This is a genomic window from Natrialba swarupiae (assembly GCF_008245225.1).
In the GTDB taxonomy this organism is placed as follows: Archaea; Halobacteriota; Halobacteria; order Halobacteriales; family Natrialbaceae; genus Natrarchaeobius; species Natrarchaeobius swarupiae.
This window is the reverse complement of the sequence record NZ_VTAW01000021.1, coordinates 1-56,615: the sequence shown is the minus strand read 5'-3', so window position 1 is coordinate 56,615 and position 56,615 is coordinate 1. Positions and strand designations below refer to the sequence as shown.

Genomic DNA, 56,615 nt, shown 5'->3' with positions numbered 1-56,615 from the left:
TGGCTCGCGATCGCGATCGCCGTCCTGATCTCGGCGATTCTGACGGTGTTTTTCGCCGTCCTCCTGATCCACTTCAAGGCGGATCAGATCGTCGCCGGCCTCGCGGTCTGGTTCCTCGGCCTCGGATTCGCCCCGTTTACCGCGGCGATCATCTGGGGGAGCCGCTCGAGTCCGGGCCTCGAGAGCATCAACTCGCTGGCGTTCGGCCAGTCGCCGCTGGTCGTGCTGACGGTGATCGTCGTCCTGGCGTCGTGGGTGTTCCTCTACCGAACGAAGTACGGCTACTGGATCCAGGCCGCCGGTGAGAATCCCGAGGCGCTGGATACCGCGGGCGTCGACGTCAACCGGGTCCGGTACGCAACCGTGATCTTTTCCGGCGCGATGGCCGGCCTCGGCGGCGCGGTGTTGCTCGCCCACGCCGGCAACTTCGTCGGGACCGGCGAGACGATGGTCGACGGACGGGGCTGGATCGGCATCGTCGCCTACCTGTTCGGCAACTACAACCCGATCGGCGCGGCGGCCGCAGCGTTGCTGTTCGGCGGGCTCGACATGTTGAACGTCCAGTTCCAGACGGTCGGCATCGAAGTCTCCGCGCGACTGGTCAACCTCCTGCCGTACGCCGCCGTCATCGTCGTGCTCACGGCGTGGGGGAAGACCCGGATGCCTTCGTCGGTCGGCGAGCCGTACGAGAGCGAGGACTAGCCCCTTTTTTCCGAATCGACTCTTTCTGTCCGCTCGAGCTGGGCGTCCGTTCGGTTGACGGTCCGGCGGCTGAACCAGAATCCGATTCACCGAGAGCCCCGAATCGAGAGAGACAACGATCGGCCCACCGTCACTCGAGGGACTCGGAGCTGAGTCCCCGTAGCGAATCCTCACCGATCTCCTCGAGAACGTGATCGTGAAGCGCCTGCAACGCGGCGCTTTCGTCCTCGGCGAGCACCACGTCGCTGGCCGACAGCGTCGCGAGGCCGAACGCACGCGGGGTCGGCGAGTCGAGTAGCCGGCGCTCGAGGTCGAGGTCGCCAGTCTCTAGGGCGGCGACGATTTCCTCTATCTCGGCGACGTTGAGCTTGTCCTCGAGAATCTCGCGGTAGGTCTCCTCGATCACGGCAAACTCCTCGAGATCCTCCGCGAAGCCGAGTAACATCTCACTCGAAACCTGCTGTTCGCTGGCGGATTTCTCGTAGCCCTTGTACCGTTTCAAGATCATTAGCGACCGGGTCGCGTTGATCCGAAAGTACCGCTGGAGGAGGTCGGTTCCCGACAGCGCCGCCCGAAGCTGATCGCGGACCTCGTCGGCCTCGAGGTCCGCGAGGATGCCCTCGAGATCGACTTTTCGATTCAGTGGCATCGAGAGGACGAAGCCGTTGTCGGCGACGGCGACCTGGACGTTTGCGGTCGCCTCCTGTGCACACCGGTAGGCGAGCAGCCGGGAGAGACCGTCGTTGACCCTGCGTCCGTACGTCGAGTGGACGTAGTAGCGGCGTTCGTACTCCTCGCGGTCCCGTTGGACCTCGATCGCCAGCCGATCCGGCGTGCTCACGCTCTCGGGGCCAGCGTACTGGAGCTGGTACTCGAAGAGGCGGGAAATCGCCCGTACGCTGTCGTCGTCCAGCGGGAACTCCCGAAGCCAGGCGCGAACCCGTGGCGAGCCACCGTCCTCGTAGTGGGTGAGGAGGTCTCCCTGGAACGCGAGAATTTCACGCGCCAGATCGGACGACAGCGGCAACCGCTCGGAGTACCACGAGGGAACCGTCGGCCGGGCGCTCGTGTGGTCGACGTAGACCTTCGAGCCACGACGGTAGCGGTACTCGAAGTGGTCGCCACCGAGGACGAAGACGTCTCCCTTCTCGATCGTATCGAGGTACTCCTCGTCGAGCTGACCGACCCACTCGTCGCCCGCCCGGGTGTAGACGTCGCAGCTGAACGAGTCCGGAATCGTTCCGATATTCGTCATGTATATCACCCGCGCGAGCCGGCCGCGCTTGCCGATCAGGGGCTCGCCCACCGGGAACTCCTCGTAGTGGTACTCGCCGTCGGGCGGGTCGTTCTCGTCCCGCCAGATCTTCGCGTAGACGTTTTTCTCCTCCAATCCGGCGTACTCGGCGGTGAGATAGCGCGCGAGCGACTCCCACTCCGCCTCGCCGTAGTCGCGGTAGGGGTGCGCACGCCGGAGGATACTCGTGACCTCGGATTCCGGACGAATCTCGGCGATCGCCATCCCGTAGACGTGCTGGGCCGCCACGTCCTGGGCGTTCTCGGGAATCGAGACCCTATCGACGAACCCCTCCTCGGCCTTCTTCATCATGACGGCACACTCGAGGAGTTCGTCCCGATCCAGGGCGATCACGCGACCGGTCACCGTCTGACCGACCCGGTGGCCGGCGCGGCCGACTCGCTGGAGCATCGCGGCGACCGATTTCGGGGAGCCGACCTGGACGACGAGATCGACGTGGGGCATGTCGATCCCCAACTCGAGGCTCGTGGAGGTCGTGACGACGTCGAGGTCGCCGTCCTTGAGCCGGCGTTCGATATCCTGGCGGACGTCCTTCGAGAGGCTGCCGTGGTGACAGCCCGAGTTCGTCTCGTCGTAGGCGTCGAACCGGTCGCGCAGGTTGTGTAACACGCGTTCTGCGCCCGATCGCGTGTTCGTGAAGACGATGGTGTTGGTGTGGTCCTGAACGTGGTCGTGGAGCATCCGATAGAAGTGCTCCTGGACGACGTCACGGGGCGTGTTGACGAGGTCGTCGGTCGGACACTCGAGTCGGAGATCGAACTCGCGGGCGAAGCGGGCGTCGACGATCTCGTACTCTCTTGGCTCACCGCTCGGCTCCGTTCGCCCCACCAGGAACTCCGCGATCTCCGAGAGGGGTTCGATCGTCGCTGAACAGCCGATCCGCGTGATCTCGCCGTCGGCCATCGCCTCGAGTCGCTCTAAACTCACCGACAGGTGGGTGCCCCGCTTCCCGGCAGCAAGGGAGTGAATCTCGTCGACGATGACGTACTCCACCGTGCGAAGCTTCTCGCGGAATTTGGGAGAGTTGAGCAAGATTGCGAGCGTCTCGGGCGTCGTATTCAGGATGTGAGGCGTCTCCTCGAGCATCTTCTGGCGCTCGCTCGAGGGGGTATCGCCGTGGCGGATGGCGTGGCGGATCTCGCCCATCTGTGCGTCGTCGTCCCGGTTCGCGACGATCGACTCGATCCCTTCGAGTGGGATCTCGAGGTTCCGATGAATGTCGTTCGCGAGGGATTTCAGCGGCGAGACGTAGAGGCAGTACACCGAGTTCTCGAGGCCGTCCTCGTTCGCTCGATCCCTTCGATACAGATTATTTATAATTGAATTGAAGCTTGCGAGCGTCTTCCCGCTGCCAGTCGGCGCACAGATGAGCGTGTTCTGTCCCTCGTGGATCTTCGGGATCGCACCCCGCTGTGGCGGCGTGAAAAAACCGCTGTTCTCGGGAACGAACTCGCCGAACTCCTCGAGCCACCACTCCCGGACCGCGGGTTCGAGCAGGGAGAAGACGTCGCCGTCTTCGATCTCGACGGCGGCCGGATCGAACGGGAGGTCGTCCGAATCCGGCAACTCGAGGTCCTCGATCCCCGTCATCGTCCCCGTCTGAGCACCCGGCGGGTAAGAGGGTTTGGACAGCGTGGTGAAAGTGGACGAGACGAGCCAGGACGGCGATCACTCATCCGTTCGCTCGCCCGAGTTGGGAGGAAACGGTGTGGCTTCGGCGGGGACGACCGCTCGATCGGGCAACGCTGGGGACGGTTTCCGTCCGAGTGTGAGAAGTCGCTCGGTGAGGGTGACCTCTTCGGTGTACGGGCTCGGTTTGACGATCTCTTCGTACTCGACTGCGATGCCGTCGGGTTCGGCGGCGATGCGAACGACACAGAGCTGGTACGACGGGTAAAACACCGGCGGCAAGAGCCCGGTGACGACGTCCCGGCGGTGGAGCCGTTTCAGCCACGTTCCGGTGTTGACGAGCAGCCGCCCGTCGACTTCGTTTATCGTCGGGCGATGGGTGTGACCGTAACAGAATATCGCCGTCTCCGGATGCTCGACGAACACCTCTCGAGCGGCAGTTTCGTACGGTTCGTCGGGATCGACGGTGAGATCCGTCTCGACGGCTCCGAACCGATCGACCGTCTTTCTGACGTCCCGAAGGAGGAAGTAAACGGGAATCGACGCGAGGAGGATCACGCCGGCGATCACCGAATTAACGACGAGGATGAAGTGGACGGCCTCACCGACGAGACCCAGCCGGTCGAGAGCAGCGTCCGCCGTCTCGACCGGCATCGTCCAGACGCCGGCTACGTCCAACCCGGCGAGGACGGCGATCACGACGCTGATGTTGAACGCCAACAGAAACGGGATCGCCGCGTACCGCAAGAGCGGGTTCATCTCGCGGTAGAAGTACTTCGAGAAGAGCCACCGAGGAACCCGCTCCGTTGGCGTGACCGCCTGAACGTCTTTCAGCCAGTTATATCGACCTCGGTCGGAGAGCCTGCCCGCTCGGCTCGTCACGTGTGTATTGTAAAAGTAACCGAGCGGCGTTTCGTACGGGTTGGCAAAGTCCTCGAATCGATTGTTCGGATCCTGCTGGTGGCCGTGTTCGAACCAGATCGTCCGATCGCCCACCGGGCGAGTGATCGACCGGGATCGGACGAGATCGACGTTGTACTCTGCCAGCCGCTCGGCGTACTCCTCGTAGGCCGTGAGTTCGTTGTCGTGATTGCCCGGCAACAGCGTGATGGGGATCGACTCACCGGTCGCGCGCAACTGCCTGAACAGGTCGGGATAGCGCTCCGTCAGGAACTCGAACTTCGCAGGGCCATCGATTTCGGTAACCTCCCACAGGCCGAACAGATCGCCGTTGATCACCAACTCGGCGTTCTCGTCGGTCGCCTCGAGACGCTCGAGAAATGCGAGCAACTCGTCGAGAAAGTCGATCTCACCGAGCTGTTCGTCACCGCCGATGTGAAGATCGCTGATCACGTAATACGCGGGATCGGCGTCGTCGACCATGGCGTCTGCTGTTCAACACCGGAACGTATAGTGGTACACCACGGAGTGGACGACCCGTACTGCCGGACAAAACCCCGAACTCCGCACGGGAGGATACCCCGAACGGAGGCCACTTTCCGACGGGTCGGTTCCGGAATCCCACGAACCCGAATCGATTTGTCGGTCGCTTTCCCAGAGGCTGGTATGGCGAACGAACAGTCCTCGAGTGCGATCACCACCTACTCGGGAGTTCGGTTCGACCCACTCGAGCCGGCTCCCGACCGGATTCGGTTCGAGGACGTCGCTCACGGCCTCTCACAGACCTGTCGGTTCTCGGGACAGAGCGCGTTCTTCTACACGGTCGGGACGCACTCGCTGTACGTAAGCGACGAGCTCGCGGGCGAGTACGGCCCGCGGGTTCAGCTATACGGCCTGCTCCACGACGCGGCCGAGGCGTACATTACCGACCTACCCCGCCCGGTCAAGCGGCGGGTCGACGAGTTCGGCGCGATCGAAGATCGCGTCCTCGAGGCGACCTGGGAACGCCTCGGCGTCCGGCCGCCGACCGACGCCGAGTGGACCGCGGTGATGGACGCCGACGATCGCCTCTTTCGGTACGAGGCGACGTCGCTGTTGAACGGCTTTCAGCCGGCGGAGCCGGCGACTCTCGCGTACGATCTCGAGCCCTGCGTCCCGAGCGAGGTACGTCGTCGGTTCCTCGAGCGAGTCGAGTGCCTGCGCGGCGAACTCGAGTGAGACGCCAGGGGGTCGCGCTTTGTCCCGGCGTCTCTCGATTTCGCGAACCGGTACCGAAGCGTGTGACAATCCACGAAGGGGACCGACGAACGCCGGGCAGAACCCCAACTAAGTGGCCACTACCGTTATGATGCAGTGATCTTCACCGTGGTGCATGACCGTTAGGAAGACCTGGTTTCCCGACCGAGTTCGTCGGAGTTACACGGCGAAACTCGGGGCGATCTTCGCGCTCGTCGTCGGTGTGACGATCGCATTCGGAGCGGTGGCCTATCTCGAGGTCGTCGCTGCGACCGAAGTGGGCGCATCCGCCGTCGCCGAACGCTCGACGTCCGCAATCACCGGGCTAATCGTGTTGACGGTGATCAACCTGGGGTTGGTCGCAGCGACCGTCGGCGGAAACACCGCAGCCTCGCTCTCGTCACTGTCAGCGACGGCGACGCGGATGGGCGACGGCGATCTCGACGTCGATCTGACGAGCCGCCGGGACGACGAAATCGGCGACCTCTACGACTCCTTCGACGAGATGCGCCGATCGCTTCGCTCGTCGCTCGAGGAGACCGAACGCGCCCGCGAGGAAGCCGAGGAGGCACGGGAAAGCGCCGAAACGGCTCGGGCCGAGGCCGAGACAGCCAGGCGAGAGGTCGAACGGGAACGCGAACGGCTCGCCGAGGTGAACGACTCACTCGAGGCCGACGCCGAGCGGTTCGGGGAGGTGATGGCCCGGTGTGCGGACGGCGACCTGACGGCACGGATGGGCGGGGAGGGCAACACCGAAGCGATGGCCTCGGTCGCGACGTCGTTCGACGAGATGATGGACGGGATCGAATCGCTCGTCGGACGGATCAGCCAGTTCGCGGACGACGTCTCGGATGCCAGCCGGGACGTCCGATCGAACGCCGAGCGGGTGATGGAAACGAGCGAGGACGTCAGCGAGACGATCACCGAGATATCCGAGGGGGCAGACACCCAGACAGAGCGGATCCAGACGATCGCGATGGAGATGGACGACATCTCGGCGACCACCGAAGAGATGGCCGCCAGTGCCGCCGAGGTGGCGAAGACGTCCCAGGAGGCATCGGCGGCAAGCGAGAGGGGTCTCGAGACCGCCGAGATCGCGATCGCGGAGATTTCGGACGTCGAGCGACAGACCGACGCAACCGTCGGGGCGATGGAGACGTTACACGAGGAGATCCAGCAGATCGGCGAGGTGACCGACATCATCGCAGAGATTGCCGATCAGACCAACCTGCTCGCACTCAACGCGTCGATCGAAGCCGCTCACGCGGGCAACGGCGGCGAATCCCGGGGCGGAGACGGGTTCGCGGTCGTCGCCAGCGAAGTAAAGTCGCTCGCCGAAGAGACGAAAGAGGCCACCACCGAGATCGAAGCGTCGATCGACCGCATCCAGGATCGGACCGAGACGACGGTCGAGGACGTACGCGAGACGAGCGATCGACTCTCACGAGGCGTCGAAACCGTCGAGGAAACGGTCGACTCACTCGAGCGGATCGTCGAGGCCGTCGAAGAGGCGAACACCGGCATCCAGGAGATCAGTACGTCGACCGACCGCCAGGCCGACTCCGCCGCACAGGTCGTGAAGATGGTCGACGACGTCGCCGAAATCTCCGAGACGACCGCGACGGAGGCGAACGAGGTTTCGACGGCCGCGGAAACCCAGTCGACGGCGGCACGAACGGCCTTCGAGCGGGTCGACACTCTCTCGGCGGACGCGTACACGTTGCTCGAGCTCCTCGACGGAATTCGCGTCTCCAACGGGGCGGGCGGGACGAGCGGACGGACTCGAACGGCGAAAAACGGGAGTGAGGTCGCGTGATCGACACGACCACGCTGTTCTGGTTCGGTGCGCTCGGGATGGGGGCCGGAACGGCTGCGTTCGTTCGGGGCAGCCTATCCGGGGATACGAGCGACAGCCGATACTACGCGATCCTCGCCGCAGTCAGCCTGATCGCGGCGATCGCGTACGCACTGATGGCTCTCGGAATCGGCTGGCTGCCGGTTGGCGACCGGATCGTTTTCGTCCCCAGGTACGTCGACTGGATACTCACGACGCCGCTGTTGCTCGCGTTTCTCGGGCTACTTTCTGGAATCGGTCGGCGGGAACTCGGCCTCGTCGTCGTCGTCAACACGGTCGTGATGGGTGGTGGGCTCGCGGCGGCGCTTCTCTCCGGGGCAGCCCGGTTCTGGCTGTTCGGGCTCGCTGCAGCCGCGTACGTCGCGTTGGTGTATCTGTTGTTGGGTCCGATGAGCGAGCAGGCGAGCGAACGAGGTCCCGCCGTCGGTTCGCTCTTTGGGAGTCTTCGGAACCTCACGGTGGTCCTCTGGTCGGTGTACCCGATCGTCTGGTTGCTCGGTCCCCCGGGGTTCGACCTGCTGACGCTCACTGTCGACGTCATGCTCGTCACCTACCTCGATCTCCTCACCAAGGTCGGGTTCGGACTGATCGCACTCAACGCGGGAGCGACCATCGAGACCGAGTTGGGTGCGTCGGTTCCGGCGGAATCGTCCCGACCGTCCTGACGGAACTCGACCACTGCGTTGCTCTCGAGCCCGGACGTGCACCCCCGTGGTAAGGCGACCGTGACTGTCCGGCGCGTTCGCTGCTCCACCGGTTCGCTACCCACAGCCCTCCGTCGTTTGCACCGACGAGCCGGCCAGCACAATCCTTTTTCCCGGACCGGGCCCACGCTTTCGCATGCGCGTCACCTTTCTCGGAACCGGCAGCGCGATGGCGACCGGCGAGCGCTTCCAGACGGGAATTCTCGTACAGGAAGACGGTCGGACCCTCCTCGTCGACTGTGGCTCCGGCGTACTTCACCGGCTCCAGCAATCGGGCGTCGGCTACGAGTCCGTCTCGAGTGTCTTGCTCACCCACCACCACCTGGATCACATGGCTGACTTGCTCCCGTTGATGAAAGCCCGCTGGCTCGCCGGCGAGGAACACCTCGAGGTCGTCGGCCCCCAGGGAACGAAGGGGCTGATCGACGGCTTGCTCGAGGTTCACGAGTACATGCAGGAGAAACTCGAGTTGCGGGTGCGCGAGGTCCATCCCGGCGGGTTCTCCGTCGCCGGCTTCGACGTCTCGGCCTACGAGACGCGTCACTCGCTTCCCTGTCTCGCCTACCGATTCGACGACCGCTTTACGTTCAGCGGCGACAGCGAGGCGTTCGCCGGGCTGGCGAACTTCGCCGACGAGTCGGCGATTCTCGCCCACGACTGTTCCTTTCCCGACGACGTCGACGTCTCGAACCACCCGACGCCCGAACGGCTGGGGACGGCACTCGCAGGGACGGATATCGGCCGGGTCTATCTGACGCACCTCTACCCACACACCGACGGTCGCCACGAGGAGATGCTCGAGTCGATCGGTGCCCATTACGACGGCGACGTCAGATTTGCCGAGGATCTCACGACGATAACAGTCGAATAGCCACGATACCGGCCGAGTAGTGTCGAAAACCGGAGACGCCTACCAGCGTTTCGCGAAGACGTTCTCAGCCAGCCACCGGGCCGTTGGGCTCCGCCCGTTCTCGATACCGATCTTGCGGTCTCTGACTATATCGAGAACGATACAGACCGGGATACTGAACTGTCCAGCGAGGACGGCGGTTCGCGGAGTCGCCCCTACTGCGACGTATCCACCGAACATCGCCACACCGCCAACTCCGATACCGATCCAGCACCCGAATAGCACCCTCGAGAGGACGGGCACCCGGTCGATCTCTTCGTTCGTGAGGAGAACATAGTCGAACCCTTTCAGTACCGATGCGAATAGCATCGTTGCGCTGACTAACAGGATGAGGGAACCGTCACTCATTGTTCGTCCTGCCGATTTGTATCTCGACTGATCGGTTGCGTGTATTTTTCATGGCGATATATATTTGCACGATCTCGATCGTCGTTCTTGGTACGAGATCGCGCTACTGTGGCGCCACAGCGGTGCAGTTCGTCGAAAGGCCCACCGAGTCTAACCCCCGTTTCGATGGCGCAGTACGCCGGTCAGTCCGTTCCGGTTCTGTCGGCCGTTTCGTAGCGCTTTTGACGGTCCTCGGGTAACGGAGCGGTATGACTGCCCCCTGGGACGACTGGAATCACATTTTGAAGATCGATCCGGACAAGGACCTTCCCGAGGGGACTACCTACGGCGACCTCTGTGCGACCGGCACCGACGCGATCGAGGTCGGCGGAACGATGGGGATCACCGAGGAGAACATGGAGGCCGTCGTCGAGGCCTGCGCCGAACACGACGTTCCACTCTACCAGGAGCCCTCGAGTCCCGACGTCGTCATCGACAACGAGGCGCTCGAGGGCTACCTGATCCCGACGGTGTTCAACGCCGGCTCGCCGTTCTGGATCACGGGCGCTCACAAGGAGTGGATCAAGATCGACAACGGACTCGACTGGGAGCGAACGACGACGGAAGCCTACATCGTGATGAACCCCGAGGCGGACGTCGCGACCTACACCGAAGCCGACTGTGATCTTGGGCCCGACGACGTGGCCGCCTACGCAACCGTCGCCGAGCGGATGTTCGGCCAGGAGATCGTCTACGTCGAGTATTCGGGAACGCTTGGTGACGAGGGAGTCGTCCAAGCGGCGAGCGAGGCAACCGACCAGGCGACGTTGTTCTACGGCGGCGGCATCCACGACTACGACTCGGCGTATTCGATGGCCCAGTACGCCGACGTGATCGTCGTCGGCAACTTGGCCCACGAGGAGGGGGTCGGGGCGGTCCGCGAGACGGTTGAAGCCGCTCGCGACGCATAACTCCTGGTGATAGCCGATAAACGCTCTGAAAACGCCGATTTGGCCTAAACGGTTTTGCGTCTCCGGAGACCAGACCGAGTCATGAGTCTGCTCGCGGAGTTCGAAGCGGCCTCCCCCTCGCTGGTCCTCGGACCGACGCTCGAGGCGTTGCCGTCGCTCACGGTCGAACTCGAGCGACAGTACGCGTTGAACCCGGATCGTCCGATCCTCTTTTGCTGGACGCGATATCACGATCGAGACCGTCTCGAACGGAAACTGGACGACGACGAGACGGTCGACGAGTTCGATCGATTCGTCTACAGCGGCGACCAAACGCTCTACCGAATTCGACGGAGCGACTCTGACGTGATTTCGGCCTACCGTCAGTGGGTGGCGGCCGGCGGTGAGTTACTCGACTGTCTCGGATCCGAGGGCCGGTGGGAAGTCGAGATGCGGTTTCCGGACCGCGAATCGTTCGCGGAGTACCACACGTTTCTGGAGAGCGAGGGCGTCGAGTTCGAACTCCATCGACTCGCCAACGGTGAGGCGGCTCGTCGTGCTGATGAGCCGAACGCGCTCACCGAGTCACAGCGAGAGGCGATCGTTCTCGCGTACGAGCGCGGGTTCTTCGACGTGCCGCGAGAGACGGACCTCGCGACGATCGCCGAGATGCTCGACATCTCCACGCAGGCCGTCAGCGAGCGACTGCGGCGAGGACAGGCGCGACTGATCGACGAACACGTGCTGTAGCGATCCGCGAGCCGAGCCTGTACCGATTCCGGCTGAGAGTACCGGCTCCTCTCGAGGCGACTCGAAGGCTGGAACGAGTTAATCGACGGATTCGACCAGCTCACGGAGTCGGGGGAGTACCTGCGTCACGTCCTCGCGGAACACGATGTCTGCGACGCCATCGCAAGGAGTCGACTCGAGATTGACGATTACCACCGTCGCGCCGGCGTCGGCCGCGAGCCGCGGGAGCGAGGCGGCGGGTTCGACGACGAGCGACGAGCCGATCGCGAGGAAGACGTCGGACTCGCGTGCACGGGACTTGGCGCGCTGGATGACGGCAGCCGGGAGCTGCTCGCCGAAGAGGACGACATCGGGTTTGAACGCGCCACCGCACTCACACCGCGGCGGTAACTCGCCGTCTTCGGCCCGCTCGAAGATCGGATCGGCGTCGCGGCGGTTCCCACAGTCGACACACCGAACGCGTCGGGCGTTACCGTGCAGTTCGAGGATCGCCGGATCGCTCTCGGCGTCGGTCGACTCGAGTGTCTCGCCGTGGAGTCCGTCGGTGTTTTGCGTACAGATCGCCTCGAGTGGGCCACGTCGTCCGAGCGCGGCGAGCGCCTCGTGGGCGGCGTTTGGCTCGTAGTTCCCGCCGAACAGTTCTCGCTGGAGTTCGACGCGGTCCGCCCAGAACCCTTCGGAGTCGCGCTGAAATCGGCCGTAGGTGAACTGTCCCTGGTCGAATCGGTCCCAGACGCCGTCGTCGCCGCGAAACGTCGGAACCCCCGACGGAGCGGAGATGCCGGCGCCGGTCAGCGCGACTGCCGAGTCCGCCGGTCGGAGGTCGGTTGCGAGTCGCTCGAGACTCGTCTCGTCCATACCGGAGCGTGGGCGGCAGTCGGTAAAAACACGGAGGTGGACGTAGCGATCGGGACGTCGGGACAACGGCCCTCGTCAGCCGCGTCGGTACGACGCCGCCAGCTTCCCTTCGATCCGCTGGAGGTGCTCCCCGACCGTTCCCGCCGAGATGTCGAACTGCTCGGCGAGTTCGCGGTGGGTCGTCTCCCGTGGAATTTCGTAGTATCCCTCCTCGAACGCGTGGTCGAATAGCTCCCGCTGGCGGTCGGTCAGCGACGGCGAGAACCGTGTCGCGTCGGGTTCGTATCCGCTCAGCCGCTGGAGGTCGAGGTCGACGCCGTCGGGGAGATCGGCCGCAGCACGCTGGATCGCGCGACTCGTCCCGAGGACGCGGATCTCGAGGGCGCGGTCGTGGCCCTCGGCTCCGACGAACGTCATCGGCCAGTCGACGACGATCTCGTGTTCGCGAAGGATCGCCAGCAGATCGGTCATCCGGCCGGCAGTCCGGTACTGGACGGAGGCGATGCCGCGACCGTTCGCCCCCGCCACGTCGAACTCGAGGACGTCGGGAACCGCCGCGAGCAGTGTCCGAGCCGCCTCGAGATCGCCGCGAAGCTCGAGCAGTTCGGTACACAGCCGGTCGTGGATCGGGTCCAGGTGGCGAATCGACTCGAGAGAGACCGCTTCGCTGCGCGCGAACGCGTCGTCGACCTCGTGGAACTCCCCCGCCGTCCACGTCAGTACGACCGTCGCGACTCTCACGGTCGACCACCAGCGGTTCGAACGAGAGCGGCGAGTGATCGATCCGGTCGAGACACGGGGAACGCTCGGTTGGGCCGAGATACGACGGGCAACCACGCGGGCGAGCGACCGATCGGAGACCGCTCGAGCGCCGAGACGAGAGCCATGCAGAGACGTCCACTGTCAAACATAAATATGCCTCGTATGATCGGGTACAGATGGAGGGTGCTGGCTGTGCTCTACTCGAGCATGAGCGACGGCGAACCCCTCGTGGACGGCCAGCCACCGGGTCCCGACGGACTGCCGGTTCTCGGCAACCAGCTCGCGTTCCTCCGCGAGCCCTACGAGTTCATGACGCGGACGGCCCAGGAGTACGGCGACCTGGCATACTGGGAAGATCCCGGCGGTCCGATCTACCAGCTCAACCACCCCGAGTACATCGAACAGGTTCTCGTCCAGCGAAACGAACGCTACGTGAAGGGAGATCGGTTCCAGAACGTCCTCCGACCGATCACCGGCAACGGAATTCTGAACAGCGAGGGTGCGGTCTGGCGGCGCAACCGCCACCTGATCCAGCCCGCGTTCCACCCGGACCGGATCCGCGAGTACGCCGAGATGATGACCGAGTTCACCGACGAGGCCCTCGAGACGTGGAAGGCGGGCCAGACCCGGGACGTCCACGAGGACATGATGGAGGTAACTCTAAAGATCGTCGCCCGCGCGCTCTTCGGGGCGGACGTCGACGAGCACGTCCACGCGGTCGGCTCGGCACTCGAGGAGTTCATGGCGGCCACGGAGAGTCTCGCCCACTTCGTCCTCCCGCCGTCGGTTCCGACGCCCGCCCGACTGCGGATTCGGCGCGCCCGCGAACGGCTCGACGAGGTGGTTTACGCGCTGATCGAGGAGCGGCGGGCGAACCCGACCGAAAACGACGTCATCTCGAAACTGCTCGAGGGCGGGTCGAACGCCGCAGAAGGGAATGCCGCGCCGATGTCGCCCGAACAGATCCGCGACGAGGTCGTGACGCTGCTTCTGGCCGGCCACGAGACGACCGCGCTCTCGCTGACGCTGACGTTCTACGCGCTCGCGAAGAACCCGCACGTCGAGGAGCGACTGGTCACGGAACTGGAGGAGGTACTCGACGGACGACTGCCGACGATGGACGACCTGTCGGAACTCACCTACACCGAGCGCGTGGTCAAAGAGTCGATGCGACTCTACCCGCCGGTGCCAGGGATCATCCGCGAGCCGGTCAAACCCGACGTGATCGCCGGCTACGAGGTTCGTCCTGGGTCGACAGTCAGGATGCACCAGTGGGTCGTCCACCGCGATCCACGGTGGTACGACGACCCGCTGGCGTTCCGTCCGGAGCGCTGGACCGACGAGATGGAAGCCGACCTGCCGAAACTGGCGTACTTCCCGTTCGCCGCCGGCCCACGTCGGTGTATCGGCGACCGCTTCGCGATGCTCGAGGCGCGGCTCATTCTCGCGACCGTCTACCAGCGGTATCATCTCGAACTCGTTCCCGGAACCGACCTCGATCTGCGGGCGACGATCACTGCGCGGCCGAAACACCCGATTCCGATGACGGTTTACGAGCGCTGACGGAATCTCGTCCTCTTGGGCCGAACTCCGGAGGAACTCATATGGTTTACTGTAGATCAGTTCCGGTGAGACCGCGACCCAGACGGCGGTTTCACCGGTACATCGCGACAGTAATCCGTATCACTCCTCCCAGTAGTCGACGTCGTCGTCGGTCCGGTAGTACCCCGAGACCGTTCGCTCGTCCCGACCGCCCGGCGGGGAGCCGGCGTAGACGCCGATCTTGTCCATCTCGGGGTAGACCGTGATGTCGGGCTCGTTCATCGTCGACACCATCAGGTATCGCAAGGGTGCGTCGCCGTCGTTGACGATCTGGTGAGCACCCTCCTCGGCGGTCGGAAACGCCACGAAGTCGCCCGCCTCGAGTGACGTCTCCCCGTCTTCACATCGGAGTACGCCCTCGCCGTCCAGGACGAAGACCGCCTCGTCGTTTCCCGTGTGGTAGTGGTAGGGCCAGGACCGTTCGCCCGGCGGGAGTTCGTAGAGGCTACAGCCGAGATCGTCGGCGTCGGCGGCCTCCGAGAGCTGTTTTCGCCTGAATCTCGATTCGCCGCGGTCGTACTCGGTCCACTCGAGGTCGTCCTCGTTGATCGGATCCATGTGCCGGGGTGGTACTCACGGGGTGGAGAAAAATTCGGGTGACGACGCGGCCGGGTATCCGTTTCCCGAACGAGCCGGCATTACACGAGAGTTTGACATAATACACATATACACAGAACCACATATACAGATACACAGATGGGGAGTAAGACGATCAGCCTTCGCGACGAAACGTATCGGCGGCTTCACCGGGAGAAGCGCGACGGTGAGAGCTTCAGCGATGTCGTGGATCGATTGCTCGTCGACGACGAGGAGAACCCGCTTCGCGAGCTGATCGGGCTCGTCGACGACGATGAACTCGAGTGCGTCCGTCGCGAGTCAGCCGAGTTTCGAGACGACATCGGCTCGCGGTTCGGGGATACGGATTCGACTCGAGAAGAGGACAACGAGGATAGGAGGGCGTAGATGGTCCTCCTGGACAGTTGTTTCTTTATCGATCTCTTCGCCGAAGACGCCGGTGCAGTCGCGAAGCTGGAGGAGTTCGACTGGCGAGACGCGTCCGTGGCGACGCTCACGGTGACGGAAGTTGGGCGTGGGATCGAGGGATCGAACCGCGACCGATTCGAATCGATCGTCGACCGAATAGACGTCCTACCGTACGGATTGCCAGAGGCGAGGCGTGCAAACACCGAACACCGTCGACTCCAACGAGAGGGCCGAGCGATTGGAGCGGTTGACGCGATGATCGCAGCGACAGCAATCGAAGCCAACAAGACCGTCGTAACACGCAACGTTTCCGAGTTCCGACGAACGAACGCTTCGGTGACGCCGTACTGAACGCGACGAGTCCGAACGGTTGCGCTTAAGTTTCGGCTACGAGAACCGGGTTGTATGCAGGATAGAACCTACACGGCAGACGCCGAGCCAGGTGACGACGTCACCGTCGCCGGCTGGGTCCACGAGATCCGCGATCTCGGCGGCATCGCCTTCCTGATTCTCCGGGATACGACCGGCAAGATCCAGATCAAATTCGAGAAAGACGAGATGGACGAGGACCTCGTCGAGACCGGTCTGGGCGTCTCTCGAGAGAGCGTCGTCTCGGTGTCGGGTGCAGTCGAGGAGGAGCCGCGCGCGCCGACGGGCGTCGAGGTCACGCCGGCGTCGGTCGAGGTCGTCTCCGCGGCCGACCCCGAACTGCCCCTCGATCCCTCGGGGAAAGTCGACGCCGAGATCTCGACCCGGCTCGACAACCGGACGCTCGACCTCCGGAAGGAGGAGGTACAGGCGGTCTTCGAGATTCGCGCCGAACTCCTGCGTGCGGTTCGCGAACAGTTCCGCGAGTTCCGCTGTACGGAGATCACGACGCCGAAGATCGTCGCCACCGGCACCGAGGGCGGCACCGAACTGTTCCCGATCACGTACTTCGGCGAGGAGGCCTTCATGAACCAGTCGCCACAGCTGTTCAAACAGCTGATCGCGGGCTCGAACGTCGAGCGGGTCTTCGAGATCGGCCCGATCTTCCGCGCGGAAGAGCACAACACGCCGCGACACCTGAACGAGGCGACCTCGATCGACTTCGAGGGCGCGTTCTGTGACGAACACGACGCGATGGACGTCGCCGAAGGGATCGTCACAGCCGGCTACGAGGCGATCGCCGAGAACTGCGAGGCAGAACTCGAGGCGCTCGGCCTCGAAGAGGAATTCGAGGTACCCGAGGGCGAGTTCCCCCGGCTCTCATACGAGGAGGCCATCGAGCGCATCAACGCGACGGGCGAACTCGACGAGCAACTCGTCTGGGGCGACGACCTCCCGACGGAGGGAGAGAAGGCGCTGGGCGACGACGTCGGCGGTCACTACTTCATCACCGACTGGCCCAGCGAGATCAAACCCTTCTACATCCAGGACCACGACGACGACGAACAGCTTTCGACCGGCTTCGACCTGATGCATCCACGGATGGAACTGGTCTCGGGTGGCAAGCGCGAACACCGACACGAGAACCTGATCGAGGGCTTCGAGCAGCAGGGACTCGACCCCGACCAGTTCGAGTACTACACGAAGATGTTCAAGTACGGCATGCCGCCCCACGCCGGATTCGGGCTCGGCGGCGAGCGCCTCGTGATGACGATTCTCGGTCTCGAGAACATCCGAGAGGCTGTGTTGTTCCCGCGAGACCGGCAACGGCTGTCGCCATAGGCGACGCCGTGGCCCGTCGAGCGGGAGCAGGGAGGAGCTTTGCTCCGACCGTGTTCCCGCGAGACCGGCAACGTCTGAGCCCGTAGACGAAGACGTTGAGAGCCAGCGAGACGAGCGGTGCGTGGTTCTCGTTACACTCGAACCACGACGCCGAACGGCGAAGCCGTGAACGAAGGGAGTCTCGCAGGACCGTCAGCGCCTGTTGCCGCGGACGAGGGTGGGACCACTGGGAAGACCCTCGAACCAACGAGCGAAAGCGAAGACGCCACGATTTTTCGCGTGACTCGACGAGCGGTTGATCTCGCCGTCGAATCGCCAGCTCGTCGTCCGACTCGAGTGAGGGCCCCCGAAACCGCACCACACGGATCAGAAGCGTTTTGTTGGACTAAAATCATATCGGTCCCAATGATAAATTTGCCTGCCGCCGCCCAGATCGGGCCGTCGAGCCCGCTCGTGCCGAGTGCGGGTACGTTTCTGGTGTTCGTGCTCGCGTTCGGGGCCCTCGCGATCGCTCTTCGGACGGTCTCCTGGATGGCGGCCGTCCAACTCGATCGGCTGGTGCTCGCAGTCACGTACGTCGTCGGCGTGCTGGGATACGCGCTCACCAGCGACCCCGCGCTCATCTTCGCGCCGCCAACGGCGACGCTCGGGTGGATGCTCGTCGGTCGATACGTCGGCGACTCTCCTCGAACGCCGCGTCAGTCCGGGGGCGACGGCCCCGTCCGCCAGCCTCGAGGCGGGGACGGCAACGACACCGGACTCGAGGCCGACCAGCTCGATACGGAGCCGCCGGGACACGACTTCTCGGACGTCGGCGGGATGGACGAACTCACGGACACCCTCCACGATCGGGTGATCGATCCGCTGACCCGAAAACAGGTGTACGATCGGTACGGCATCGGGGCGGTCAACGGCGTTCTCTTCTACGGGCCGCCCGGTTGCGGGAAGACGTTCGTCGCGAGTGCGCTCGCGGCTGAAACGGGCTACAACTACGTCGAGGTCTCCCCGACGGACGTCACGAGCAAGTACGTCGGCGAGGCCGCCGACAACGTCGCGACGGTGTTCGAGGCCGCCCGCGAGAGCGAGCCGTGTCTGGTCTTCATCGACGAGATCGACGCGATCGCGAGCGACCGATCGGGTCGGATGGCCGTAAGCGAACAGCAGATGGTCAATCAGCTGTTGACGGAACTCGAGAGCCAACACGATTCCGAGATCGTCGTCTTCGCGGCGACGAACTACCTCGAGGACGTCGACGACGCCATCCTGCGGTCGGGCCGGTTCGACGAGCGCATCGAGGTCCCCCCGCCGGACCGGCAGGCCCGCCTCGAGATCCTGCGGCTCGAACTCGCGGACGCGCCAGTTTCGGAGACCGTCTCGCTCGAGGCGATCGCGGACGCGACCGCGGGCTACGCCTCGAGTGACGTTTCGTTGCTCGCCACGGTAGCGATCCGTCACGCGATCGCCGACGAGTCGCCGGTCGAGCAATCACACCTCCAGCAGGCCGTCGACGAGACCGACACCAGCATCCCGAACTGGCTCGACCGGTACGAGGACCGGTTCGACGAGGACCTCGGCCGGTGGTCGTCGGACGATCCGGTCGCGTTCGACGATCTGGCGGGGATGGACGACCTCGTTGCAGAACTCGAGCGGCGGGTACTTCAGCCGGTACGCTATCGCGACGGCTACGAGCGCTACGACGTCGATCCGGTCGACGGCGCGTTGTTGTACGGTCCGCCGGACGCGGGGAAGAGTTCGCTCGCGCGATCGATCGCCGCGGAACTCGGGCGGCCGATCGTCGAGGTGAGCCCCGACCGGTTCCACAGGGAGTCCGTCGACGATCCGGCCGACCGCGTCGCGGAGCTCGTCGAGGACGCGCGTTCGACCGCCCCGAGCGTGTTGGTACTCGACGACGTGGACGAACTTGCGCCGGAGTCGGGCGGTTCGCGGGCGACCGCACGCGTCGCGGCCCGACTCGAGTCGCTGTTGCCGACGCTCGAAGAGGACGTTTTCGTCGTGGCGACGGCGCGAGCGATCGAACGAGTCGACGTCGACGTCCTCCACGCGGGGGCGTTCGACGAGCGACTCGAGGTGCCACCGCCGACCGGGGAGACGCGCGTCGCGATCCTGACGGACGGACTTCCGGACCGGTTCGTCGCCGAGACCGTCGATGTCGACGCAGTGGCGGAGGCGACGGACGGGTTCAGCATCCGTGACGTTCGCTATCTCGCGGGACGCGTCGCCCGCGACGCCCTTCGAGAAGAAACGCGGATCACGACCGACGGAATCGTGGAGACGGCAGACGAGATCGAAGCCACCCTCGAGGAGTGGCGCGGTTCACGGACCGGCGGACTCACGCCGGAGGCGGTTCCCGACGGGAGCGGTCGGGGTCGCTGATCGCACTGGCGCGGTGTCGAGTACTGAGCGAACAGTATATAATGGGCGAGTCGCAAGGAACGCCAATGGGTGAGGAGGCGACGGCGTTCGTTCCCGGGCACATCACGGGTTTTTTCAGCGCACATCCGGACGAGGATCCGACGAAAGCTGGCTCTCGAGGAGCCGGGGTGACGCTCACCGACGGCATCGAGGTGACGGTCGAGCGCGTTCCGGAAGAGGCGTCATCGACCATCGTCCTCGACGGTGAGGAGACCGAGATCGAACCGGTGTCGACCGTTCTCGAGACGATTGGGGTTTCTGCCCGCGTCGAGGCGCGCTCCGAACTCCCGCTCGGGGCCGGGTTCGGTGTCTCGGGCGCGACGGCACTGGGGACGGCCCTCGCGGCGAATCGAGTGTTTACCTGCAAGCTCTCGTTCAACGAACTGGTGACGGTCGCCCACGGCGCAGAGGTGCGGGCCGGCACTGGACTAGGTGACGTCGTCGCACAGGCCCGCGGCGGCGTGCCGATCCGTCTCGAGCCGGGGAGCCCGCAGGTGAACAAGCTCGACGCAATACCCGCTCGAGCGCGCGTCGAGTACGTCTCGTTCGGCGAACTCTCGACGCCGGAGGTGCTCGCTGACGACACCGAACGGCTCACGCAGGTCGGGACGGAGGCACTATCGAAGCTGGTCGAGGAGCCGACGCTCCTCTCGTTTATGTACGCCTCGCGGGCGTTCGCTCGCGAAACCGAGTTACTGACCGAACAGGTCGCACGAACGATCGGCGACGTCACCGACGCGAACGGACAGGCGTCGATGGCGATGCTGGGGAACACGGTCTTCGCGCTCGGAACGGGGCTCTCCGACGCAGGATACGATCCGAACGTCTGTGCGACTCACCCGGCCGGTGCGATGTTGAAGTGACGATTCGTGAGGTGATTCTCGGCCAACACGTGGCCATAAACTTATTAACTAACGTTCTAGTTATGCCTTAAGTTTGCGATGACATCTCGACTGAAAATACACCAGAACCTGTTTCGACTCTACGAACACTACGTCGGCGAACCGGACTCGAGTTCGGACGTCTACGGCTACTGGCTGTTCATTCTCGGCTACTTGGTTGCCGCCGCAGGCGTCCTCGTCTTCGTCGTCAGTTACGCAGGCGACACCGGTTCGTACTACCTAATCAGAATATCGACAGTTATCGCCGGAACCGGTGGCTCCATCGGGTTGTTCGGGCTCGTACTCATGTTACCGGTCCGCAAGCGAGCCATCCAGGCGAGCGTGGTCGGCCTGGTAATCGCTCTCGCCGGGGTCGTGTTCTCCGCGGCGGCGTATCCGTATCACTGGCGCGGACACGGCATGGATCTGACCGTCGAAGGGATCGTGATCACGTCCATCGGCGTCGGAACGCTCGGCGGCGTTGCCCTTCTCGTCCCCGTCGTCACCGGTCAGCGGGGGATGTTCGTCGAGGAGGAAGGACAGACCGAAGATCCGCCGATTCTGACGGGTGACACCCTCGAGGGTGCCCAGTTCGCCGTCTTCCGAGACGAGGAGGGCGACTGGAGGTGGCACGTCCTCCACCTCGAGGCGCTCGCGGGGAGCGTCGAGAGCGCCGTCACCCGCCCGGAGGCAACCGAGGGGATCGAACGCGTCAAGTCCCAGATCAGCTCCGCGGGGCTGATGGAGCTTACGACCTCGGCGTTTCGCCTCTACGAGGATCGCGACGGCACCTGGCAGTGGACGCTCGCCCGCGAGGACGGGAGCGTCGTCGGCACCTGTTCACGCGAGTTCGATCAGCGCGACGACGCCGAGGAGTCGGTGAGCTTCCTCAAAGATCGCGGACCAGACGCGGACGTCATCGAAATCGAGGGTGCGGCGTTCACCTACGTCGAGGAACGTGACCGGTGGTACTGGCGGCTCATCGACGACGAGCGGACGCCGCTCGCGACGGGTGAGACGGGCCACCGAAGCCAGGAACGCGCCGAGGACGCCGCCCGGACGTTCGCACAGCGGTTCGAACGCGCCCGCGTTCTCGACGTCGACGGCGTCGGAGCCGAACTCTACGAACGAAACGACACGTGGAGTTGGCGGCTCGTCGACAGCGAGGACGACGTACTCGCAACCGCCTCCAAGGAGTTCGACGCCCGACGCGACGCGGAGGCGGCCGTCGAGGCGCTTCTGCCGGAGTTTGGTTCGGCCTCGATCACCGTCGCGGGCGAGCCGAAACACGAACTGTACCAGACGGGCGAACAGTGGCAGTTCAGGCTCGTCGACGAGACCGAACGCGTCGTCGCCCGGAACCCCGATGCACTCGAGGAGTACACCGAGGCGAAGCGGCGAACCGAACAGTTCACCGACGGGGCATACGTTGCGGATGTCGTCCAGATCGAGGACGCGGAGTACGAGGTCTATCCTGCCGACGGCGGTCAGGAGTTGACCTACGACGAGACCGACGATCTCCCGGCGACGACGGACGGGAAGGAAGCGACCGCGGACGGCGGCGTGGTCGTCGAGGAGGGCGACGACGAGGAGAAACCGGAGTGGAACTGGCGGCTCGTCACCGACGATCGGGAGGTCGTCGCCGCGAGCAACGAACCGCACACGGATCCCGAGACGGCCGCGACGGCGATCGAGCGCGTCCGCCAGCAGGCGAGCGAGGCCGATCTCATCGAGTTCGAGAACGCGGCGTTTCAGGTGTACGAAGCCGACTCCGGCGAGTGGCGCTGGCGGCTCATCGACGAGGACGGGACGGTTCTCGCCGACAGCGGCACCGAACACACCACCCGAACCGAGGCCTCACAGGCGATGATGACGCTCAAAGAGCAGGCGCCGGAGGCCGAACTGCTCGAGATCGAGACCGCCGCCTTCGAACTGTTCGTCGACGACAACGACGAGTGGGGGTGGCGACTTATCGACGAGGCCGGAAAGCTCGTCGCTGAGGATCCGGCGACCCACCCGACCCGCGAGGCGGCCCGTGCCGCGATGGATCGGCTACTCGAGCATCTCGACTCGGCGGTCAGGACGATGGACGCGCCGATCTTCCAGCCGTACGTCGACGAGGATTGGCACTGGCGATTCGTCCTGCCCGACGGCGAGATCATCGCCGTCGACGCCGAGGCGTATCCGACTCGCGACGACCTCGCCGACCAGTTGGGCGACGTCCGCGAGGCCGCCGCATCGGCGAAGCAGTACATGATCGGCGAGGTCACCGCCCAGCTGTACGGCACCGACGAGTGGCGGTTCCGACTGCTCGATCGCGACCGCGAGACGATCGCCGACTCGAGTGACTCGTACGCAGACCGCGAGGCCACGCGGGAGGCGGTCACGACGATCACGGACCACGCCGAGGACGCGCCGGTGTTCACGATCGAGGACGCGGTGATCAGACTCGAGAGCGCCGACGACTGGACGTGGACGCTCGTCGACCGCGAGCGCGAGGCGATCGGCCGGGCCGCCGAACCCGTCGCAAGTAAGGCCGACCTGACATCGCAGGTCGAGACGGTCCGACAGCTGGCCCCGCGGGCCGGACGGGTCGACTTCGACGTCGCCTCGTTCGAACTCGTCGCCGGCGAGGACGACCGCTGGCACTGGCGGCTCATCGACGAGAACGGCCGATCGGTTGCGAGTGGCTCCGAGACGTACGCGACGCCCGAGGCGGCCCGCGAAGCGGTCGGCGACGTTCGCGGCCTGATCGAGGCCGCGAGTATCCTCGAGATCGACAGCGTCTCCTTCGAGCTGCACGCGGCCGAGGACGACGACGGCTGGCTCTGGCATCTGATCGACGAACACGGGACGACGATGGCCGAGAGCAGCCAGGTCTACGAGAACCGGACCGACGCCCGCGAGGCGATGAACAGCGTGAAAGCGCAGGCACCGGACGGCTGGATCACGTTTACCGACTGATTCGGACGGACTGCTGTAACCGTTTGCCGCCGCACCCGGTACCGGTCTTCGGATGTGGCGATAACGATTACAGTAAACCGTATCAGAACGGATCGGTCTGCTTTTTATCGCCGCCCGCCAGTCGTCTCTCGTGAGCGACTACGACACCGTCTCCGCCGAGGTCGAACACGAAGAGGAGATTCCGGAGGACCACCCCAGATACCAGGACCTGCTCACCCGCCACCGGATCGAGAATGGCGTCGAGAAGGGGATCACCCACCTCCAGGGGATGCACGCCGAAGGCCGGGGTAGTGCCTTCGACTACCTGCTCGGCGAGGAGACGATTCCGAGCGCCGACGAGGCCGAACGCGTCGCCGCCGCCCACTTGTTGCTCGCAGACCAACCCGTCCTCTCGATCAACGGCAACGTCGCTGCGCTCGTTCCCAGCGAGATGGTCGACCTCGCCGACGCCACGGGGGCCGACCTCGAGGTCAACCTCTTCAACCGCACCCCCGAGCGCATCGAGGCCATCGCTTCCCACCTGCGCGAGCACGGCGCCGAGGACGTAAAGGGTCTCGAGGCGGACGCCCGCATTCCGCGACTCGACCACCAGCGCGCGAAGGTCGACGCCGACGGCATCTACGACGCGGACGTCGTGGTCGTCCCGCTCGAGGACGGCGACCGCGCCGAAGCGTTAGAGGAGATGGGCAAGACCGAGATCGTGATCGACCTCAACCCCCTCTCACGGTCGCCCCAGGTCGCCGACGTCCCGGTCGTCGACAACATCATCCGCGCGGTGCCGAACATGACCGACCACGCGCGGGATCTGGCGGACGCCAGCGAGGCGGAACTCGAGGAAATCGTCGAGGCGTTCGAACGGGAACGGGCGCTCGAGGCGGCCGAAGAACGGATTCGAAACGGGCTGTGAGCGTTCGTCCGTCGGGGACGTCACTCGTCGCGAGGAATCTCTCGCCGTTCGTGTGAAACGTTTATCACGTCGATCGGTGTCCGAACAGTGGATATGCTCCGAGTGGTCACACGCTCGAGAACGACAGCCGCACTCGAGGAGGCCGACGACTGATGTGTACGCGATTGGTCTACGTTGGCGACGGCGACCGCGTGCTCACCGGTCGGTCGATGGACTGGAAAGAAGACATCGGGACGAACATCTGGGCGTTGCCACGCGGGATCGAACGCGACGGGGCGGCCGGGCCGAACTCCGTCTCCTGGACGGCCGAGTACGGGAGCGTCGTCTCGAGCGCCTACGACGTCGCCACGACCGACGGGATGAACGAGGCCGGTCTGGTCGCGAACCTGCTGTGGCTCTCCGAATCCGAGTATCCCGACTGGAACGGCGACGAACCCGCGATGTCGATCTCGCTGTGGGCCCAGTACGTCCTCGACAACTTCGCGACCGTGGCCGAGGCGGTCGAACACATTCGCGAGGAGGAGTTCGTCGTCGTCACCGACCACGTGCCCGGCCAGGATCGCCTGGCGACGCTTCACCTCTCCCTGTCGGACGCAAGCGGCGACAGCGCGGTCCTCGAGTACGTCGACGGCGAACTCGTGATCCACCACGACCGCGAGTATCGGGTGATGACCAACTCGCCGACGTTCGAGAAACAACTCGCCTTGGCCGAGTACTGGGCGGAGGTCGGCGGGACGGTCATGTTACCCGGGACGAACCGGCCGGCCGACCGGTTCGTACGGGCCCGTTTCTACGTCGACGCGATTCCGCGAACCGAGGATCGCCGGACGGCGACCGCCGGCGTCTTCAGCGTCGTCCGGAACGTCTCGGTTCCGTACGGGATCAGTACGCCCGACGAGCCACACATCTCCTCGACGCGCTGGCGGACGGTCGCGGACCACGACGACCTCGTCTACTACTTCGAGTCGGCGCTGATGCCCAACGCGTTCTGGGTGGAACTCGAGGAGATCGACTTCTCGACGGGCGCGGACACCCAGCAACTCGAGCTCGGTCCCGACCAGTCCACCACGTACGCCGGCGACGTCTCGGATCAGTTAGTTGCCTCGGAGCCGTTCTCGTTTCTCGAGGCGGCCGCTGACTAACGCGCCGTCGACTGTCACCGGCGTGGACTGACCGTCCTCAGTCCCAGTCTGCGATCCGCGGCGACACCGCGTCTCGCTCGCCGTCGCGGTCGATCTCGAGGTCACCCTCGCCGTCGACGAACGGCACCCTCGAGCGAACGGTGCCGAACGCTTCCTCGAGTCGGTAGTACGACAGCGAGAGGTACTCGCTCGCCCGCCTCGAGAGGGAGTCGTCGACCTCGTAGTCGATTCCCGTTCCCTCGAGGTGCTCGCCCTCGTACGCCGTGAGCCACCGTCGAGCCAGTTCGACGCCTTTCTCGGCGTCGTAACCGCGGGCGACGTAGTGTTTGTAGGGGTGGCGGATCCACGAACACTCCCAGTGCGCGTAGACGTCGACCCCCGTTGCGTCCTCGAGATCGTGGAGGACGACGTGAAGCTGGTGGGAGGCAAGCGGTGACGGCCGCCACACCCACGATCCCTCGGAGGTGTTGCCGTCCATCCGAACCTTCAGTGAGGCGATCGGGTTGCGCGAGAAGCCGAGTTCCTCGAGGATCGCCTCGATCGTCTCCTCCGAGCAGTGTGCGGTGAGCGCGTACTCCTCGGCGGTCGTGTGGCTGATCGCGTAGCCGTCGAAACTCCCCTCGAGCAGGTAGTGAACCTGCGGGAGGAAGCTCCGACGTACGGCGTTGACGACGTCCTCGGTGTACCCCATCGGTCGAACACGATACGGGATCTCGACGGATGAACGTTGGGCAGGCAGTGGACGGATCAGGGATTGTCACCTCGGGCCTGCAGAAGCCGGTGCAACCGTTAGGAAACCGGAACGTGTACGCCGCTCTATCGATGAGTGACGGAATCGATCCCACAGACGGATCCGTCGTCGCACGACAGACTCTGGACGACAGTCGAGACGCACCCGCGACTCAGATCGTCGAAACGATCGCCACGCTCGAAGGCGTCGATCCGACGGAGTTATCGCCCGTCTACGGCTGCGCCGACGATCTCGTCACCGATCTCCTCTCGTCGCCGCCGTCTTCCGAAGCCGACGCCACTCTCGAGTTCACGTACCAGGGATACCGGGTTCACGTTCGACAGGACGGGGTCGCAGTAATTTCGCATCCGATGGAGTGACGGCGTCGCAGCGACCGGGACGACGGTGATTCTCTCACGAATGGAGGCGGTCTCAGACGAACCGCTCATCACGAGCCAAACGGTTATTTTCTCGAGGTTCGAATCGGGGAACGATGCCACGACTCGAGCCACCGTGTCTGCGATCGGAACACCCCTCAGAGGGCGCAGCGAGGGGCGCGAAACTTGGCGGCAAGGTGGGCGGCGTCGCCGGACCGGCGACGGGGGCGGTCGGCGCCGGCGTCGGCGCGGCGACCGGCTACCTCGCTGGAACGGCTCGCGACCGCCTGCCGTTTTGAGACGGTCCGCTGTCAGTTCCACTGCGACCGCAGGACGGTTGCGGTCCCACCGGTACATCGGGACAGCAATCCGTACGAGGCAATCGGGACGGTCGCACAGTTCACAAAGTCATAAATCCGTCCGCTGATTCCACTCGGGTACCGATGGATACCTACGAGCTGATCACGCGAAACGCCGAGGAGGTCGTCACCGACGAGGAGGTGCGCGAACTCGCCGACGATCCGGCGGGCAAACGCGTCTACGTCGGCTACGAACCCTCCGGCGTGCTCCACCTCGGCCACCTGCTGACCGCGAACAAGCTCATCGATCTCCAGGAGGCGGGGATGGAGGTCGTCGTGTTACTCGCGGACGTCCACGCCTACTTAAACGGCAAGGGAACGTTCGAGGAGATCCGCGACACCGCCGAGCGGATGAAAGCCCAGTTCGTCGCCTACGGTCTCGACGAATCGAACACGGAGTTCGTCTACGGCTCCGAGTTCCAACTCGACGAGGAGTACACGCTCGATCTGCACGAACTGGAACTCGCGACGACGCTCAACCGCGCCCAGCGCGCGATGGCCGAAATCGCGGGCGGCGAGACCGCGAAGGTGAGCCACGTCGTCTACCCGCTGATGCAGACGCTGGACATCGAGTACCTCGATCTCGACCTCGCGGTCGGGGGCTTAGACCAGCGCAAGGTCCACATGCTCGCCCGCGAGGAACTCCCGGAACTCGGATACGACGTACGACCGGCGCTTCACACCCCCATCGTCGCCGACCTCGAAAGCGGCGAAGGCAAGATGTCCTCGAGCGAGGGCGTCACCATCTCGATGGAGGACTCGACCGAAGACGTAGCGGAGAAGGTCAACTCCGCGTTCTGCCCACCCACACGCGATCCCGAGGGCGACCTCGAGAACCCCGTCCTCGAGCTGTTCGAGTACCACGTCTTCCCACGGTTCGACGAGATCATCGTCGAGCGTCCCGAGAAGTACGGCGGCGACCTCACCTACGAGGAGTACGAGGCTCTCGCCGCGGATCTCGAGTCCGGCGAACTCCACCCCGCCGACGCGAAGGGAACGCTCGCGAGCTACCTCGACGAACTGATCGCGCCGGGACGCGAGAAGCTGCGCGAACTGCGCTCCTGACGGATCCTCCCGATTGAAGTGCGAGCGCCGCCCTCTCGAGACGTATGAACGAGACGCGACGCGCAATTCTCGAACGGATCGCCGACGGGCCGGTGTCGGGACCGGACCTCGCGGCGAAGTTCGAGATCTCTCGGGCAGCCGTCTGGAAGCACATCGAGGGGCTTCGGGACGCCGAGTTCGAGATCGAGAGCGGACCGGACGGCTACGAACTGGTGTCGGCCGATGCCTACACCGGACCAGCCGTCGAGTACGGACTCGAGGCTCCGTTTACCGTCGAGTATCACGACGCCGTCGCGAGCACGAACGAACTCGCACGGGAACGGGCCGTCGACGGCGCGGCGAACGTCGCCGTCCTCGCGGACGAACAGACCGGCGGCCGCGGACGACTCGAGCGCGAGTGGAACTCCCCGCCTGGCGGCGTCTGGGTAAGTATCGTCACTCGGCCGTCGATCGCACCGGCACAGGCCCCCCTCTATACGCTCGCCGCGGCCGTGGCGACGGCACGAGTCGCTCGAGAGGCGGGCGTCGACGCACGGATCAAGTGGCCCAACGATGTAGTGATCCCGGACGGCGACGACGGCGACTACCGGAAACTGGCTGGTGTTCTCACGGAGATGGAAGGCGAGACGGACCGGATCGAGTGGCTCGTCGTCGGCATCGGTGTCAACGCGAACCTGGACGCCGGCGACCTCCCAGAGGGTGCGACCAGCGTCCGCGAGGAGGCAAGCGACGTCGACCGGCGTCGGTTCGTCCAGCGGTTACTCGAGGAGTTCGACCGGCTCCGCGAGGATCTCGAGCGGATCGTCCCCGCCTGGCGAGAGCTCACGCTCACGATCGGTCAGCGGGTCCGGGTCGACCGAGCCGCCGGCGAAGTGGTCGGCGAGGCCGTCGACGTCACCGACACGGGTGCGCTCGTCGTCGAGACCGACGACGAGCGGGTGACGGTCTCGGCGGGGGACTGCGAACATCTCCGGCCGGTTTGATACGGACTGCTGTACCTCTCACTGACTGCTGTCCGATAGCATCACTCCACGGCGACCGGAGATCGATCGGTGCCCTCCCGTTCCTCGACGGTCTTTGGGTTCACGTTGACGGTCAGGACGGGGACGCATGCACTTCTGACGACGCGTTCGGTCACGCTCCCAAGCAAGAGTCTGTCGATGCCGCCCCGACCGTGGGTTCCCATCACGACCAGGTCGCAGGTATCCGGCGTCGCCTGGTCGATGATGACGCGGCTCGGAGAGCCCTCGAGAACGGCCGTCTCGACCCGAACACCGTCGGGTGCGAGATCTTCGACGCGTTCGACTGCTGTCTGCCCCTCCGCGCGGAGCGCGTCGCTGATCCCCTCCCACGCGGTCTCCATCGGCAGCCCGCCGTAGCCGGCCGCGTTCACGACGTAGACCGCTCGGATCGCCGCGTCGTGGAGCTCAGCGAGCTCGAAGGCGTACTCGAGCGCGTGCTCGACCTCCGACGATCCGTCGGTCGGGACGAGGATGCAGTCGTACATCGTGATATGTGTTCTCATAACACGCACAACTATAATAAGGTTATCGTGCGCGGGACGACTCATCAGACAGCGATGGTCGTCGTCACGCCGACGGCGAGAGGACGACGTTCGCCACGTCGTCGACGCCCGCCCGACGAACGACGGCCCGAACCGGATCCCGGACGCCAGCGAGATTGGCGGAGTCGCCGTCGAGGACGAGCATGCGCGCCTCGTACCCCGCCTCGAGCAGACCGTACTCGAGGCCGGCGATCTCGGCACCGTTGATCGTGGCCATCCGGAGGATTTCGGGGGCGGATAGCTCGGATATCTTCGAGAGTACCGCCATCTCACGGAACATCGACGGCGAGTTCAACATCACGTTGTCCGTCCCGAGCGCGAGCGTCGTTCGCTCGGCGAGTTCGGAATACGGCGAGAGGCCAACGTCTGTGACGAGATTCGAGCGCGGACAGACGACCACGGGCACCTGCTGGTCGGCGATCCGCTCGAGGTGGTCCGACTCGGGGTGAACGACGTGGACGAGAAACTCCGGCTCGAGGTCGAGTGCCGGATCGATGTCGGTCGCATCTACCTCGCCCGCGTGGATGCCGAACGGTTTCTCCGCCCCGCGGGTCGCCTCCCGTTCGCGGTCGAACGTCGCGTCGTTCGCGCCGCTCGCGCCAAAGCCGTCGCCCGCCTCCATCGCCTCGATCGAGCCGCGGGCGAACGCGAGCGCGTCGATCTCGAGGCCCTCGCCCGCCTCCCGGAGCATCTCGACGCCCGGAACGTCGCCCTCGCGGAAGTCCATGTGAGCCGCAGTTCCGCTCCGCTGCATGAATCGCAGTGACGTCCGCATCGCGTCGACGAGTTCCGCGCGGTCGGCCTCCCGGAGCAGCCGATGTTTCAGCCCGTCGGGTGGCGCGACCAGTTCCTCGAGCGTGAGCCCTCGACCGGCCTCCTTCGCGATGGAGTCGCCGATGTGCGTGTGGGCGTTGACGAACGCCGGCACGATAATGTTCGAACTCTCGACCGACTCCTCCTCGATCGCCTCGATTCTGCCGTCGTCGCCGACGACGATCCGGCCTTCGACGGCGTCGAACTCCCGCCCCCGAAGGATCGTTCCGGTCAGTTCCATACCAGTGGGTTCGTGGACGTCCCCTTCAACCGTTCGGCGTCGCTCGAGGAGATCCCGACGACACCCCATCGTCCGCGGGAGACCACAGGTGGCCGTCGTTGCGCGAAGGGCAACGCACTTGACCGCACCGCGTCGAGTACTGGTATGAGCATCACCACGTCAGACAGCGAGGACGCCCTCGCCTCCGTGGTCGTCGTCGACTACGGGCTCGGGAACCTCAGAAGCGTCACTCGCGGGCTCGAGCGCGCGGGCGCGAACGTCGAGATCACCGACGATCCGGACGCGTTTGCTGACGCCGACGGGGTCGTTCTCCCCGGCGTCGGCGCGTTCCGCGAGGGCATCGAGAACGCAGATCACGTCCGCCAGGACCTCCTCGAGGTCGCCGAGAGTGGAACACCGCTGTTCGGTATCTGTCTCGGGATGCAGATGCTGCTGACGACGAGCGAAGAGGGCGACAACGAGGGCGAGTCGGCCGTACAGGGCCTCGACCTGATCTCCGGCACGAACGTGCGGTTCGCGGAGGGCCAGAAGGTTCCACACATGGGCTGGAACCAGCTTTCCGTGGAGCGCGAACACCCGCTGGTCGAGGGAATCGACGGGGAGTACGCCTACTTCGTCCACTCCTACTACGCGGTTCCCGACGACGGGGCCGCGGCGGTGACCACGACCGACTACGAACGCGAGTTCGCCTCGATCGTCGCGAACGAGGACGGAACCGTCTTCGGAACCCAGTTCCACCCCGAGAAAAGCGGCGAAACCGGGCTACAAATCCTGCGAAACTTCGTCGAGATCTGCGCAAACGCGTAGTTCTCCCGACGCCGGTCGCCCTCGAGCCGACAGCAGCCAGCCATCGAAGGGTGACCGAAGCCAACAGTTATTGATCGGCCGAGAGAACGCCGACGTATGTCCCGACGACAGCGACGAATCAGCCTCCTCGTCGGCGTGCTGTTTCTGGTCGTCTTCGCCTGGTCGTTCCTGGCCAGCCTCGAGGTGATCCTCGAGGAGCTTACATCTCCGACGGGTGTGGCCCTCGTCGTCGGCGGTCTCGCGATGGCACTCGGCGGACTCGCGTTCGTCATCGGTGGCCTCACGGAACGGGTGTCGGTCGGCGGAATCGTCCTCGAGTGGTGGCAGTTCCAGAGCCTCGGGTTCGTCTGTCTCGGCCTCTACATGGCAGTTTCCGGGCTAGCACAGCCGTCGCTGTCGCTGTTCGGAATCGCAGTCCTCCTCGCGGGAGTCTCCTTCCTGGGGTTCGGTGTCTACCGTCTCCACGCCGGCCCGCCGACGAGCGACGCCGAACTGCCGGTTTGAGCTCGCAGCGACGTCGAGACCTGCTCGAGCACCGCGAGTGATCGAGTGTGGCGACGGACGGAGTACGGTCGACTCACAACAGTTCGCGGACGTCCGAATACCACATGTCGTGGTAGTCGACGTGACCAACTCGGCGGGCGATCGCCACCGCCAGCGCGTGCCAACACAGTTCGGTCGGATCGTCGGGATCGAGATTGTACTCGCTGTCCTTGCAGGTACAGCCGCCGTCCTCGACGATGTACTCGTCGTCGTAGCCGACGACGATCGTAAAGTCGCGGTAGGATTTCACCCGGCCTTCGCCGACGGCCTCGATCGCGCGAACCCCGCGATCACCGTGAACCGTCGAGATACACTCGACGATCTCCGGCGTCAACTCGCCGGCTTCCTCGAGGTCGGCCTGCCAACGCTCGACGGGGTTCGCGTTCGACACGTCCGTGACTGTGTGCCGAACTGTAAAATCGGTTCGGTTGTCGTCACCGCAATCCAGCGATAGTCGAGGGGCTGATCGCAACGGCTCGAGACGACAATCCGGCGAACGCGTTCCACCGGGGCCGTCACGGAAGTTGTGAAACGAACCAGTCGGTCGTCTCGGGCACCGTTTGCGCCCGCGCGGCTGCGAGCGAATACTCCGCAACGGCGGCTACTGCGGCACGATCAGACCGGTGGGAAACGTCTTGTTCCAGCCGCCGATCGCCACTCCGTACCCCCGTTACCGCGCTGTCGAGTTCGTACTCGAGGAGGTATCGATGGGGCGACTCCGCTCGCGCGGACTCGATCTCTTCGATCGCTGCCGCCCGCGCCTCCTCGACGTCGTCCACGTCCGACGGCCTGTCGAGCGCGTCCGTCCACTCCGGCGACTGGAGCGCCTCGAGCGCACGGAACGTATTTTCGACGCTGTAGAGACCGAGGAGTGCGCTCGCGGGCCGACCGTCGGCGAGGGACTCCTCGGCGCGGTCGATCCCCCCTCGAAGTTGCCAGACCGCATCGTCGCCGATTCGCTTCCGGGGCGTCCCGTCGACCGGTTCGTCGAACACCGATTCGGCCGCTTCCCTGCGGTCCTCGGGTATCTCCTCGAGCCGTTCGCCGACGTCTGTGAGAAGCGCGCTCGCGGTGGTCTCGAACGCGTCGTCGAACGTCCGGTCTCCCACCTCCGCCTGGCGCTCGAGGAGGTACGTCGCCTCCTCGACCGAGACGGCAGCCCACTCGGTCCGGTAAGCCAACTCGCCGACAGCTTCGACCGTCGACCGGCCCGGTGTCGGTCGGCGGGCGTTCTCGAGAAACCGTCCGGCGGCGTCGAGCCGGCGTTCGATCCGTTCGAAGACGATGGCAACGTGGGCCGAATCGTCCCCAACTCGCGTCAGCTCCGCGTCGACGGTCGACAGTTCCGCCTCGAGATCCGCGAGTCCGGTCTCGACGTTCTCGGGGGTTCGATCGGCGGTCGCGGCAGCGTATGCGCCCTCAGCTCGCGCGGCGTCGCGGCGACACCCCCGGAGCGTCGACAGGCGCGCGAGGTTTGTCGGCCGGTCCGCGAGCGCCTCGAGTCGTTCTACGGCGGATTCCCGTTCTCGCTCGACGTATCGCCGGACGGCTTCATTCGGAATCTCGGCCTCGAGCGAGGATGGAATCTCGGAGAGCAGCGATTCGGCGCGGTCGACCCACTCTTCGACGAACGCGTCGGCGATCTGGACGGGGAGCTCCTCGTGGTCGGCCGGGCGATCGATCTCGGCGATCGCCGTCAGTTCCTCCTCGTTGGCGTCGACCGGCGGCGGACCGTCGGGACCGTCGGACAGGACGGAGAGACAGCCGGCCGATACCGCGCTCGCGAGCGCGGTGCCCGTCGCGCCTCCGACGGTCCGGAGAAATCGCCGACGCGACCGGTGTCGGTCGTGAAATCGGTCCGTCGTCATCGACGATCACCGTCCTCGACGTCGGGATGATCCGGCGGCAACCGACAGTTGGAGCGCCACCCACCGCCGAATCTGCTCGGGCGCGAGTCGTAGGCGATCGGGATCTCGATCATCGTGACCTGTATCCGTCGGTCGTCGACCGAACACTCGACGTCCGGATCGCGCTTCGCCTGACAAAACTGGACGCGAACCCCGTCGCCGTTCCGGTGTTCGACGTACTGGAGGGCGTTCCGGTAACAGGCGGAGACCTCCTCCTGAACGAGCAATCCGGTGGACTCCTCGTAGTCGATACCGCGGAGGAACGAAAGCGGATCGTCGGGGCCGCCACCCGGTTCGTTGGACGCGTTCTCGTCCGGCTCGCTCGAGCCGTTGGCGTTCGTCTCGCTCGAGGCGTTGCCGCCCCTCTCGATCGAGACACTTCCGTCGATCTCGAGCGGTTCGGCCCGGACGTCGAGCGCGTCGACGTCTGCCTCGTCGAGGACGTACGGTAACCGCGAGGACGAGCCGTCCTCGTAGGCGACGACGTCCTCGTCGGTCGGTTCGAACCCCACCGTCTGGACGTCGACGCCGTCGATCACGTCGATTTCCTCGTCGGGTTCGTCAGCGGAGGGGGGATCCGACCGATCGCGCTCGGAACAGCCCGCGAGGACGGCGAGCGTCCCGGCCGCAAGCTGGAGGGTACGGCGGCGAGTGCGGGAGGGCATACCGATTATTCCGAACAGATACGGTAAGTATCTTGTTCTGTTGCACCGGCGCGGGGGACCGGCTCGCTATCTCGAGCGACAGTCCGAGATCACGTCGTTTTTCGCCCTCGCCCGACGAGAGGGCGTATGCGCGTCACCGAGGGCGGGGTCGAACTCGAGGTCCCCGGCGAGCAGACCGAGGGCATCGAGGAGTCGGTCTTCTACAACCCGCGCCAGGAGCTGAACCGGGATCTGACGATCGCGACGCTGCGGGCCTTCCGCGAGCGTGAAGAGCGCGCCGAGAGCTACCTCGACGCGATGACGGCAAGCGGCGTCCGCGGCGTTCGAGCCGCGGCCGACGGCTGGGACGTCACTTGCTGTGATCTCGAGGAAGACGCCGTTGATCTCGCACGCGAGAACCTCGAGCGAAACGACCTCGCCGCTGAGGCCCGCGTCGAGCATCGGAACGTCAACGCGCTGGCACACGACGAGGCGTTCGACGTGATCGACCTCGATCCGTACGGCTCGCCGATGCCGTTCGCCGACGCCGCGTTCGCGCGCTGTCGGGATCTGGTCTGTGTCACCGCGACCGACACCGCGCCGCTGTGTGGCGCACACTTCAACAGCGGCATCCGCTCCTACAGCGCGGTTCCCCAGAACACCGACTACCACGCCGAGATGGGCGTCCGGACGCTCCTCTCGGCGCTCGCACGCAGCGCCGCCCGCTTCGACGTGGGCGTCGACCCGATCTTCACCCACGCGACCAGCCACTACGTCCGAACCTACCTCGAACTCGACCGGAAGGCGAGTGCGGCCGATGCCGCCTTAGAACATCTCGGCTACATCTCTCACTGCGAGGACTGTCTCTACCGCGAGGCCGAACACGGACTGATCGCCGATCCACTCGAGTCCTGTCCCGAGTGCGGTGGCGAACGCGTCCTCGTCGCCGGCCCGCTCTGGCTTGGCCCCTACCGCGACCGCGAGTTCGTCGCCGCGGTCCGCGAGGAGATTCCGGACGACTTCGGTACCGCTAAAACGGGCCGGGAACTCTGCAACGCACTCGAGGCCGAACTCGACCGCCCCACGCATTACGACCAACACAAACTGTGCAAGAACTGGGGACTGCCGGCCAACGCCATGGACGAGTTCCTCGCCGACCTGCGGGCGGCGGGACATGCGGCCTCGACGGCACACTACGGCGGCACGACGTTCAAAACCGACGCGGACGTCGGCGAGATCCGCGAGGCGACCGAAGCGAATCTCGTCTGAACACGTTCCCTCGCTGAGAGGGTGCCACCCGCTATTTGACCGTTCCGCACGTCTAGTCGCCCGTGATCGATCTCGGCGACGCTCGTGAGTTCGGAACGCGACTCTTCACCGTCGCACAGACCCAGCAGTTGACGCTGCTTGCGGCCGGAGTCGCCTTCTACGGGTTCCTCTCGCTCGTCCCACTCATGTTGCTCGCGCTGGGGGTTGCGGCATCGATCGGCGGCGAGGCGCTCGCGAACCAGCTGACGGCCGCCGCGAGCGACGTGTTGACGCCCGCCGCCCAACAGCTGCTCGCGGAGACGGTACTCGACGAGACGAGTCGCCAGGGCGCGACGGTGATCGGCGCGCTCGGTCTCCTCTGGGGCTCGAGTCGCGTCCTCCGGGGGCTCGATCGGGCGTTCTCGCAAGTGTACGGAACTGCGGGATCGAAGTCGCTGCTCGATACCTTCTGGGACGCGACGATCGTCTTTCTCTTCATCTCGCTCGGTCTCGGGATAGTCGCCGTCTTCGAAGCCATCCTTCGGTTTCTGCCGGTGATCGAACTCGGCCCGTTCGGACCGCTGCTCGTTTTGATCGGGCTGATCGTGACCTTCCTCCCGCTGTACGTCGTCTTTCCGGACGCGGACGTCGGCATCGCCGAAGCGTTGCCGGGGACCGTTCTCGCCGCGATCGGGTGGCTCGTTCTCTCTCGGGCGTTTGCACTGTATACGACGTTTGCAACCGGCTACGTGGTCTACGGCGCGCTGGGGGCCGTCTTTCTCGTCTTGATCTGGTTGTACGTTGGCGCGATCATCCTTGTCTTCGGCGCGGTGCTCAACGCTGTCCTCGCCGGCCGTGAACTGGATCGGCAGCTACAAAGTCCCGGCCCTCGACAGGTCGAGACAGAAGCGATGACCGACGACGACACTGGTGCCGACGAGGGGGGCACGCAGGAACGCTCGAGCGAGCGGACGCGGGACCGATCGGGCGACCCCGAAGCGCTCCGGGAGGAGATCGAGCGTCTCCGGGATCGCGTCGATACGTTCGAGGACAGCGTTGAACGACGAACGGTCCAGCGTGACTCCCTCGAGGGCGACCTCAAGCGTTACGTCCGGCGGCGAATTCGTCGCGGGCACGCCCGCGACTGGGGCCCCTACATCGTCTTGCTGTACGGGACCATCCTGGCACTCGGCGCGTTCTACTATCTCGAGGGGATCTGGGCGATCCTCGCGATGTTCGTCGTCTGGACGTCGACGCTCGGCGTCTACGTCCTGATGTTGTTGTTCGGTGCCGGAATCGCCCTCCTTGATGTTCCCGGCCGAGTCCGCGATCTGATCGGCGACCGTCGATCCTGAGCACGACTACGTTCTACCGAACGAACCGCCTCGAGTCCGTCGGTCGAAGCCGCCGGCTGAGTGTCGAGTCGACCGAAAAAAAAACGGATGCCAACCGAGAGACTGCGTTTAGAAAGTCTCGAGGTAGCGGTCGAGTTCCCACTGGGAGACGTCGACGAGGTAGTCCTCGAACTCCTGGGATTTGGCCTCGATGAACTTGGGGCCGACGTGTTCGCCGAGGGCCTCGAGAATGACCTCGTCCTCTTCTAAGGCGTCGACGGCCTCGCCGAGGTTCGACGGCAGCGTCTCGATGCCGTACTCCTCGCGTTTCTCCTCGTCGAACTCGTAGATGTTCTCGCGAACCGGGTCGGGACACTCGAGGTCCTTCTCGATGCCGTCGAGACCCGCGTGGATGAGCGCCGCCAGCGCGAGATACGGGTTACACGATGGGTCGGGGAAGCGAGCTTCGATGCGCGAGGCCGCCGGAACGCGTGCGGCGGGCTTGCGGATCAGCGCCGAGCGGTTGCGGTCGGACCAGGCGACGTAGACCGGTGCCTCGTAGCCGGGGACGAGGCGTTTGTAGCTGTTGACCGTCGGGTCCGCGACGGCCGTGATCGCCGGCGCGTGCTCGAGGATCCCTGCGAGGAACGAGTGTGCGGTATCCGAGAGGTTGAACTCGTCGTCCTCGTCGTGGAACGCGTTCTCGCCGTCCTCGGTGAACAGCGAGAGGTGGGTGTGCATGCCCGAGCCGTTGATCTTCGGGATCGGTTTGGGCATGAACGTCGCGTGGAGGTCGTGTTGGGCGGCGATTGCACGGACGACCGTACGGAACGTCGCGACGTTGTCGGCCGTCGAGAGTGCGTCGTCGTACTCGAAGTTGATCTCGTGTTGGCCGCGGGCGACCTCGTGGTGGCTGGCTTCGATCTCGAAGCCCATCTCCTCGAGTCCGTAGATGATGTCTCGGCGGACGTCGCTTGCGAGGTCTTTCGGGGCGACGTCGAAGTAGCCGCCGTGGTCTCCGGTTTCGGTCGTCGCGTAGCCGTCTTCGTCTTCCTCGAAGAGGAAGAACTCGGGTTCTGGCGCGGCGTTGACGTCGTAGCCCATCTCCTCGGCGCGGTCGATGGCGTTTTTCAGGACGCGGCGTGGATCGCCCTCGAACGGCTCGCCGGTGGAGGTGTCGTAGACGTCACAGATCATCCGTCCGGCGGCGCTGTCTTCTTTCTGTCTCCAGGGCAGAACCGCGAACGTCTCCGGGTCGGGAACCAGACGCATGTCCGATTCCTGAATGCGGACGAAGCCCTCGATAGAGGAGCCGTCGAAGTAGATGCCCTCGGCGAACGCCTTCTCGGCCTGGCGCGCCGGGACTGAAACGTTCTTGACCGTTCCGAGAATATCGGTAAACTGTAGACGGAGGAAGTCGACGTCCTTTTCTTCGATTTCGTCGAGTACCGCCTGTTCGGTGTCGCTGATGTTTCCGCTTGTCATCTTTCTCGTCGTGCTATCCAAGCATCTCCCCTACTAAAACACTGCTGATCCGAGCAAATCTTCCTTGGTGCTCTCGGAATTGTATATTCGTAAATTTCTAAAGGGTCGAGTGAGAGAGTACATGTGATGACGTACGAAAATCTCGATGCAAAACTAGTGAATGCACTTCTCGGGGACGGCCGAGCGAGTCTCCGAAGTCTCGCCGAAGAACTCGATGTCTCCGTGACGACCGTCTCGAATCACCTCTCTGACCTCGAGGACGAGGGAGTAATCGAGGGCTATACACCCCGATTGGATTACGACGCGGTCGGCTACGACGTCACCGCTGTCATCCAGTTGCAAGTCGAAGGGAACGCATTACCCGACATCACCGATACGCTACGCGAACACCGGCAGATGATCAGTGTCTACGAGGTTACCGGCGACTACGACGTGATCGCCATCGGGAAGTTCAAGGACACAGACGGGATGAACGACCAGATCAAGACGCTGCTCACCGATCCCGATATCAAGGCGTCGAACACCAGCGTCGTCCTGAACGCCGTCTCCGAAAACGAGCAGTTCGAACTCGACGTCGACGACGCCTGATCGCGACCCCATTTTCCACGAGCGGGTTCGAGACGCCCGGATCGAGAGCCCCGAACTCACCGGACGTACAGTATGACGATACCGAGAGCGAGCAACACGAGTCCCCACCACAGCGAGTCGCCGGGGAGGAGCTTCAGGAAGAGCGTAACGATACCCGAAGTGAACAGCGACCAGCCGATCGTCGTTCTGTATGCCATGAGCCGAGTACACCCTCGAGACGGATAGATCGTTTGCACGCACATTCGGTGTGATCACGCACGCTGACAGTGTGATACGCACGCCGAGAAAGCCAGACTGGGCGCTGGCGAATCAATCGGGCGATAAAACGTCGGTGGTCGAAAACGAGTCGATGGTCGGAAACGGGTCGCTGGATCGGAGTGAGCGTTCGGACGTGGCCGGCGTTACATCATGCCGCCCATACCGCCGCCCATGCCGCCCATGCCGCCAGCGCCGCCGGGTGCACCGCCTTCTTCGTCGCCGCCTTTGTCCGTCGAGAGGTCGCCGGCGGAGATGATGTCGTCGATCTTGAGCACGAGGTTCGCGGCCTCGCTGGCGGAGGTGACCGCCTGTTCTTTGGCGTGGGCCGGCTCGACGACGCCCGCCTCGAACGTGTTCTCGACGTCGTTCGAGAAGACGTTCAGGCCGGCTGTAACGTCGCCGTCGTCGTGGGCCGCACGCAGGTCAACCAGGGTGTCGATACTGTCGAGGCCCGCGTTCTCGGCGAGCACGCGTGGGACGAGCTCGAGCGAGTCGGCGAAGGCCTCGACGGCCAGCTGTTCGCGCCCGGAGACGGAGTCGGCGTAGTCACGCAGACGCGAGGCGAGTTCGACCTCGATCGCGCCGCCGCCGGCCAGCACGCGGCCGTCGGAGACGGTCTGGGCGACGACGTCGAGTGCGTCGTTGATGCCCCGCTCGAGTTCGTCGACGACGTGGTCGGTCGAGCCACGAAGCAAGAGAGTGACGCCGTGGGCACCCTCGCCTTCGACGTAGAACAGTTCGTCCTCCTCGTCACGAGTGACGTCGCCGTAGCCGAGGTCCTCTGCGGTTGCGCTCTCGAGGTCCGAGACGATCGAGGCGCCGACGACTTCCTTCAGGAACTCGAGGTCGGACTTCTTCGCGCGGCGGACGGCGAGAATCCCCTCCTTCGCGAGATAGTGCTGTGCGAGGTCGTCGATCCCCTTCTGACAGAAGACGACGTCGGCTCCGAGGTCGACGATCTGGTCGACTTTCTCCTTGAGCTGTTCTTCCTCACGGTCTAAGAACTTCTGGAGCTGGTCCGGATCCGTCACGGAGACCTCGGTGTCGACATCGGTCTCCTCGACCTCGATAGGCTGGTTGAGAAGCAGGATGTCGGCGTTCTCGGCCGCCGTCGGCATGTTGTCGTGGACGGGATCCTTGTCGACGATGCCGCCCTCGAGCAGGTCGGACTCGCCGACGCTTCGACCGGTCTGGGCCTCGATGTTCAGGAACTCGAGGTCGACGACGTTCTCGCCGTCGGCGTTCTCGACGGTGACCGCGCGGACCGCGTCGACGATGAGCTGGGAGAGGTGCTCCTTGTTGACCTCAGCACCTTTTCCGGTCATCGACGTCTCGGCGACCGAGCGTAGAAGCTCCTCGTCGTTGGTGTCGACGTCCTGTGCGATGTCGTCGACTTCCGCGCGGGCCTGCTCGCTGGCGAGGTGGAAACCCTTGATGATCGCCGTCGGGTGAATGTCCTGTTCCAAGAGATCCTCGGCGTTTTTGAGGAGTTCGCCCGCGATCGCGACGGCCGTCGTGGTGCCGTCACCAGCCTCGTCCTCCTGGGTTTCGGCGACCTCGATGATCATCTCGGCCGTCGGGTTGTCGATGTCCATCTCCTGGAGGATCGTGACGCCGTCGTTGGTGATGGTGACCGACCCCATCGAGTCGACGAGCATCTTGTCCATCCCTTTCGGGCCGAGTGTCGAGCGTACGGCCTCGGCGACCGCACGGGCGGCGCTGATATTGTAGTCCTGCGCGTTCTTGTCCTTGACGCGCTGGGAGTCCTCGCTCATCACGATCATCGGCTGTCCCTGCTGCATTCGCTGGCTCATAGTCGACCGATCATTGATTGCCCTTCTACATAAATGTGGCGTTATACTGGAGCGGAGCGCAGTAACACGTTCGATCGAGACCGAGGGTTAAATCGCCGTATGGCGGTGTCCTTTCCGTCTACTCGGACGAAGGGATCGCTCCGAACGGAGCCGATTCGGAACCGATATCGTTCGCCATATTTAAGTACCTCTGGGAGCGGTCACGTCTCGATCGGATCGATCAGTGAACGATCGTCGACTGACGGATCGTTGACGGCCGTCGAAACCGGGTACGCTCGAAGTTCATCGTCCGGGTACGGTGCGAGGACGTCCCGAGGATCGTCACCGGTGAGCCACCGTCTCTCGTCGTCGGGCTTGAGGATGACCGCCATCCGGCCGTGGAGGTCCGCAACGAGGTCGTTCGGTTCGGTCGTCACGACGGTGAACGTCTCGAGTGGCCCACCGGTCTCGTCCTCGAGATCCGCGCCGCCACCGAACGCGTCGAGACCGGTCTGGGTCGCATCCGACGTCGGCTCCCGGCGCGTCCACAGCCCCGCCATCGCGAACGGGCGATCGTTCTCGAAGGCGACCCGGTACGGTCGGTTTCCGTCCGGCGTCTCGACCCACTCGTAGAAGCCGTCGGCCGGAACCAGACACCGACCCGCCGCAGGCGTCTCGAGCGAGCCGCCACTATCGGCGGCGGACGGCGATCGACCACGGTAGGCGTCGCGAAAACTCGGTTTCTCGTCGATCGTCTCCGCTCGTGCGTTGATGATTCCGTCACTGTCGTCGGCCCACTCGGGAACGAGCCCCCACTCGAAGCGCTCGAACGTCTCGGGCGTTTCGTCCGTGATCACCGGGAGGCGCTGGCTCGGTGCCGCGTTGTACCGCGGCGAGACCGTCCAGTCGAACGACGCGCCGAACCGATCCTCGAGGTCGTCGGGCGGAGTAAACAGCGAGTAGCGTCCGCACATACGAACTCGTACGCGACGGTGGACCAAATCACTGTTCCGGGGGTTTTCGTTTCACCTCGCGTCGCCGGATCGGAATGTATATACTGTTCGTGTCGCTCGACTATCGTATCATGCTCGAGCGCCATCCACGCCCCGTTTCTGGGACGGAAGACGAGGTTCTCGTCGGGCGAATCGGTGCGTACGTCGTCGATTCGATCGTCGTCTTCGGCGGGATCGTCTTCCTGTTCGTGACGACCGCGATCGCATCCACGTTTCTCCAGACCGTTTCGAACGCCCTCTCGACGCTGATCGTCTTCGTCGGGATCACGGCGGTGTTCGTCTTCTTCATCTACTACTTCTTCATGATGGAGGGACATTTCGGTCGGACGCCAGGCAAGGCGTTGTTCGGACTCGTCGTCGTCAAAGAGGACGGATCGAAGTGTACGATGGGTGCTTCGGTCGTTCGGAATTTCCTTTGGCTGATCGACGGAATTGGCTTCTGGCCACTCGTCGTCGCGGTGGTCTGTTTTTTCACCGACCGCAACCAGCGGGTCGGCGATATGGTCGCGAAAACCGTCGTTCTCCGGGCGAAACGGGAGACCGAACACTAACGAGCCCGGTATAGTAGCCACTGAACGTCATTGTAACCCCGTCCGCCAGGCGGATCGGCGATCGGTGTGTACATCGTTTCAGTTGTTACTATAGTACCGCCCCGGAACGAACGCGCGGTCTTCGTCCGCGAACGAAAGAATAGAAGTTCGCCGTTCCCGAACGGATGGTCATGTACGACCGAATCAAGGGCTTTCGTGACTTCTACCCCGGCGAGATGGCCGCCAGGCGGGCGACCATCGACACGCTGGAGGACGCCGCACGACGGTACGGGTTCCGCGAGGTCGCCACGCCGGCCCTCGAACGCGCCGAGCTGTGGACGGACAAAAGCGGCGACGAGATCGTCGAGGAACTGTACTCCTTCGAGGACCAGGGTGGACGCCACGTGGCGATGACGCCGGAACTGACGCCCACCGTCGCGCGGATGGTCGTCGCCAAACAACAGGCGCTGTCGAAGCCGATCAAGTGGTTCTCGACGCGGCCGTTCTGGCGCTACGAACAGGTCCAGCAGGGCCGCCAGCGCGAGTTCTATCAGACCAACGTCGACATCTTCGGCTCTTCCGAGCCCGAAGCCGACGCCGAGATCCTCGCGTGGGCCGCAGACGCCCTCACCGGCCTCGGACTCACCGGCGACCAGTTCGAGTTCCGAATCTCACACCGCGACGTCTTAGGCGGCGTCCTCGAGACGTTCGACGCCGACGTCGACGTCGACGACGCCATCCGCGCCGTCGACAAATCCGACAAACTCGAGACTGCGGAGTACCACGACCTGCTGATCGGGGCGGGGCTGTCGGCCGACCAGGCCGTCGAGTTCGCCGACCTCGTCTCCGGCGGCGATCTCGAGGACGTGAAAGCGTTCGCCGACACCGAGCGCGTCGACGGCGCCGTCGAGAACCTGCAGGCGGTGCTCTCGGCCGCCGAGGACTTCGGTGCTCGCGAGTACTGTACGATCTCACTCGAGACCGCCCGCGGACTGGACTACTATACGGGCGTCGTCTTCGAGTGTTTCGACTCCACCGGCGAGGTTTCACGGTCGATCTTCGGCGGTGGCCGCTACGACGATCTGATCGAGAGCTTCGGCGGCCAGCCGACGCCCGCCGTCGGCGTCGCCCCCGGCCACGCGACGCTTTCGTTGCTCTGTCAGCGCGCGGGTGTCTGGCCCGACGAAGAAGTGGCAACCGACTACTACGTCCTCCAGATCGGCGATACGCGGCCGGAGGCGGCCCGGATCTGTCGTGATCTCCGCGAGAACGGACACGTCGTCGAGACCGACGTCGCAGGGCGATCGTTCGGCTCGCAGTTGAACTACGCCGACTCGATAAACGCCGAGACGGTCGTCATTGTCGGCGAACAGGACCTCGCAAACGACGAGGTGACGATCAAGGACATGGAATCGGGCGACCAGACGCAGGTGCCGGTCGAGAGGTTCCCCGGCGACACGGAGCGACCGACGTTCGCCGATTTCGACTGAGACGGGTTACTCCTACCGTTCTATTGTGCGGACTCGAGATTCGGCTCCGGTCACGCGCCTCGGATTTGTCGACACTCGTGATTGTGTCTGACGTAAGAACTATACTCGCCGCGACAGTGGCTTCTTGCAATGGGTATTATGAGCAAGATCATCGGCGGTGATCAGACACGGACCGCCGAGGATTACGTCGAACTGGACCTCGACGACGTCGCGGCGGACTCGGCCGGCGCGAGCATGCAAGTACATATCGCCGAGGTTGGCGGACAGGCCGACGCGATCGACATCAAGGAGGCTGTCTACGACGGCGATATAGTCATCGCCGACGTGACGCGGCTGCGGACCAAAGACAGCACAGTCGAGCATATCGTCGACGAACTCCGACAGGTCGCCCAGGAGGTCGACGGCGACATCGTCCGCAAAGGCGACGACCAGATGATCATCACGCCGACCGGTATCCGGATCAGTCGCGAAAAACTCGGCCAATCGTTCTGAGCGAGCAGTCACGGTAGAACGGAAGCCGTCGGCCGACCATACGCATCTCGAGGTTCCGTGTGCTGCTCTGTTCTGATACCGTCCCAAGTGTCGACTGCAGGCTTGGGACGCCACTAGCACGTGTTGGCACAGCGGGACCTATTCGACGGCGAGACGGTGACAGGGGATGTTGCGAGTCGAGATCGTCGCTCTCGAGCCGTCGGTGCCGGCCGCTTCTGGCGCTCTCGAGTGACTCGCCGAGCGCAATCGCTCCAGGGCGGGGTCGGCTGTCCTTCGGGACCGTACTTTCACCGACTGGGAATTCCCGTGGGACGTTATCGCACGGGCCGTCCCTACGAATACGTATGACTGGATTTCGTGCAACCGTGGCGGTCTCCGACCCAGAAAGCTGTCCCGTCGCAGGCGTCACCGCGACCACCGAGGAACCGGCGGAGTCGGTAACCTGGACGCGAGCCGGCGGCGAGAACGACGATCGCGTCGTCGAGGAGTTTACGCTACCAACCGACAACGATCCATCACCGGACGACGTGGAGACCGATCTCACGCCGGTCCAGGCGAACGAGCACGAGACAGTGTATCGGTTCGAACGCGAACGCGATGTCGGCTGTGCGTGTGAGGTCGTCGAGGAGTCCGGGACGCCGGTGTCGTCGGTCAGCGCTCGAGACGGGGCGGTGCTGTTGTCGTTTCGAACGCTCGAACTCGAGGAGCTCGCCGGGATCGTCGACGGACTTCGCGAGCGCTTCGAGGGGGTTCTCGTCGAGGAGCTCACGGAAGATCCAAGCGGCGAGTCGGTCGATCCGGTCGTCGTCGATCGGGGCGCGCTGACCGACCGGCAACGAGAGATCCTCGAGACGGCCCACGAGATGGGCTACTTCGAGTACCCGAAAGGGGCGAACGCGACGGACGTCGCGGCCGAACTCGGCGTCGCGCGATCGACGTTCACCGAGCATCTGGCCGCTGCCCAGACGAAGCTCATGGACGGCTTTCTTGAAAAATAACGAAAACGAGGCCCCGTCGTGGGCGAGAAGTAGACGTTCGCGAAATTCTCAATCGAATACGTTCTGTCAGTCGTTCTTCCGACCGCTGGTAAACGCATACATCGGACGTGTTCGGCCGTGAGGGCGGACAAACGACAATACTTTTCCATCGGGATGCGAAACTTCGAGTATGGTTGACGACCTCAGGAAAGGACTGGAGGGGGTTCTCGTCGCGGAATCGGAACTCAGCTCCATCGACGGCGACGAAGGTCGACTGATCTATCGCGGCTATGCGATCGAAGACCTTGCGCGCGGTGCGAACTACGAAGAAGTCCTCTACCTGTTGTGGCACGGCCACCTGCCGGATGAGGACGAACTCGAGGCGTTTACGGCCTCCCTGGACGACGAGCAAGCGGTCAGCGAGGACGTCCTCGCGACGATGGAGCGACTGGCCGACGCCGAGGAACGACCGATGGCCGCCCTCCGGACGGCGGTGTCGATGTTCTCGGCCACCGAACCCGAAACCGACGCCGACCCCGCAGACCTCGAGGCGACGCTCCGAATGGGTCGACGGATCACCGCGAAGATTCCGACCGCGCTGGCCGCGTTCGAGCGCTACCGGATCGGCGAGGAGCCGGTCGATCCACACCCTGACCTGGGGCTTGCGGCGAACTTCCTCTACATGCTCACCGGCGAGGAACCCGACGACGTTGCGGCCGAGACATTCGACCAGGCGCTCATTCTCCACGCGGACCACGGGCTGAACGCCTCGACGTTCACTTCGATGGTGATCGGCTCGACGATGGCCGACATCTACAGCGCCGTCACCGGTGGAATCGGGGCGCTCTCCGGGCCGCTTCATGGCGGTGCGAACCAGGACGTCATGGAAGTGCTGTTCGAGATCGACGAGAGCGATCTCGACCACCGCGAGTGGATCGAACAAGCGATCGAGGAGGGGCGGCGTATCCCCGGCTTCGGCCACCGCGTCTACAACGTCAAGGACCCACGGGCACGAATCCTTCAGGAGCGAAGCGAGGAACTCGCCGAAAACGGCGACGACCGGTGGTACACGTACACCACCACCATCGAGCAGTATCTCACCGAGGAGAAGGGGCTCCCCGAGAAGGGGATCGCTCCGAACGTCGACTTCTACTCCGGCTCCGTCTACTACCAGCTCGGCATCCCGATCGATATGTACACCCCGATCTTCGCGATGAGCCGCGCCGGCGGCTGGATCGCCCACGTCCTCGAGTACCAGGATGACAACCGGCTCATCCGCCCCCGTGCCCGCTACACCGGGCCCCAAGACCAGGAGCTCGTCCCGCTCGAGGAGCGATAACCCTCGGATCGGTTTTTATTTCGAATCGGGTTCGATCCGTCTCGCTCGCATCCGACCGGTTAGTTAGTCACTGCCGTCGCTCAACTCTCGAACGAGCAACGAGATGCCGATGAGTGAGCCGAGCAGGACTACGAGGTTGAACGCGGCGTGAATCAGGGGTTGGTGTCTGGGTTCGATCCAGAGGTCGATCGCCGCGCTCACGCTGCCGTAGAACCGCAACAGTGCATAGGTCGCGAGCAGCGAACAGACGACGAGTGCACCCCATGCGAGGAGTCGCCGGACGTTCGCCGGACGAAGCCTGGAACCGCCTTCGTTGCGGGAATCGGCTCGCGGCTCGGGACGGTCCGTGGTCGATTCGATCGACGTGTCGGGTTGTGGTGTCGTGTCGGTCATCGTTTCCTCCGGGTCAGTGCGATCGCGATCATCACGGCGGCTGCGATCAGTGCCGCGACGGCGCCGAATCCGGAGACCTCGTCCACGTCGTCCGGCTCGGCATCCGCGTCGGGGGAGTCGTCGGCCGGTTCGGGTTCGGATCCGGTCGTCTCGAGTCCACCGTTTTCCTCGAAATCGGCCGTCGAAAACGTACTCTCGACGTCGGTCTCGTTGGCCACCACGGATTCGGGTCGGAGGTCAGCGATGGCGCGGTCGGTCGCGACGATCGTTCCGTCGAGCCAGAGGACCGCGTCGAGGTAGTAGCGGTACTCGTCGGTGACCTCGAGCGTCGTGGTCGGCGTCGCCGTCTCGCCCGACTCGACGGCGGAGAGCGGAACGGTTTCGGCGTCGGCGACGACGTTCGAATCCGCTTGACGGGCCTTCACCTCGAGTTCGAGCGAGTCGGCGGGGTCGTCAGCGGTGTTGGTCAGATAGCTCGTTACCTCGAGCGTGGCGTCGTCGCCCGACGTCGACTCGACGGCGTACTCGATGGCTGGGACGGTCTCGAACGCACCGCCGTACTGCTCGCCGAAGTGATGGAATTCGAGGCCGGTGTCGGCGTAGGCAGGTGTCAGGGAATCGACGCCCGAGATCCGATGTGTCGTGGACTCGGTCCGCTCACCGTCGACATAGACGAACGTCTCGATCTCGTAGCCGCCTTCCCGGGGGACGTCGACCGTTCCCGACACCGCCGTCTCCGAGCCGGGCTCGAGCGTGCCGACCTCGCGTTCTGTCGTGTCCTCGACGAGGCCGGTGTCGGTATCCGTCGCTCGGTGGACGATCGTCACGTTGTCGACGGGGGCGACGTACGCGGTGAGATAGGAGTCGACGGCGAGCGTTGCCGTCTCACCCGAAATCTCGTCGGCGGCGATCGTCACCTCCTGGAGGGACGCGTGTGATTCCACTGACGCACCCGTCTCGGGGTCGTCGGGGTCCGCGACCGCACCGGCGAGGAGGAGGGTCGTCAGGGCGGCGACCGCGACCACCACCGCGGCGATCGCGAGCGCGTACTCGCGGTTCATGTCTCCTCGACTCGAACGATCGGATAAGTGCTTTGTGTAACTTTCCGTGAACGAAGCGCCGGGACGAGTTCGATCGGACAGGGGTGGTTCATCGAGGTAGTCGAAGGCAGTCCATCGACGGACCAGGACAGTCGAGAGCGACCCTCGATCCGAAACGGCGTAACCGAGAAGGGGAATCGACGCGAACCCGGAGCCGTGTACGTCTTCGTCTACGGAACGCTGACCGATCCCGGGCGGGTCGAGTCGGTGGTCGGCGACGGCCGGTACGAGTTCGACGGGCCGGCGACCCTCGAGGGACTCCACCGCGTCGAGGGGCGATACCCGACGCTCGCCCCCGGTGGCAGCGTCGACGGTCGACTCCTTGACGTCGATGACGCCGCCCTCGAGCGTCTCGATCGGTACGAGGGCGTCGACACCGGACTGTACGTCCGACTCGGCGTTCCCCTCGCTGACAGCGACGCGTCGGTTCAGGTGTACGTCGGTCGGCCGGATCGGTTGGGTCTCGGTGAGCGAGTCGAGTGGTCCGACGGAGCCACTTTCGCTGTGCGCGTCCGGACGGCACTCGAGCGGTCGAACGGTATGGTACACCGGCGCGAATGACGACCGTCGTTCGGCCGTCTGACGCAACGAGTATCGGAGCGCTGTCTTGCGATTACACTTTCACTCTGGAGGGATGGGTTTTATATGCTCGGCGTTCCCCTCTACACTCGCACGTCACACGCCGTGCATCCCTGTATTCCCTACCGTGCTGTCGCGTTCGACAGCGCGGTTTGTACCGACGGCCGCCACGGGGTCCGGGCTTCGACAACCTGTCACACGGAGTACCGTCCCGATCGACCGGTGCGACCGCGATCAATCCTGCGGTCGCATGGAACTGACGGACAGGAGGCCGTATCATACGGACCGCGAGCGGTCTGTCCCGATCGATCGCAGACCGTATCAGTCGGGCCCGATCGACGACCCACGTCCGTCGGTACCGCCGCTTCGCTCGTCGGGTGACAGCCGCAGTCTATTACGGTCAGCGGTGAGTACCCGGAGATATGCTCGAACTCTCTGACGTACTCGAGGCCCACGAACGGGTGCGCGAAACGTCGCGACACACCCCTCTCGAGCGCTCTCACACCTACTCGGCGATGACGGGGGCCGACGTCCACCTCAAACTGGAGACGTTCCAGCGGACCGGTGCGTTCAAGATTCGCGGGGCGACGAACCGGATCGCGACGCTCTCTGAGTCCCAGAAGGAAGTCGGCGTCGTGACGGCGAGTGCGGGCAACCACGCCCAGGGCGTCGCGCTCGCGGCGACGCGGGTCGGCGTCGACTCGACGATCGTCATGCCCGAACACGCGCCAAATTCGAAAGTCGAGGCGACTCGCAGCTACGGGGCCGAGGTCGTCCTCGCCGGAACCGACTACGCCGAGGCAGCAGAACGCGCCCACGAGATCGAACGCGAGGAGGGCCGAACGTACGTCCACGCATTCGACGACGAGATGGTGATGGCGGGCCAGGGAACGATCGGCCTCGAGATTCTCGAGGACTGTCCCGACGTCGAGACGGTCGTCGTCCCCATCGGCGGCGGCGGGCTAATCAGCGGGGTCGCAACCGCCGTCAAGGAACGCAACCCAGACGTACGCGTCATCGGCGTTCAGGCGAAGGGGGCCTCGAGCGCCGCGTCCTCGCTCGAGAAGGGCGAACGCGTCACGATCGACGGCGTCCACACGATCGCCGACGGGATCGCGACGCGCTCGATCGGCGAACGGACGTTCGAACACATCCGCGAGCACGTCGACGAAGTCGTCACCGTCTCCGATCCCGAGATCGCCGTCGCGACGATCTACCTGCTAGAGCGCTCGAAGACGCTGGTCGAGGGAGCGGGCGCGGTGCCGCTCGCGGCCTTGCTGTTCGACAAATTCGCCTACGAGGACGACGAGACGATCGTCCCCGTCCTCTCCGGCGGGAACATCGACCTCAACACGCTCACCAACGTCATCGTCCGCGGTCTCGTCGAGACCGGCCGCTACCTGAAGATCCGGACCGTCCTCTCCGACCAGCCCGGCGCGCTGGCTCGGCTGCTCGAGATCTTCACCGCCCACCGGACGAACATCTACGCCATCCATCACGACCGGACCTCCCGCGACGTCGAGATGAGCGACACCGAAGTCGAGATCGACCTCGAGATGCGCGGCCCCGACCACGTCGAGGAGTTTCTCGCGGACCTCCGGGAGGCGGGATACGAAGTCGACGTGCTGGTCTGAACGGACGGCTATCACCCACGCGGGCTCGATCCCGTCGAATCACCGAACCCCGTCGAGTTACCGAAACGGGATCCAGCTTTCCGCCTCGATTTCGATCTCGGTCGACGGAGTGAGGCCGGTTCCGTCCAGCCTGCTCCCGTCGTCATACTCGTCGTCTTCGCTCCCATCGCCCTCGTCGTCACCGTTCTCGTCGCCCTCCTCCTCTTCGCTCGCACCGCCCTCGTCGTCGCCGGTCTCGTCCTCGAGAGCCGAACCCTCGCCCTCGTTGGCTGAACCGCCGTCGTCGGTCGTCTCCTCGCCGTTTTCCTCGTCCGGACGGCGATATCTGAGGACGTGATCGTCGCCTAACCGACCCGAGAGCTCGTACGTTCCGTCTCGCACGACCTCGTCGCCGGGGACCTCGTACCGGACCGAGAACGACTCGTCGGGGAAGAGCGTCATCACCAGCTCCTCGCCGTCGAGGCCCATCCCGTTCGGCCGCACGTCCACGTGGGGACTCTCCTCGTACTCGTCGCTCCAGAGGTAGATCCACGTCTCGCCCGGGTGGTCCTCCGGCTCCGCGCGCAACTCGAGGGTGCCGAACGGACGGATCCCCATGCTAACCAGTTCGATCGGTCCGTCGTCGACGTTTTGGACGGTGAGTTCGATTACCCCGGGAGAGTCGACGCGGATTTCGGGATCGACGACCTCGAGATCGAACGAGATCGGCCCATTCTCGACGGGCTCGCTCGAGGCACGGACGATGGCGTACTCCGTATCGGCCATACAGCCGGCGAGTGCGGTGGTCGACGCGGCGACGGCTCCGAGCACCGTCCGACGGCGGAGTGTGGATCGTGGCGGACGACCGTCGGCGCGATCCTCGGCGCCTCCTCGCTCGGCGGCGTCATCTCTGTCCTCGCCCGGTCCGCTGGAACCGGCAGTCACCGCAGTCCACCCCCGGACGCCGCTTCGGTCTGTGCGACGAAGATCGACTCGACGGAGGGCTCGTCCACGTTCGTCCGCGTGACGGCCACCCCTGTCTCTTCGACCGCCGCGATCACGTCGTCGTGGCTCTCGGCTGACTCGAGGCGGACGACCACCGTATCGGCGACGGTCGCAGTCGCGGTTCGACTCGAGGAGGCGGACTCGACTTCCGTCCCGGCCGACACCGGGTCGGCGCCAGCGGGGGATGCTTCGGCCTCTGCAGACGACACCTCGGCGCTCGAGGCGTCCCCATCCATCGAGACTGACGCGTCGACGACGCCAGAGACGCCGCTCGCCGCCCGTCGGGCGCGTTCGACGTCACCGTCGACGACGAGTTCGAGTTCCGTCGTCACCGGCGCCTCCGCGCGTAACTCCTCGAGGGTTCCCTCCGCGACGAGTTCGCCCTCGTGGAGGATGCCCATTCGATCGCAGACGAGTTCGACCTGCCCGAGGACGTGACTCGAGAAGAAGACGGTCGCGCCGCGGTCGTTCTCCGCGTGGGCGATCTCGCGGACCGTCCGGACGCCGTGGGGGTCGAGTCCGGAGAACGGCTCGTCGAGGATCAGCAGATCGGGGTCGCCGACCAGCGCCATCGCGAGCGCGAGTCGCTGGCCCATCCCTCGGGAGTAACCCCCGGCGTCGTCGTCGATCGCATCCGCGAGGCCGACGCGCTCTAATAGCTCCTCGGGATGGTCGTCGGCTCCCTTGGTGTCGATGACGAGCCGCAGGTGATCGCGGGCGGTCCGGTTCTCGTAGACGCTGAAGCCATCGGGGAGGATGCCGACGCGCTGGTGAACGTCGACGACGTCCGCACGCGGGTCCATCCCGAGTACGCGGATCGATCCTTCGGTCGGCCTGACGAAGTCCATCAACAGGTCGATCGTCGTCGACTTGCCGGCCCCGTTTGGCCCCAGGAATCCGTAAATCTCGCCGGACTCGACCGTAAGCGAGAGATCCTCGACGGCCGCGTCCGATCCGTAGCGCTTCGTCAGGTTCTCGGTTTCGATGACCGGCTCGTCGCTCGCGTGCCCTTGTTTCCCGTCGTTTCTCGTCCGCTCGAGTTCGCCGTCGTCCGCACCGTTTGGTGGACTCACGCGAGATCGCCCCCGTCGAACCGGAGGTAGGCGATCGACAGCGAGGTTACGATCCAGGCGACGAGGATCACGATACCACCCGCCTCGTGGAGGTACAGCGGGGCGGTTCCGGGATCGAACGCCTCCCCGACGGCGAGTGCGTTACTGCTGTGGCCGGGTCGCAGGACCGAGATTGCACTCGAGTGGTGCCAGGCGGAGTTGCCGGCGTCGAGAATGCCGTTCGTCGCGGCGTTGTACGCCCCCGTCGGGGAGAGCCGATCCATGAGAAACAATCCGCCCTCAGCGGGCGGATCGTACGGGTTGACCGGGACGCCCGTGAGCCGCGAATAGAGCCCCGGCACGAACATCTGCCAGAAGATCTCGAGGATCAAGATGAATCCGATAAACAGCGTCGCCGCCGCCGTCGTCGTCCGGCGAACGATCGCCGAAACCGAAATCACGATCGAGACGAGCGCGAGGAAATAGAGCGCCGTCACCGCGAAGACGGCCAGATACCGAAGCGGCGAGAACAGACCGTACTGGACCACTCCGGCGACGGTGACGATCCCGAGTGCGAGAAACGCCGGGATCGCGATGCCGGCCAGCCGACCGACGAGCTTCCCCAGGAGAATTTCGCCTCGAGTCAGCGGCAAGCCGAGGAGAAGTTTCAGGCTTCCCGAGGCGCGCTCACCGACGATCGATCGGTAGCCGAGGATCACCGCGGCGATCGGGACCACGATCCCGCCAGCGTACTGGAGGAAGCCGACCGTCATGTCGGGGCCGAGTTCGTTCCAGACGACGTAGGAGGGACGATACGTCCACAGCAGGAGGACGAGCGCGAGCAACCAGACGCCCTTGGATCGGAGCAGCGCCTTGGTTTCCTCGCGCGCGAGCGGGTACCATCGCATTAGCACCCTGTCATCAACGGAGCGTAATAAATAAAATCTATCGTTCTCGAGGTCAGAAATCGACTCGAGATCGCCGGGTTCGGCCGACGGCGGCCGAGAGTTCCACGCTACAGCCGGTCGACAATCGCGTCCGTTACGTCCGCGGTCGAGGCGTCGCCGCCGAGGTCCGGCGTTCGTGGACCGTCCTCGAGGACGCCCTCGACGGCGTCACGCACGCGCTTTCCTTCCTCGTCGTGGCCGAGGTGCTCGAGCATCATCGCGGCGGAGATGATCGTCGCGGCGGGGTTCGCGATACCCTCACCGGCGATGTCGGGTGCGGAGCCGTGGACGGGCTCGAACAGGCCGCGCTCGGGGCCGATGTTGGCGCTCGGGAGCATGCCGAGACCGCCGACGAGACCGGCGGCCAGATCGGAGAGGACGTCCCCCGCGAGGTTCGGACAGACGACGACGTCGAACTGGGTCGGATCGAGACAGACGTGAGTCGCGAACGCGTCCATCAATACCTCCTCGGTCTCGACACCGCGTTCGTCGGCGACCGAGACGACCGAATCGCGGAACCGGCCGTCGGTCTCGCGCATCACGTTCGCCTTGTGGGCGACGTGAAAGCCGTCGTAACCGTTGTCCTCGACGAACTCGCAGGCGAACGCTGCGAGCTGTTCGGAGGCCGAAGACGTGACGACGCGGGTCAGCGTCGAGAGGTCGTCGCTCAGCCGGTCCTCGTGGCCGGAGTAGACCCCCTCCGTATTTTCGCGAAGGAAGACGAGATCCGTCTCGGGGCGCACGGCGTCGACGCCGGGGTACACCGTCGCAGGTCGGACGTTGACGAACGAGTCGACGGCGTCCCGAAGCGGGAGGATGACGTCCGCGGCCGTCTCACCCACCGCACCGAACAGCGTCGCGTCCGTCGAGGCGACGAGGTCGTACGTGTCCTCGGGGAGCGCCTCGCCGGTCTCCGACCGCACGTAGTCGCCCGCCTCCGCCTCCTGAAAGGCGAAGTCGACCTCGAGGGCCTCGAGGACCTCCACTGCTGCAGGCGTCACTTCCTGGCCGATGCCGTCGCCGGGGATAACGGTAATCTCCTCAGTCATGCCCGAACCTCTACCCCGGGCCGAAAAGAGGGTATCGATGTCTCGGGGTGCGGACGAGACGTCGGCCGACTCGAGACGACTACTTACACCGTTTCCTGTATCTCTCGTACTCGCATTTCTTGCGCTCGTACGCGCGCTTTTTCTTCCGGACCTCCGATTTCTTCGCGCTTCCTTTCTCGTATTTCTTTTTGACCTTCTCGTACTCGCGTCTCTTGCGTTTGCACGCGCGCTTTTTCTTTCTGTATCTCTTGCCCTTCTTTTTCTTCGGCGGCTTCGGGGGTTTCGGTGGCACCTCCGCACACGGCGCATCGGACGCCTGAATATTTCCGTCGAACAGCGTCTCGTCGTCGTAGAAGACCCGCAAGTACGAGGGATCGAGATCGCCGGGGAGCGGAATCACGGCGACTCCGTCCGCGTCGACGGGCACGTTGTAGGTCTCGACGATGTCACCAACGAAGGTCACCTCCGCGGAGAGGGTGTCACCTTCGGGGACGTCCGTCGTCGTGATCGTGATCGCGTCGCAGGTCACCTCGAGATCTTTGAAGACCGGTGGCTTTGGCGTACATGGGGCGTCCTGGGCGACGACCGGCTGATCGTCGAGTACGAGACCATCGAAGGTGATTCTGAGGTTCGTCGGGTTGAGATTCCCGGGCAGTGCGAACGTCGCGGTGTTGTTCTGGACGGTCGCCGTGAACGTCTCCGTCGACTCCTCGCCATCGGCATCGAGGAAGGTCACCTCTGCTGTCAGCTCCTCCCCGTCGGGGATGTTCATCGTGGTGACGGTGATCTCCTTGCAGGTCACTTTGAAGTCCACGAGCGCGGGCTGGGGATCGTCGGGGTCGCACTCGTAGAACGTCACGTTACTGATGTCGGGCGAGCCCGTCGGGAGACAGAACGTCGTGTATGGCTCTCCCTCATCGTCTACGACTGGGGCGACGTAGCAGTTCAGTCCCGCTTTGAGCGTGACGTAGTCCGCACCCTCGGGAATCTCGTCGGGTGTGAAACACTGGCCCGTCAGTCCGGTGAACAGCGGGAACAGTGGACCGACTTCGTCACAGTCTTCTTGTGCTTCGACGCACGCGATGCACTGTTGGATCTGCGGTCCGGGTGAAAACGTTCCGCAGAACTCCGCTTCGATGTTCTGCAGATTGTTCTGTTGGGGCGTGGCTTGCTGTGCCTCCGCAGACGTCGTCGAGAGCCATCCTAATCCGACTGCACTGGTCGCGCCAGCCGCAGCAATCCCTTGCAAGTACGATCGCCGTTTGAATCTACCGTCAGCGTTATTTTCATCGCTTCGCATACAAGATTCTCAACCAGTATCTGTCGGTATTGTTAGTCGTATCTTGAAAATCAGGATAGATGATTGCCGTTCAGAAGGGACCTGCTCCCAGTTTGTAATCTCTACCTACGAATCGCACTCTAACGCTACCGATCCTCCCCCTCAGATTGACACCCCCAAGTACACGGCTATCAGCGGGTTCGTTACTACCTACCCGATTTAATTAGTGAGTTGAACGTACCACTGGTCACACCACAGTACGGCTTTAGAATCCTCTCCACGGGATGTACCGAAGGACGACCGATGGGTCCGGTTTATATCGATCTGAGATTGTTCTGTTACCCTCGGTTTGCAACGGGCCCCTTCGCGTTACGAGCTTGTACGCCGTATACAGAAAATAATTGGTCGTGTCCCAAGCTCGTCTAGAGTCGTAACTGACTCCTGTGGAAACAGGGTCACCTCTGGTACCTACCCCGAAGT

The 56,615-nt window shown here is 64.5% G+C and carries 55 protein-coding genes (1 of these 55 running past the window's edge); 32 read left to right on the top strand and 23 right to left on the bottom strand.

Annotated features, from left to right (window positions below):
• Positions 1–702, top strand: partial view of an ABC transporter permease gene (locus tag FYC77_RS14965; RefSeq protein WP_149082303.1) — the 3' portion only. The gene continues 312 nt to the left of window position 1, outside the view; the window shows 702 of its 1,014 coding nt (coding positions 313–1,014); its start codon lies beyond the left edge, outside the window; it ends in the stop codon at positions 700–702.
• A gap of 130 nt (positions 703–832) precedes the next feature.
• On the opposite strand, the gene FYC77_RS14960 is transcribed toward FYC77_RS14965, so the two are convergent.
• Both FYC77_RS14960 and FYC77_RS14955 read right to left on the bottom strand, forming a co-directional pair.
• Complete coding sequence (locus tag FYC77_RS14960; protein WP_149082302.1) at positions 833–3,607, bottom strand: ATP-dependent helicase; 2,775 nt, start codon at positions 3,605–3,607, stop codon at positions 833–835.
• 78 nt (positions 3,608–3,685) lie between these two features.
• Positions 3,686–5,029, bottom strand: coding sequence for a metallophosphoesterase (locus FYC77_RS14955; RefSeq protein ID WP_149082301.1), 1,344 nt, complete (start codon positions 5,027–5,029; stop codon positions 3,686–3,688).
• Positions 5,030–5,212: 183 nt separating this feature from the next.
• On the opposite strand from FYC77_RS14955, the gene FYC77_RS14950 reads away from it, so the two are divergent.
• The 4 genes from FYC77_RS14950 to FYC77_RS14935 all read left to right on the top strand — a co-directional run bounded on the left by FYC77_RS14950 (position 5,213) and on the right by FYC77_RS14935 (position 9,212).
• Positions 5,213–5,764 (top strand): phosphohydrolase, encoded by a 552-nt coding sequence (locus FYC77_RS14950; protein WP_149082300.1) that lies wholly within the window; start codon positions 5,213–5,215, stop codon positions 5,762–5,764.
• A 154-nt stretch (positions 5,765–5,918) separates the two neighbouring features.
• A complete protein-coding gene (locus FYC77_RS14945) occupies positions 5,919–7,598 on the top strand; it encodes a methyl-accepting chemotaxis protein (protein ID WP_149082299.1) in 1,680 nt (559 codons plus the stop codon).
• Positions 7,595–8,302: a bacteriorhodopsin gene (locus FYC77_RS14940; RefSeq protein WP_149082298.1), complete on the top strand. Its 708-nt coding sequence runs from the start codon at positions 7,595–7,597 to the stop codon at positions 8,300–8,302. Before FYC77_RS14945 ends, FYC77_RS14940 begins: the two co-directional genes overlap by 4 nt.
• 175 nt (positions 8,303–8,477) lie before the next feature.
• A complete protein-coding gene (locus FYC77_RS14935; RefSeq protein ID WP_149082297.1) occupies positions 8,478–9,212 on the top strand; it encodes an MBL fold metallo-hydrolase in 735 nt (244 codons plus the stop codon).
• Between the two features lie 39 nt (positions 9,213–9,251).
• On the opposite strand, the gene FYC77_RS14930 is transcribed toward FYC77_RS14935, so the two are convergent.
• A complete protein-coding gene (locus FYC77_RS14930; RefSeq protein WP_149082296.1) occupies positions 9,252–9,599 on the bottom strand; it encodes a hypothetical protein in 348 nt (115 codons plus the stop codon).
• A gap of 248 nt (positions 9,600–9,847) precedes the next feature.
• On the opposite strand from FYC77_RS14930, the gene FYC77_RS14925 reads away from it, so the two are divergent.
• Together FYC77_RS14925 and FYC77_RS14920 are read left to right on the top strand one after the other, a co-directional pair.
• Positions 9,848–10,549, top strand: a complete 702-nt coding sequence (locus FYC77_RS14925) for a phosphoglycerol geranylgeranyltransferase (protein ID WP_149082295.1) — start codon at positions 9,848–9,850, stop codon at positions 10,547–10,549.
• 81 nt (positions 10,550–10,630) lie between these two features.
• A complete protein-coding gene (locus tag FYC77_RS14920; RefSeq protein ID WP_149082294.1) occupies positions 10,631–11,278 on the top strand; it encodes a helix-turn-helix domain-containing protein in 648 nt (215 codons plus the stop codon).
• 78 nt (positions 11,279–11,356) lie between these two features.
• Here the strand turns inward: FYC77_RS14920 and FYC77_RS14915 are convergent, their stop codons facing one another.
• Together FYC77_RS14915 and FYC77_RS14910 are read right to left on the bottom strand one after the other, a co-directional pair.
• Positions 11,357–12,136 (bottom strand): SIR2 family NAD-dependent protein deacylase, encoded by a 780-nt coding sequence (locus FYC77_RS14915; RefSeq protein WP_149082293.1) that lies wholly within the window; start codon positions 12,134–12,136, stop codon positions 11,357–11,359.
• A 75-nt stretch (positions 12,137–12,211) separates the two neighbouring features.
• Positions 12,212–12,877 (bottom strand): helix-turn-helix domain-containing protein, encoded by a 666-nt coding sequence (locus tag FYC77_RS14910; protein ID WP_149082292.1) that lies wholly within the window; start codon positions 12,875–12,877, stop codon positions 12,212–12,214.
• A 228-nt stretch (positions 12,878–13,105) separates the two neighbouring features.
• Here FYC77_RS14910 and FYC77_RS14905 point away from each other — a divergent pair, with 228 nt between their 5' ends.
• On the top strand, positions 13,106–14,461 hold the full coding sequence (locus tag FYC77_RS14905) for a cytochrome P450 (protein WP_149082313.1): 1,356 nt from the start codon (positions 13,106–13,108) through the stop codon (positions 14,459–14,461).
• Positions 14,462–14,581: 120 nt separating this feature from the next.
• On the opposite strand, the gene FYC77_RS14900 is transcribed toward FYC77_RS14905, so the two are convergent.
• Positions 14,582–15,058: a cupin domain-containing protein gene (locus tag FYC77_RS14900; RefSeq protein WP_149082291.1), complete on the bottom strand. Its 477-nt coding sequence runs from the start codon at positions 15,056–15,058 to the stop codon at positions 14,582–14,584.
• 138 nt (positions 15,059–15,196) lie between these two features.
• Here FYC77_RS14900 and FYC77_RS14895 point away from each other — a divergent pair, with 138 nt between their 5' ends.
• The 8 genes from FYC77_RS14895 (at position 15,197) to FYC77_RS14860 (ending at position 25,521) form a co-directional block, all read left to right on the top strand.
• Complete coding sequence (locus FYC77_RS14895) at positions 15,197–15,463, top strand: antitoxin VapB family protein (protein ID WP_149082290.1); 267 nt, start codon at positions 15,197–15,199, stop codon at positions 15,461–15,463.
• The gene (locus FYC77_RS14890) at positions 15,464–15,835 is read left to right on the top strand and encodes a type II toxin-antitoxin system VapC family toxin (protein ID WP_149082289.1); all 372 of its coding nucleotides are present in this window, start codon (positions 15,464–15,466) and stop codon (positions 15,833–15,835) included.
• A gap of 54 nt (positions 15,836–15,889) precedes the next feature.
• A complete protein-coding gene (gene aspS, locus FYC77_RS14885) occupies positions 15,890–17,194 on the top strand; it encodes an aspartate--tRNA(Asn) ligase (protein ID WP_149082288.1) in 1,305 nt (434 codons plus the stop codon).
• Positions 17,195–17,599: 405 nt separating this feature from the next.
• Positions 17,600–19,588: an AAA family ATPase gene (locus tag FYC77_RS14880; protein WP_149082287.1), complete on the top strand. Its 1,989-nt coding sequence runs from the start codon at positions 17,600–17,602 to the stop codon at positions 19,586–19,588.
• A 65-nt stretch (positions 19,589–19,653) separates the two neighbouring features.
• Positions 19,654–20,490: a pantoate kinase gene (locus FYC77_RS14875; RefSeq protein WP_149082286.1), complete on the top strand. Its 837-nt coding sequence runs from the start codon at positions 19,654–19,656 to the stop codon at positions 20,488–20,490.
• A gap of 78 nt (positions 20,491–20,568) precedes the next feature.
• Complete coding sequence (locus FYC77_RS14870) at positions 20,569–23,472, top strand: DUF1508 domain-containing protein (protein WP_149082285.1); 2,904 nt, start codon at positions 20,569–20,571, stop codon at positions 23,470–23,472.
• 130 nt (positions 23,473–23,602) lie between these two features.
• Positions 23,603–24,379, top strand: a complete 777-nt coding sequence (locus FYC77_RS14865) for a 4-phosphopantoate--beta-alanine ligase (protein ID WP_149082284.1) — start codon at positions 23,603–23,605, stop codon at positions 24,377–24,379.
• A 152-nt stretch (positions 24,380–24,531) separates the two neighbouring features.
• Positions 24,532–25,521, top strand: a complete 990-nt coding sequence (locus FYC77_RS14860) for a linear amide C-N hydrolase (protein WP_149082283.1) — start codon at positions 24,532–24,534, stop codon at positions 25,519–25,521.
• 37 nt (positions 25,522–25,558) lie between these two features.
• On the opposite strand, the gene FYC77_RS14855 is transcribed toward FYC77_RS14860, so the two are convergent.
• The gene (locus FYC77_RS14855; RefSeq protein WP_149082282.1) at positions 25,559–26,212 is read right to left on the bottom strand and encodes a hypothetical protein; all 654 of its coding nucleotides are present in this window, start codon (positions 26,210–26,212) and stop codon (positions 25,559–25,561) included.
• A 131-nt stretch (positions 26,213–26,343) separates the two neighbouring features.
• On the opposite strand from FYC77_RS14855, the gene FYC77_RS14850 reads away from it, so the two are divergent.
• From FYC77_RS14850 to FYC77_RS14835, 4 genes are all read left to right on the top strand, one after another.
• Positions 26,344–26,631, top strand: coding sequence for a HalOD1 output domain-containing protein (locus FYC77_RS14850; protein WP_149082281.1), 288 nt, complete (start codon positions 26,344–26,346; stop codon positions 26,629–26,631).
• 113 nt (positions 26,632–26,744) lie between these two features.
• Positions 26,745–26,927, top strand: coding sequence for a hypothetical protein (locus FYC77_RS14845; protein WP_149082280.1), 183 nt, complete (start codon positions 26,745–26,747; stop codon positions 26,925–26,927).
• A 144-nt stretch (positions 26,928–27,071) separates the two neighbouring features.
• Positions 27,072–28,052: a tyrosine--tRNA ligase gene (locus tag FYC77_RS14840; RefSeq protein ID WP_149082279.1), complete on the top strand. Its 981-nt coding sequence runs from the start codon at positions 27,072–27,074 to the stop codon at positions 28,050–28,052.
• Positions 28,053–28,096: 44 nt separating this feature from the next.
• The gene (locus FYC77_RS14835; protein ID WP_149082278.1) at positions 28,097–29,035 is read left to right on the top strand and encodes a biotin--[acetyl-CoA-carboxylase] ligase; all 939 of its coding nucleotides are present in this window, start codon (positions 28,097–28,099) and stop codon (positions 29,033–29,035) included.
• Between the two features lie 41 nt (positions 29,036–29,076).
• On the opposite strand, the gene FYC77_RS14830 is transcribed toward FYC77_RS14835, so the two are convergent.
• Both FYC77_RS14830 and FYC77_RS14825 read right to left on the bottom strand, forming a co-directional pair.
• Positions 29,077–29,559 carry a universal stress protein gene (locus FYC77_RS14830; protein WP_149082277.1) on the bottom strand — a complete coding sequence of 161 codons (483 nt, stop codon included), beginning with the start codon at positions 29,557–29,559 and terminating at the stop codon, positions 29,077–29,079.
• Between the two features lie 82 nt (positions 29,560–29,641).
• A complete protein-coding gene (locus tag FYC77_RS14825) occupies positions 29,642–30,670 on the bottom strand; it encodes an amidohydrolase family protein (RefSeq protein WP_149082276.1) in 1,029 nt (342 codons plus the stop codon).
• A 144-nt stretch (positions 30,671–30,814) separates the two neighbouring features.
• On the opposite strand from FYC77_RS14825, the gene hisH reads away from it, so the two are divergent.
• Together hisH and FYC77_RS14815 are read left to right on the top strand one after the other, a co-directional pair.
• Complete coding sequence (gene hisH, locus FYC77_RS14820) at positions 30,815–31,477, top strand: imidazole glycerol phosphate synthase subunit HisH (RefSeq protein WP_149082275.1); 663 nt, start codon at positions 30,815–30,817, stop codon at positions 31,475–31,477.
• Between the two features lie 96 nt (positions 31,478–31,573).
• Entirely contained in the window at positions 31,574–31,981 is a 408-nt protein-coding gene (locus FYC77_RS14815; RefSeq protein WP_149082274.1) for a hypothetical protein, read from the top strand.
• A gap of 73 nt (positions 31,982–32,054) precedes the next feature.
• Here the strand turns inward: FYC77_RS14815 and FYC77_RS14810 are convergent, their stop codons facing one another.
• The 3 genes from FYC77_RS14810 to FYC77_RS14800 form a co-directional block, all read right to left on the bottom strand.
• On the bottom strand, positions 32,055–32,411 hold the full coding sequence (locus FYC77_RS14810) for a hypothetical protein (RefSeq protein WP_149082273.1): 357 nt from the start codon (positions 32,409–32,411) through the stop codon (positions 32,055–32,057).
• A 124-nt stretch (positions 32,412–32,535) separates the two neighbouring features.
• Positions 32,536–33,888 (bottom strand): hypothetical protein, encoded by a 1,353-nt coding sequence (locus FYC77_RS14805; RefSeq protein ID WP_149082272.1) that lies wholly within the window; start codon positions 33,886–33,888, stop codon positions 32,536–32,538.
• Positions 33,885–34,592, bottom strand: a complete 708-nt coding sequence (locus FYC77_RS14800; RefSeq protein WP_149082271.1) for a hypothetical protein — start codon at positions 34,590–34,592, stop codon at positions 33,885–33,887. Before FYC77_RS14800 ends, FYC77_RS14805 begins: the two co-directional genes overlap by 4 nt.
• A gap of 126 nt (positions 34,593–34,718) precedes the next feature.
• Here FYC77_RS14800 and FYC77_RS14795 point away from each other — a divergent pair, with 126 nt between their 5' ends.
• Complete coding sequence (locus FYC77_RS14795) at positions 34,719–35,840, top strand: tRNA (guanine(26)-N(2))-dimethyltransferase (protein WP_149082270.1); 1,122 nt, start codon at positions 34,719–34,721, stop codon at positions 35,838–35,840.
• Positions 35,841–35,902: 62 nt separating this feature from the next.
• Positions 35,903–37,174, top strand: coding sequence for a YihY/virulence factor BrkB family protein (locus tag FYC77_RS14790; RefSeq protein ID WP_149082269.1), 1,272 nt, complete (start codon positions 35,903–35,905; stop codon positions 37,172–37,174).
• Positions 37,175–37,282: 108 nt separating this feature from the next.
• On the opposite strand, the gene glnA is transcribed toward FYC77_RS14790, so the two are convergent.
• Complete coding sequence (gene glnA, locus FYC77_RS14785) at positions 37,283–38,638, bottom strand: type I glutamate--ammonia ligase (protein WP_149082268.1); 1,356 nt, start codon at positions 38,636–38,638, stop codon at positions 37,283–37,285.
• Between the two features lie 126 nt (positions 38,639–38,764).
• Between glnA and lrp the strand changes: the two genes are divergently transcribed.
• Positions 38,765–39,226: an HTH-type transcriptional regulator Lrp gene (gene lrp / locus FYC77_RS14780; protein ID WP_149082267.1), complete on the top strand. Its 462-nt coding sequence runs from the start codon at positions 38,765–38,767 to the stop codon at positions 39,224–39,226.
• Positions 39,227–39,282: 56 nt separating this feature from the next.
• On the opposite strand, the gene FYC77_RS20525 is transcribed toward lrp, so the two are convergent.
• The 3 genes from FYC77_RS20525 to FYC77_RS14770 all read right to left on the bottom strand — a co-directional run bounded on the left by FYC77_RS20525 (position 39,283) and on the right by FYC77_RS14770 (position 42,251).
• Positions 39,283–39,423 carry a hypothetical protein gene (locus tag FYC77_RS20525; RefSeq protein WP_200840374.1) on the bottom strand — a complete coding sequence of 47 codons (141 nt, stop codon included), beginning with the start codon at positions 39,421–39,423 and terminating at the stop codon, positions 39,283–39,285.
• A 204-nt stretch (positions 39,424–39,627) separates the two neighbouring features.
• A complete protein-coding gene (thsB, locus tag FYC77_RS14775) occupies positions 39,628–41,286 on the bottom strand; it encodes a thermosome subunit beta (RefSeq protein WP_202911847.1) in 1,659 nt (552 codons plus the stop codon).
• Between the two features lie 212 nt (positions 41,287–41,498).
• Positions 41,499–42,251 carry an SOS response-associated peptidase gene (locus FYC77_RS14770; protein ID WP_149082265.1) on the bottom strand — a complete coding sequence of 251 codons (753 nt, stop codon included), beginning with the start codon at positions 42,249–42,251 and terminating at the stop codon, positions 41,499–41,501.
• A 110-nt stretch (positions 42,252–42,361) separates the two neighbouring features.
• On the opposite strand from FYC77_RS14770, the gene FYC77_RS14765 reads away from it, so the two are divergent.
• The 5 genes from FYC77_RS14765 to citZ all read left to right on the top strand — a co-directional run bounded on the left by FYC77_RS14765 (position 42,362) and on the right by citZ (position 47,118).
• Positions 42,362–42,841 (top strand): RDD family protein, encoded by a 480-nt coding sequence (locus FYC77_RS14765; RefSeq protein ID WP_162354540.1) that lies wholly within the window; start codon positions 42,362–42,364, stop codon positions 42,839–42,841.
• Positions 42,842–43,011: 170 nt separating this feature from the next.
• Entirely contained in the window at positions 43,012–44,310 is a 1,299-nt protein-coding gene (hisS, locus tag FYC77_RS14760; protein ID WP_149082263.1) for a histidine--tRNA ligase, read from the top strand.
• Positions 44,311–44,439: 129 nt separating this feature from the next.
• The gene (locus tag FYC77_RS14755) at positions 44,440–44,802 is read left to right on the top strand and encodes a cell division protein SepF (protein WP_149082262.1); all 363 of its coding nucleotides are present in this window, start codon (positions 44,440–44,442) and stop codon (positions 44,800–44,802) included.
• A 344-nt stretch (positions 44,803–45,146) separates the two neighbouring features.
• Positions 45,147–45,800, top strand: a complete 654-nt coding sequence (locus FYC77_RS14750; protein ID WP_149082261.1) for a helix-turn-helix domain-containing protein — start codon at positions 45,147–45,149, stop codon at positions 45,798–45,800.
• 169 nt (positions 45,801–45,969) lie between these two features.
• Positions 45,970–47,118 (top strand): citrate synthase, encoded by a 1,149-nt coding sequence (citZ, locus tag FYC77_RS14745; RefSeq protein WP_149082260.1) that lies wholly within the window; start codon positions 45,970–45,972, stop codon positions 47,116–47,118.
• Between the two features lie 63 nt (positions 47,119–47,181).
• On the opposite strand, the gene FYC77_RS14740 is transcribed toward citZ, so the two are convergent.
• Both FYC77_RS14740 and FYC77_RS14735 read right to left on the bottom strand, forming a co-directional pair.
• Positions 47,182–47,511 (bottom strand): hypothetical protein, encoded by a 330-nt coding sequence (locus FYC77_RS14740; protein WP_149082259.1) that lies wholly within the window; start codon positions 47,509–47,511, stop codon positions 47,182–47,184.
• Complete coding sequence (locus tag FYC77_RS14735) at positions 47,508–48,572, bottom strand: DUF7490 domain-containing protein (RefSeq protein ID WP_149082258.1); 1,065 nt, start codon at positions 48,570–48,572, stop codon at positions 47,508–47,510. The genes FYC77_RS14740 and FYC77_RS14735 overlap by 4 nt, the downstream gene beginning before the upstream one ends.
• Before the next feature lie 195 nt (positions 48,573–48,767).
• Here FYC77_RS14735 and FYC77_RS14730 point away from each other — a divergent pair, with 195 nt between their 5' ends.
• Positions 48,768–49,172 (top strand): gamma-glutamylcyclotransferase family protein, encoded by a 405-nt coding sequence (locus tag FYC77_RS14730; protein WP_149082312.1) that lies wholly within the window; start codon positions 48,768–48,770, stop codon positions 49,170–49,172.
• A gap of 440 nt (positions 49,173–49,612) precedes the next feature.
• Complete coding sequence (gene ilvA / locus FYC77_RS14725) at positions 49,613–50,824, top strand: threonine ammonia-lyase (protein WP_149082257.1); 1,212 nt, start codon at positions 49,613–49,615, stop codon at positions 50,822–50,824.
• Between the two features lie 57 nt (positions 50,825–50,881).
• Here the strand turns inward: ilvA and FYC77_RS14720 are convergent, their stop codons facing one another.
• The 5 genes from FYC77_RS14720 to FYC77_RS14700 form a co-directional block, all read right to left on the bottom strand.
• Positions 50,882–51,748, bottom strand: coding sequence for a hypothetical protein (locus tag FYC77_RS14720; protein WP_149082256.1), 867 nt, complete (start codon positions 51,746–51,748; stop codon positions 50,882–50,884).
• Positions 51,745–52,779, bottom strand: coding sequence for an ABC transporter ATP-binding protein (locus FYC77_RS14715; protein WP_149082311.1), 1,035 nt, complete (start codon positions 52,777–52,779; stop codon positions 51,745–51,747). The genes FYC77_RS14720 and FYC77_RS14715 overlap by 4 nt, the downstream gene beginning before the upstream one ends.
• 98 nt (positions 52,780–52,877) lie before the next feature.
• The gene (locus tag FYC77_RS14710) at positions 52,878–53,768 is read right to left on the bottom strand and encodes an ABC transporter permease (protein WP_149082255.1); all 891 of its coding nucleotides are present in this window, start codon (positions 53,766–53,768) and stop codon (positions 52,878–52,880) included.
• 107 nt (positions 53,769–53,875) lie between these two features.
• Positions 53,876–54,856 carry a 3-isopropylmalate dehydrogenase gene (gene leuB, locus FYC77_RS14705; RefSeq protein WP_149082254.1) on the bottom strand — a complete coding sequence of 327 codons (981 nt, stop codon included), beginning with the start codon at positions 54,854–54,856 and terminating at the stop codon, positions 53,876–53,878.
• A 79-nt stretch (positions 54,857–54,935) separates the two neighbouring features.
• Positions 54,936–56,105 (bottom strand): hypothetical protein, encoded by a 1,170-nt coding sequence (locus tag FYC77_RS14700; protein WP_238386969.1) that lies wholly within the window; start codon positions 56,103–56,105, stop codon positions 54,936–54,938.
• Positions 56,106–56,615: the final 510 nt, after the last annotated feature.

Coding starts and splice junctions, on each gene's coding strand:
- FYC77_RS14825 (WP_149082276.1), bottom strand. CDS start 30,670: ATGGAACTGACCGGAACGATCCTTCGGGGGCGGGAGTTCGACGCCGTC.
- FYC77_RS14845 (WP_149082280.1), top strand. CDS start 26,745: ATGCCACGACTCGAGCCACCGTGTCTGCGATCGGAACACCCCTCAGAG.
- FYC77_RS14830 (WP_149082277.1), bottom strand. CDS start 29,559: ATGTACGACTGCATCCTCGTCCCGACCGACGGATCGTCGGAGGTCGAG.
- FYC77_RS20525 (WP_200840374.1), bottom strand. CDS start 39,423: ATGGCATACAGAACGACGATCGGCTGGTCGCTGTTCACTTCGGGTATC.
- FYC77_RS14815 (WP_149082274.1), top strand. CDS start 31,574: ATGTCCCGACGACAGCGACGAATCAGCCTCCTCGTCGGCGTGCTGTTT.
- FYC77_RS14795 (WP_149082270.1), top strand. CDS start 34,719: ATGCGCGTCACCGAGGGCGGGGTCGAACTCGAGGTCCCCGGCGAGCAG.
- FYC77_RS14915 (WP_149082293.1), bottom strand. CDS start 12,136: ATGGACGAGACGAGTCTCGAGCGACTCGCAACCGACCTCCGACCGGCG.
- FYC77_RS14800 (WP_149082271.1), bottom strand. CDS start 34,592: ATGCCCTCCCGCACTCGCCGCCGTACCCTCCAGCTTGCGGCCGGGACG.
- FYC77_RS14855 (WP_149082282.1), bottom strand. CDS start 26,212: ATGGGGTACACCGAGGACGTCGTCAACGCCGTACGTCGGAGCTTCCTC.
- citZ (WP_149082260.1), top strand. CDS start 45,970: ATGGTTGACGACCTCAGGAAAGGACTGGAGGGGGTTCTCGTCGCGGAA.
- FYC77_RS14860 (WP_149082283.1), top strand. CDS start 24,532: ATGTGTACGCGATTGGTCTACGTTGGCGACGGCGACCGCGTGCTCACC.
- FYC77_RS14945 (WP_149082299.1), top strand. CDS start 5,919: ATGACCGTTAGGAAGACCTGGTTTCCCGACCGAGTTCGTCGGAGTTAC.
- FYC77_RS14840 (WP_149082279.1), top strand. CDS start 27,072: ATGGATACCTACGAGCTGATCACGCGAAACGCCGAGGAGGTCGTCACC.
- FYC77_RS14880 (WP_149082287.1), top strand. CDS start 17,600: ATGATAAATTTGCCTGCCGCCGCCCAGATCGGGCCGTCGAGCCCGCTC.
- lrp (WP_149082267.1), top strand. CDS start 38,765: ATGACGTACGAAAATCTCGATGCAAAACTAGTGAATGCACTTCTCGGG.
- FYC77_RS14765 (WP_162354540.1), top strand. CDS start 42,362: ATGCTCGAGCGCCATCCACGCCCCGTTTCTGGGACGGAAGACGAGGTT.
- aspS (WP_149082288.1), top strand. CDS start 15,890: ATGCAGGATAGAACCTACACGGCAGACGCCGAGCCAGGTGACGACGTC.
- FYC77_RS14770 (WP_149082265.1), bottom strand. CDS start 42,251: ATGTGCGGACGCTACTCGCTGTTTACTCCGCCCGACGACCTCGAGGAT.
- FYC77_RS14935 (WP_149082297.1), top strand. CDS start 8,478: ATGCGCGTCACCTTTCTCGGAACCGGCAGCGCGATGGCGACCGGCGAG.
- hisS (WP_149082263.1), top strand. CDS start 43,012: ATGTACGACCGAATCAAGGGCTTTCGTGACTTCTACCCCGGCGAGATG.
- FYC77_RS14735 (WP_149082258.1), bottom strand. CDS start 48,572: ATGAACCGCGAGTACGCGCTCGCGATCGCCGCGGTGGTGGTCGCGGTC.
- FYC77_RS14920 (WP_149082294.1), top strand. CDS start 10,631: ATGAGTCTGCTCGCGGAGTTCGAAGCGGCCTCCCCCTCGCTGGTCCTC.
- glnA (WP_149082268.1), bottom strand. CDS start 38,638: ATGACAAGCGGAAACATCAGCGACACCGAACAGGCGGTACTCGACGAA.
- FYC77_RS14955 (WP_149082301.1), bottom strand. CDS start 5,029: ATGGTCGACGACGCCGATCCCGCGTATTACGTGATCAGCGATCTTCAC.
- FYC77_RS14895 (WP_149082290.1), top strand. CDS start 15,197: ATGGGGAGTAAGACGATCAGCCTTCGCGACGAAACGTATCGGCGGCTT.
- FYC77_RS14905 (WP_149082313.1), top strand. CDS start 13,106: ATGAGCGACGGCGAACCCCTCGTGGACGGCCAGCCACCGGGTCCCGAC.
- FYC77_RS14870 (WP_149082285.1), top strand. CDS start 20,569: ATGACATCTCGACTGAAAATACACCAGAACCTGTTTCGACTCTACGAA.
- FYC77_RS14890 (WP_149082289.1), top strand. CDS start 15,464: ATGGTCCTCCTGGACAGTTGTTTCTTTATCGATCTCTTCGCCGAAGAC.
- FYC77_RS14960 (WP_149082302.1), bottom strand. CDS start 3,607: ATGACGGGGATCGAGGACCTCGAGTTGCCGGATTCGGACGACCTCCCG.
- FYC77_RS14925 (WP_149082295.1), top strand. CDS start 9,848: ATGACTGCCCCCTGGGACGACTGGAATCACATTTTGAAGATCGATCCG.
- FYC77_RS14835 (WP_149082278.1), top strand. CDS start 28,097: ATGAACGAGACGCGACGCGCAATTCTCGAACGGATCGCCGACGGGCCG.
- FYC77_RS14900 (WP_149082291.1), bottom strand. CDS start 15,058: ATGGATCCGATCAACGAGGACGACCTCGAGTGGACCGAGTACGACCGC.
- FYC77_RS14850 (WP_149082281.1), top strand. CDS start 26,344: ATGAGTGACGGAATCGATCCCACAGACGGATCCGTCGTCGCACGACAG.
- ilvA (WP_149082257.1), top strand. CDS start 49,613: ATGCTCGAACTCTCTGACGTACTCGAGGCCCACGAACGGGTGCGCGAA.
- FYC77_RS14755 (WP_149082262.1), top strand. CDS start 44,440: ATGGGTATTATGAGCAAGATCATCGGCGGTGATCAGACACGGACCGCC.
- FYC77_RS14930 (WP_149082296.1), bottom strand. CDS start 9,599: ATGAGTGACGGTTCCCTCATCCTGTTAGTCAGCGCAACGATGCTATTC.
- FYC77_RS14805 (WP_149082272.1), bottom strand. CDS start 33,888: ATGACGACGGACCGATTTCACGACCGACACCGGTCGCGTCGGCGATTT.
- FYC77_RS14750 (WP_149082261.1), top strand. CDS start 45,147: ATGACTGGATTTCGTGCAACCGTGGCGGTCTCCGACCCAGAAAGCTGT.
- FYC77_RS14875 (WP_149082286.1), top strand. CDS start 19,654: ATGGGTGAGGAGGCGACGGCGTTCGTTCCCGGGCACATCACGGGTTTT.
- FYC77_RS14740 (WP_149082259.1), bottom strand. CDS start 47,511: ATGACCGACACGACACCACAACCCGACACGTCGATCGAATCGACCACG.
- hisH (WP_149082275.1), top strand. CDS start 30,815: ATGAGCATCACCACGTCAGACAGCGAGGACGCCCTCGCCTCCGTGGTC.
- FYC77_RS14710 (WP_149082255.1), bottom strand. CDS start 53,768: ATGCGATGGTACCCGCTCGCGCGCGAGGAAACCAAGGCGCTGCTCCGA.
- FYC77_RS14950 (WP_149082300.1), top strand. CDS start 5,213: ATGGCGAACGAACAGTCCTCGAGTGCGATCACCACCTACTCGGGAGTT.
- thsB (WP_202911847.1), bottom strand. CDS start 41,286: ATGCAGCAGGGACAGCCGATGATCGTGATGAGCGAGGACTCCCAGCGC.
- leuB (WP_149082254.1), bottom strand. CDS start 54,856: ATGACTGAGGAGATTACCGTTATCCCCGGCGACGGCATCGGCCAGGAA.